A 44,142-nucleotide genomic window follows, 5' to 3' on the forward strand; every position below is an offset into this window, starting at 1 on the left:
ACGGCCCGCCTGTGTGCATAAGAAAACTGTCTACGAAACCGGATCAAGTCCAGGGCGCCTGCCTGCCGAGCCTGCCCGAGCTCATCGCCGACCTGTCGGCGCCGAAGTACACCTACCGCAACGCGCGCGGCCTCTTCCAGCTCGAGAGCAAGGACGCGATGCGAGCCCGGGGAATGCGCTCACCGGACATCGGCGACGCCATCGCCCTGACCTTCGCGGAGCCGGTGGCGATGCCGTCCACCGACCCGCTGCGCGAGGCGATCTTCGGGCACCGCCAGGACCGCGCCCACATCGACTTCGACCCCTTCGCGAGGTGACCCATGTGCACGGGAACTGGCATCGCCACCATCACGGACAACCGCCCGGAGAAGGAGCCGCCGCCCACGGTGGATCCCGTGGTCGAGGAGGCACGCAGGGCCTCGCTCGAGAAGTCGCGCCGGAAGTACGGGCTGCGGGCGACGCTGCTGGGCTCGGAGCCCTCGATCGGCGAGGAGCTGGGCGACCGGAGGACCCTCATCGGTAGCTGAAGATGGCGGAGCTCTCCCGAAAGAAGCGGTACCTCTCCCGCTACGAGGCGCTCAAGCGCAAGCGCGAGCCGAAGATGGCCGTCTGGCGCGCGCTGTCGGAGCAGCTCTCGCCCCACCGGTTCAAGGACGGGATGGACGACGACCCGGCCGCGCGCTCGCGCTGGGCCGCCATCATCAACAACACCCCGGTCCTCGCGCTGCGCACCCTGGCGGCCGGGATGATGACGGGTATCACCAGCCCGGCGCGGCGGTGGTTCCGGCTGACGGTGGCCGACCCCAAGCTCGGACGGCTCACCTCGGTGCGGGAGTTCCTCTACGAGGTAGAGCGGCGGATGGAAGAGGTCTTCGCCCGCTCGAACATCTACAACGTCCTCTTCGAGATCTACGAAGACCTCGGGAGCCTAGGCCCCGCGGTGCTGGTCATCGATGAGGACGAGGAGGACGTCATCCGGGCCTACTCGCTGCTCGCCGGCACCTACTGCCTGGCGGCCAACTCCCGGCGCCGGGTCGACACCCTCTACCGAGAGGTCGTGATGACCGTCGAGGCCATCGAGGAGAAGTTCGGCCTCGAGAACGCCTCGGAGAGCCTGCGCAAGCTGCGGACCGAGAACCGCCTCGACGAAGACGTGCTGCTGCTGCACGTCGTCGAGCCCGACCGGCAGTTCGACGGCCGGCTGCTCGGAGAGCACCGCTTCCCCTATCGCAGCGTCTGGCTCGAGCTCGAGAAAAACCGCGACGACCTGATCCTCCACGAGGGGGGGCAGTTCTCGCAGCCGTTCGTCGCGTCCCGGTGGGCCGGCGACGAGTACGGCTACAGCCCGGGAATGCTGACCCTGGGCGACGCGAAGGGCCTGCAACAGCTCGAGCTCGACAAGGCGAAGGCCTCGAGGAAGGTGACCGACCCGCCGATGAAGGCGCCGGACAACCTGCGCACCGGCCGGGTCTCCCTTGTCCCAGGAGACATCACCCGCTACCCGCGGGGTATGGGGGCGGACTCGATCACTCCCGCCCAGGTCCTGCCGCCTGCGGCGATCACCATCTTCGACAACTCGATCAACAACCACGAAGAGCGGGTCAACGCCGGCCTCTACGCCAACCTCTGGGTCTCCCTGCTCGCGCGCGAGGGGCAGCCCCTGACGGCCCGGGAGGTCGCCGAGCGCCACCAGGAGAAGCTCCTCCAGCTCGGCGGGGTCGTCGAGCGGCTCAACGACGAGCTGCTCGATCCGCTGGTCGACCGGGTCTTCGACATCATGCTGCGCTCCGGCGAGCTCCCCCCGGCCCCGCCGGAGCTCGAGGGGATGCCCTTGCAGGTCGAGTACCTCTCGATCGTCACCCAGGCGCAGCGGATGGTCGGCTACTCCGGGGTGCAGGAGTTCCTGAACGCCGCGCTCGGACTGGCCGGGGCGGACTCGACCGTGGCCGACCGCGTCGACCTCGACGCGGCGATCTCGATCATCGCCGAGATGCTCGGCGTCCCGCCGGCGATCGTGCGCAGCCTCGAGGCAGTCGAGCAGATCCGGCAGCAGAGGGCCCAGCAGCAGCAGCAGCAGAGAGCGCTGGAGGCCGGGGCCCAGGTCGCCCAGAGCGCTCGCGACCTCGGCCAGGTCGACATGACCGACGACAACGCCGCCTCCAGGCTCATCGAGCAGCTCAGCCCGGTGGCGGCCGCGCAGGTCGGGAAAGGGCAGCCGGGATGAGCGACCGGGTGCACCACGGTCAGACCTCGGATGAGGAGGTCCAGGCGAAGCTGGCCCGCCTCGACCAGAAGGTGGACGAGGCCTGGGACCACCGGCTCTCCCACGTCATGCGCTCGAGCCAGGGGCGAGCCTTCGTGTGGGGGTTGGTCCTCTCCGCCGGCCTCTACGAGGGCGACTTCGAGCCCGACGCGAACCGCACCTACTTTCTCGAGGGCCGGCGCTCGGTCGGCCTCGACCTGATGAGGGAGACCCAGCGGGTCTGCCCCGAGCACCATGTGTTGATGATTCAGGAGCGAATCACCGAGGCGGCGCTGGACGAGAAGCTGCGCGCCGCCATCACGAACCACGTGCCCAAGTCCAGGGAGGACTGACCATGGCCGAGACCACCGATCCGAAGACCACCCAGCCCGAGAACCCGCCCGCCGCCCCGGCCGAGCCGGCGCAGACCGGCGGCAGCGCTCCGGCGGCGACGCCCGAGAGCGAGGCCTCCACCTCCGAGGGCCAGGCCCCGGCCGAGCCCGAGGGCACCCTCCTCGGCAAGCAGGAGCCGGCCGAGTCCGGTGCAGAGGGCGCCGAGGGTGACACCAAGGCCGAGGGCGACGAGCCCGCGCCCATCGAGCTCGCCTTCCCCGAGGGGGTCGAGGTCGACCAGGCGTTGCTCGAGGAGTTCAAGCCCCTGGCCGCCGAGCTCGGCCTCGACAGCGAGGGCGCCCAGAGGGTCGCCGACCTCTACCGCAGCGCCATCGAGCGCCAGGGCCAGGCGGCCCAGGAGGCCGTGAAGGTCCAGGAGGCCACCTGGCGGCAGGCCGCCATGAAGGACGAGGAACTCACCTCCGCCTTCGGCGAGAAGGGCCTGGACTCGGCGATCGCCTCGGCGAGGCGGGCCCTGACCCACTTCGGCACCCCCGAGCTCGCCGCCGAGCTCGAGAAGTCCGGCCACGGCTCGAACCCCGAGATCCTCCGGGTGCTCGCCCGGGTGGGCGCGCAGCTCAAGGAGGACACCTTCGAGGGCCCGGGCTCGGGCGGCAGCGTCTCCACCGAGGAGGAGCAGCTCCGCAAGGACTACCCCTCGATGTACGCGCCGGGCGCGAAGCCCTCGGCCACCGGCAACACCGAGGAGGACCAGCTGCGCAAGGACTACCCCTCGATGTACCGCGGCGGCTGAAAGCCACCTCTCGAACCCCTTCAACCCTCTTTCGAACGCAGTTTCAACCCTCCCCTGAACCCAAGGAGTGAATCATGGCCACCATTGGCTCCGACAATCCCACCATCGCCGACTGGGTGAAGTTCATCGACCCGAAGGGCGCGCCCGCCCGCGTCGTCGAGAAGCTCGCCCAGGAGAACCCCCTCGTCGAGATCATGACCGCGAAGGAGGGCAACCTCCCCACCGGCCACCGGGTCTCGGCCCGCAACGCGCTCCCCTCGCTCGGGTGGCGTGAGATCAACGGCGGTGTGGCGCCGAGCAAGAGCCGCCGCGAGACGATCGACGAGTCCTGCGGCATCCTGCAGGGCTACTCGCAGGTCGACGAGGACCGGGGCTTCATGCAGGCCATGGCCAACGAGGTGGAGACGGGCTTCGCCTACTTCTCCACCTCGGTGACCCCGAGCAAGTTCCACGGGCTCATCCCGCGGCTCGACGCGCTCTCCGACGCCCAGGTGGTCGCCGGCGATCCCTCGCCCAGCGGCGCCGACCAGGCCTCGATCCTGCTGTGCGTCTTCGCCCCGGACACCGTCTACTCGGTCTTCCCGAACGGCAGCAGCGCCGGGATCACCCACGAGGACCGGGGGCTGCAGACCATCGACGACGGCTCGGGCGGCAAGTACGACGCCTGGGTCACGAAGTGGAAGTGGAAGATCGGCCTGGTCGTCGAGAACAAGAACTACATCGCGCGCGCCTGCAACATCGACGTCTCGCAGCTCAAGGCCGACGCCTCCTCGGGCACCGACCTGCTCGACCTGCTCACCGTGCTCCACGACACCGTCAAGAGCACCCGGGTGGGCCGGCCGGCCTACTTCATGCCCAAGAGCGTGAAGACCATGGTGCAGCGCCAGGCCCAGAAGAAGCAGAGCAACCTGCTCGACTGGATCGACCGGGGCGGCCAGCAGGTCGCCACCTGGCTCGGGATCCCCATGTACGTCTCCGACGGCATGACCACCTCCGAGGCCATCGTCTCCTGATCGTGGCTCCTCCTCGCGGTGGGGGCGTGCGGTCGCCCCCACCGCGAAGGCCCCCGCTCTCATCCCTCCTCCGCACTCTGTTTCTCTCCTCTCCTCTCGAACCGAAAGGAACCCACCATGATCGGTGACGCGAAGAACAAGCTCTCCAACAACCAGGCCCTCGCCGGGACCTCGGTCGTGCAGTCGACCGACGTCTACAACGCCGGCGCGGCCCTCGACCTCGGCGCCGGCGGCCGCCCGAAGGCCTTCACCCGCATCGAGGACACCCCGACCGGCACCTCGCCGACCCTCCAGGTCGAGTTCTGCGGCTACGACGACGAGGCCCGCACCACGGGCAAGGTCGTCTTCGGCCACCTGCCGGCTGCGGCCCGGGCGAAGGACGACTTCCTCGAGGTCCCCATCGCCAGCACGGGCAAGAAGAAGCGCTGGTACGGCTTCGAGTACCTGCAGGGCGGCACCACCCCCGTCCACAACGTCACCTCGGGCCTCGCCCTCGACCTGCAGCAGAACGACTAAGGGTCGCTGATGGGTGAGCCCGCGAGGGGCTCACCCATCGCCCGAGTCCCTTCCTCCATCCTTCACCCCATTCCAGGAGAACGTCATGGGAAAGACCGTCACCGAGACCAAGAAGGCCGCCGAGGCCGAGGTCACCGAGCCCAAGCGCAAGCCCGAGGTGCCCCGGTACCTCGTCAAGAAGCCCTTCTACCGGAAGGGGCGCTACGTCGCCGCCTCCAACGACGACCCCAAGCGCCTCGAGTACGACGGCGAGCCCTCGAGCAAGTGGGAGCCCCTCAACGAGGAGGCCCGCAAGGCCCTGGTCGAGCTGGCCATGAAGCGCCGGGAGCTCGAGACCAACAAGAAGAGCGGCGAGTCCATCGCGCTCGAGCGCGAGATCGACCGGCTGCTGGGCCTGGACCTCGGTGAGGTCCTCGCCGCCGCCCAGGCGCCCGAGGAGCCCGACGAGGCCCCGGAGGAGCCCTTCGTCCTCTCCGAGGCCCCGGTCGCCTCGCGTGCCTCCGACAACCTCATCCTCTGACCCAAGAGCGGGGGTCGCTCGCCCGGCGGGTGCCGTAAGGCCCGCCGGGCACCTCCCCTGCACGCCGCTCTAGATGGCCACCAACAAGCACCAGATCGCCAACCTTGCCCTCTCCCGCATCGGGTCCACGAAGTTCGTCACGGACTTCGACACCGACGCGACGGCCGAGGCCCGGGCCATCAAGCAGATCTACGACTTGATCCTCGACGACATCCTCGAGGCGGTTCGGCCGCAGTTCGCGCTGCGGCGGGCCACCCTGGTTGAGGACACGGCGTCCACCCACGCTGACGTGGAGTGGGCCTACAAGTACAGCCTCCCCTCGGCCCTCGTCTGCATCGTCGGCCTCGAGAACGCCGCCGGCCGCCTGGTCCGCTCGGACCAGCGCCTGGCCTACGCCCTCGAACACGACGGCACCAAGCAGGTGCTGATGACCGACGAGGCAGACGCGGTGCTCATCTATGTGTATCGCGAGACCACGACCACCCTCTACCCGCCGAGCTTCACCTCGGCCCTCGCATGGCAGCTCGCCGCCGAGCTCGCCCGCTCCATCAAGGTGAGCGCGCGCCTCGCGGCCGAGGCCGACCGGATGGCGCTCATCGCCATCATGGAGGCCCGCGCCCAGGCCGAGTCCCAGGGTGAGACCGGCGGAGAGCCGCTACCGGCGGAGCTCGCCGCGAGGAACTCCTGATGCCAGGCGCGCGGCAGGCCAGCTTCGCGGGCGGCGAGATCAGCCCCCGGCTCTTCGGTCGGACCGACGTGGCGCGCTACGCCCACAGCCTGCGGCGCTGCGAGAACATGCTCGTCACCCCCACCGGGGCGGCGCTGAACAGGCCGGGCTTCGAGTACCTCGGCGACTGCAAGAACAACTCGGCGGCCCGGCTGATCCCCTTCTTCTACTCGGACGGCTCGGCCTACGTGCTCGAGCTGGGCAGCGGGTACCTGCGCATCTGGAAGGACGGTGTCCAGGTCGAGAACCCCCCTGGCACTCCCGTCGAGGTGGCGACGCCGTGGCTCGCGGGTGATCTGCCCTACCTGATGTGGTGCCAGATCAACGACGTGATGTACCTCTGCGATGGGGCGGCGGCCTCGCCGAGCTCGCCCTACAAACTCACCCGCACGAGCGACACGGCCTGGACGCTGGTGGTGCTGAACCCACCGATGTCGGGGCCGGCGGCGCCGGCCGTTGCGCCGGTGCACTCGACCACCCCCGCCTCTCCGGTCAACCAGACCGTCTCCGACGTCAATCAGGAGCGGGACTATCGGTGGGTCTACACGAACATCGACCCCAACGGGAAAGAGAGCACGTCGAACGCCGCGCCGCTGATCTCCAGCGTGCGCATCGAGGGCGACGGCTACGTCATCCTCCTGTGTACTCGCGACTCCTCGCTGATCAACAAGGTGGCGCTCTACCGGGCCGAGGCGGGTGGACCCTACGGGTTCATCACCGAGGAGAGCGTCACGAGCACCGGCGTCGGCAGCACCAAGGCGGTGAAGGACTTCGGCTCGCCACCGGACTACACGAGGCAGCCCCCCACCGCGCGAGATCCCATCTACCAGGAGTACCACCGCGCGGTAGCGCTCTTTCAGCAGCGCCTGGTCTTCGGGGGCGCCCCGGAGAACACCGGCAGCGACTTCTACAACAGCCCCCAGACGCTGCATCTCTCGACCGTCGGCGACATCGAGACCTTCGACACCTTCTTTCCCGTCGAGCCGGACCACCCGATGGAGCTCACCATCGGCTCGACGCGCCGGGAGGTCATCCAGGCGCTCGTCCCCCTGGGCCGCCACCTGCTGATCCTCACCGACGCCGGAGCGTGGACCCTGGACGGCGCCGGCGGCGCGCTCGCCCCAGCCTCGTTCGATCTGCAGCCCCAGGACTACGCGGGGGCGGCCCCGGTGATGCCGGTGGTGGTCGGCAACAACGTCCTCTACGTGCAGGCCAGAGGGAGCGGGATCCGCGACATCAAGTACGACTACCAGGTCGGCGGCTACCGCGGTGCCGACGTGACCACCCTGGCGCACCATCTCTTCGATGGCCACTCGATCGTGCAGCTCACCTACCAGGAGAAGCCGCACCACGTGCTCTGGGCCCTGCGCGATGACGGCGCGCTGCTCGGCTTCACCTACCTGCCCGAACAGGAGGTCTGGGCCTGGCACCGCCACGCCGCCTCGGGCTGGCAGTACGATGTGAGCGGCACCTTGGAGACGCAGAGCAGCGGCGTCTTGGCCGACGGGGCGATCCGCGCGATCTGCGTCGTGCCGGAGGGAACCGAGGATGCCCTGTACGTGATCACCCGCCGCAAGAGCGGCGAGGGCCACTACCTCGAGCGGATGGCGAGCAGGCGGGTGCCGAACATCCGGCAGGGGATCTTCCTTGACAGCGCCCTGCGCTTCGATGGTCGGGCGACCCCCGACGACGGGACGATGACAATCCAGAACTACGAGGGCCTCACGGCTGGCGATCGCGGTGAGGTCCTGGCGGGCGTATCCAGCTTCGTCGCCGGCGACGTGGGCGACTGGATCGTCTTCGAGCCGGACAGCACCTCGAGGGTCTGCCGCCTCGAAATCACGGGCTACATCAGCGCGTTTTTAATAGAGGTCCGTCTGCTCGACGACTGCCAGGACGCGACCCCCGGCTACGACTGGGCGTGGGGACGAGCCTCTTTCTCGGGCCTCGATCACCTGGAAGGCGAGACGGTCAACGTCTTGGCCGACGGCGCCGTGGCCACCGAACTGCCAGTCAAAAGCGGCGCGGTGGGTCTCGCCACGCCTGCAGTCGATGTCGTGATCGGCCTCGCCTACGTCTCGCAGATCGAGCTGCTGGACCTACCGCCGGCGCAGTTCCGGGACCGGGCCGAGCCCAAGGCACTCTCCGGGGTGACCGTGGAGGTCGAGGACACCCGGGCCTTCTCGGCGGTCACGCGAGAGGGCGAGGTCGAGGGTGGTGGTTACTTCGAGCAGGCCGAGAGCGATGTCGGCAGCGTCGTGAAGCGTGAGGCCGCTGCCGAGACGGTGGGCTACATGTCGCTGCCCCGAGAGGTGACCGGGGCGATGCGGGTGGAGCTCGACCGGACCTGGAACGTCACCGCGCGGCCAGCGATCCTGCAAACCGAGCCGATTCCGCTGGCGGTGCTGGCGGTGACGAGGGAGTTCGCCGGTGGGTGATCTACGGTCGGTACAGCTCGAGGTTGCCGACGGGATAGTCGGTCGTGATCATCACGGTCTCGACCCCAAAAACGCCGTCGAGCAACTGTGGAGCAGTGAGGGGCCACTCGCAATGGCCCTGGATCACTCCCAGCGACCCATCCCATCCTGCAGCCGAAGCGAGGCACGACCCCTCGTAAGTGGTTTGATCGCCGCGGACCGTGTTGCGGCAGTCGAGCACCGCTGGGCCGACGAGCAAGTCGTTGTCTCCCTCGAGCGTGATCAACCCACTGCACCTTCGACCATCCGAGAAGCCGCCGACCACGCTCCACTCACCGGAGAGGTCGGGCTCCTTCGCGCCTCCAGGTGCGCCGCAAGCGGTGGACAGAACAAGCAACCCAAGAACCAAGAGAGTAGTTTTCATGCGCCGTAGACCTGCCACATCGGATCGTCTGACGCCAGAGGCTGGGCGGGTGCGCCTCGCGCAGGTCAGATCGCACGACATGGTGGAGCTCGCGGACCACATGCGGGAGGCCGACGTGCAGGAGGTCCGCGCCTCCGGCGGCTACCAGCAGCCCATCGACGCGGTCTTCTTGTCGGTGGAGATCTCGGCCCAGGCCAGAACCGCCTTCATCGACGACCGGGTGGCGGCGATCTGCGGCGTGGTGCTGGTCCGCGATGGAAGTTTGATCGAACGCTACTTCAACAGGCGTTGCAGCTACCCCGGCGTCGCCTGGGCGCTGACCTCGCAGGTAGTGGATCTGCACCCGCTGCTCTTCGCGGCGGCTTCCCGGCGGCTCCTCGAGGAGGCGGATTGGCTGGCGCCCTACGACCTGGTGTGCAACTTCGTCTCGGCCGAGAACACCCCCAGCCTGCGCTGGCTACGGTGGCTCGGCTTCGAGGTCCTCGAGCCCATCCCCTTCGGGCCGCGGGATCTTCCCTTCCACCCGGTGGTGAAGGAGCGAACCGATGTGTGAGCCGGTCTCCGCGAGCATCGCGTCTCTTGGCCTCATGGCCGCAGGGACTGCGGTCGGTGCAGTAAGCAAGCACCAGCAGGGTAAGATGCAGCAGACGATCCTCATGCGAAACGCCGAGCTCGTCGATATGGAGGCCGACGACATCCGCCACCTCGGCGGGCTCGAGGCCCAGCGGATCCGCCTCGTCGGCCGGGAGCTCGAGGGCCGGCAGGTCGCAACCTTCGCCGCCGGAAACGTGGACCTCTCGGGGGGGACGCCTGCGGCCGTGGTCGCCCAGACGGCGGCCTACACCGAGCTCGACGCCGCGATCGCCCGGGTGAACGCCTCGAGGGCGGCCTGGGCGAAGGAGCGCGAGGGCGAAAACCTGCGATTCCAGGGCCTGATGGCACGCAAGGCCGGCGATACTGCCGCGTTCGCCACGCTGCTCTCGGGGGGCGCCCAGGCCGCCGGCGCCGCCTACGGCTACTACGGGAAGCGTTGACCCATGCCTGTCGTCCCCCTCGCCCAGCCGACCGGTAGGATCGCCCCGCTGCGGGCGCCTCGTCAGTCGCCGAACGTCCCCGACGCCACGGCCGAGCTCGGAGCGGCCATCGGCCAGGTCGGCCGGGTGCTCGGGCAGATCGCCCAGCAGGAGCAACAGCGCGCGGATCGGGTGAAGGTGCAGGACGCAGAGAGCCAGTGGCTCGACCTGGTCAACCGGCGGCTACACCAGGACGAGGACGGCTACCTCTCGGCCCAGGGGATGGACGCCGGCGACCGCAAGGACTCGGTCCTCGAGGAGCTCGGCGAGGCCCGAAAGCAGCTCTCCACCGGCCTCGACCAGCGCCAGCGAGAGGCGTTTCTGGCCTCGACGGACAGCCCCTGGCGCTCGACCCAGAGCCAGATCTGGCGCCACGCCGACCGGGAGCGCGAGCGGGTCTACCTCACGAGCTTCGAGGCCCGCGTCGAGAAGGGCCTCGATCGCATCGCGGGGTCCTGGGACGACCCAAAGGTACGGGACGACGAGCTCGTCGGCCTCTCGGCCGCCGCCATCGAGGAGGGGGATCGGCGGGGACAGGACCCCCAGGCCTTCGCCAACGAGCAGCTGGTCAAAGCCGACCAGGTCATCCTCGAGGCGATGCTCGGCGCAGAGGATTATCAAGGGGCCGAGGTCTATCTCGAGCGCCCCCAGGTGCGCGAGCGGGCCGGCCGAGAGGCCGAGCGCTACCGCAGGGTGATCCGGGCGGGCAAGCGGGAAGCCCAGGTCTCGAGGGCCGCCGACGAGCTCGTCTCGAAGACCATCGACCCTGGCACCGGCCGGGTCGACATCGAGCGTGCCTTCGCTGCCGTGGACAAGCGCTTCAAGCCGGGGAAGCTGCAGGACGCGGTGCGCGACGCGGTCATGGGCCGCGCTCGGCTCGCCCACTCCGACTGGCAGGGGCGCTCCCAGAAGGCCTACGCGACGGCCTACCAGGCCTTCGAGCTCGGTGGGCGCCGGTGGGCGGCGATCCCGGTGCGAGCTCGCCGGCAGCTGCTCGAGGTCGACCCCGACGGCTACGAGCGCCTGCGGCGTCTGGGTCTCGCCGAGCAGCGAGCGCGGCAGAGAGGGGGCAGGGGGGTATCGGCTCGGGGTTTGAGCTCGGCCGACCAGCTCTTCAAGCTGCGCTACGACATGGCCAGCAACCCCGCGAAGTACCGAACCATGGACGGGGCCACCTTCGACGACCTGGCGCGCCGGCTGGATCTCTCGCCCAGGGACACAAAGACGGCGCAGGTGAAGTTCCTGTCGCTGACCGAGGCCGGGACGCGGGAGCAGGAGCGTCGGGTGAATCACGACCCGATCCTGCTGGCCGAGGCGCGCCGAGCCGGCGTGGTCAAGGGAGCCCGGCCCGGTCCGGAGGAGAGGCGGCTGCTCGATGTGGGCGAGGATCGCCTCGAGGAGTTCCAGCGGTCGTTCCGGGACGAGAAGGGCCGCTGGCCTTCGGCGGCCGAGGTGCGCACCGAGGTCGACCGGCTGCTCACCAAGGGCGAGATCGTGGACGGGGGCTGGCTCGGGATCTTCGACAAGGGCAGCACGTTGCTCGGGGCGATCACCGAGGGCCAGGAGGGGGCGTTCACCGAGCTGCCGGCCTCGAGGGACATAAACGACCCAGTTTCGGAGCTCTCACCCCGTTCGGTCGAGCTCGAGGGTGGCGGCGCCACCGGTGAGGAGGCTGAGAAGCTGCTCGAGGGCGTGCTTCCCGAGCAGCCGCTGCCGCTGGCCATCGAGCGGAGCATGGCGCGTGCGGTTCACGGGGACAACCCGGAGGTACCGGTGGTGGGGGGATTTGAGACCCCACCCGAGGAGAGGGCCGCGCTGCTCGACTACCTGCGGCCCCTCGAAGAGGAGGCCAAGGAGGAGCGCACGGGGATCCCGATTTGGTTCCGGAGGGGAGCCGAAGCGGAGCTGCGTCGCCGCGGGTGGCCGGTGGGTGATGAGGCGGTGGAGCGCGCCTGGGACCGCTGGGGAGGAGGTCGCTGATGCCTCACGTTCCCCGCCACCCCGACCTGGAACAGGGTCTCGACGAGCCGGTTCCCACCGCCCAGCCCGACTTCGGCGCCCTCTTCGACTTCGACGCGGAACCGCCACCGGCGGCGCCAACGGTCGCAGCCGAGCTGCCGGCGGTTGAGCCCCCGGGCGACGCTGGCGGCCCCGACTTCGGGGCACTCTTCGACGAGCTCCAGGCCGGGGACGCCACGGACCTCAAGGCGAAGAAGCGGCTGCTCGACTGGCGGATCGCCCACCCCTCGATGGACCCGGACAAGGCCGGCGAGGTGTTGCGCCTGACGGCGTCGCTCACCGCCTCGGGCGCGAAGATCGACCCGTCCTTCGTGGCGGACAACATCGACCGCATCAAGGCCAGGGCCTTCGAGCAGCCCCTCGACACCGAGCAGCTCGCCAGGGAGCACCCGGCCCTCGCCGCCTTCCTAGCCTCACCGGAAGGCGCCGCCGGCGCCGACGACGTCGGCAGCCTCCAGCGGCTCTCCGAGACGGCCAGGGATCTGGACCTCGTCTCGTCCGAGAGCCTGGTCGACGACCTGCACCGGACGGTGTCGGGGATCCTGCGGATCGACTCTGAATGGATACCGTCCGAGCAGGCCGAGGGGGTCGACTGGCTGCTGCGGGCGCCGCGTGACGTGCTGGGCGACAAGGCCCGAGAGCAGGAGATGATCTACGCGGGCTTCCGGGCGATGCGGGGCTGGGGATCACCTGCGGAAGAGGAGTACGCGAAGGCGCTCTTCCGTCGGCTGCAGCGCACCCACGGCGCCGACGGTTGGCTAGAGAAGGCCTGGGCCGGGATCTCCGACTGGGGCAGCGAGATCGCCGTGGACCTCGGGGTGCGGGCGGTTGGTGGTGTCGTTGGGGGCAAGGTCGGGGCTGGCATCGGAGCCCTCGGCGGCTCGGCTGCCGCTCCTGGCCCAGGGACGGTTGCCGGCGGTGGCGGGGGTGCGGTGGTCGGTGCCGCGGTGGGGCAGTTCACCAGCGACTTCGCCTGGTCCTACTACCAGACCGCCGGATCGCTCTACACGCAGGTCCTCGTCGAGGCCGAGGCCAAGGGCCTGGAGGTCGACCGCCAGAAGGTCGTGGACGCGGTTGACAAGGGGTCGATGGCGATCGCCGGGATGTTCTCGCTCTCCTTCGGCAAGGTCCTCGGCCGGGTGCCTGGGGTGCGCGAGGTCTACGGAAAGGTGATGAAGCGCGCGGTGAAGGACGCGCTCGAAGCAGGCACGGTGCGGCGGGCCGGTGGCCGCACCCTGACCCGCCTTGCCACCAACTACGCCCTGGTCGGCGGGATTATGGGCACCCAGGCCGCCGGTCAGCGAGCGACCTCCGAGTTTGCCCTCGAGGAGGGGTCGCCCGGCTACAAGGCAGACTACTCGACAGTCGACGATGCTTTCGTTGCAGGCGCCGTCGACGCGATGATCGGGTTCGGGTTCCTGGGCCTCGCCGGTCCCACCGTGGACCTGCGGACCGACCTGCGCCGCCTGGGAGACGTGCAGGCGCGAGCGGAGCGGATCGAGGCGGCCGTCGCGGCGGTGAAGGACTCGAAGCTGGCCGATCGGGCGCCCGAGGCGGTGCAGGAGCTCTACCGCAGCTTCCAGGGTGAGAAGCCCGAGCTCGACGAGGTCTACTTCTCGACCGAGGACTTCGACGCCCACTGGAAGGGCCAGGGCCTCGAGCCCCGCGTGGCGGCCGCTGAGCTGCTCGGCGACGGCGGCAAGGCCTACGACGAAGCGAGGGCCACCGGGAGCGACCTGGGCGTGCCGGTGGAGATCTATCTCACGCGGATCGCCCGTGGAGAGAAGGCCTCGCCGCTGGCGGAGCTCGCCCGCCTCGAGGACGGCGGCCGCTCGATCGTCGAGGAGCGGCAGTGGCGCTCCGAGATGCCCGAGCGGATCCGGGCGCTGGCCGCCATCGACGTCGACAAGATGGAGGAGGGTCGCCGGGCCCTCTACGAGAAGTGGAAGGCGCAAGCCGTGGGGGCCGGCGTCCGGGAGGACGTCGCCGATGCAAACGCACGGCTCGTGAGCGCGGTTTTCGACCAGTTCGCAGCCCGTTTGAACGAGGATGCAACGCGGCGTGGAGATACCGCGGAGCGCACGGCGGAGCAGATCTTCGACGAGCTCGCTGACGTGGCGATCCTCGGCCCAGGGCAGGAGCGTCCGGCCTCGGCCGAGGCGGTCGCGGCGCAGGCGGGGATCCTCGAGCAGCCCGCCCTCGCGGAGACGGCGGTGGTTGAGGACCAGGCCGGCGTGACCGTGGGACTTCGACCCGGCGCCTTCAAGGATGACCCCACGGCTGCTCCCTTCCTTCCTCGCCCCGGCGTCGAGCCGGACCTCACAGCGATCCAACGCACCGCGGTACAGGTGTTCGAGTCGCAGCCCTTCCTTGATCTGGTGCGAGACATCACCGGTGCCGAGACCACGACGGCGCACCCGATCCACGGGTCGTGGCAGTTCGTTCCGGAGAGGTCGATCGCGCTGCGAGGGCTCACCGAGGAGCAGGCCAAGCTGCTTTCTCCGTGGCTCGGCGTCGCGTTCGCGCAAGAGGCTATGGTGTTGGACCGGCCCACCCGCGGTCAGCGCGCAGGTCGGGCCGGGTTTCTCGTGGGGTGGGAAGACCGCCATCTCACAGAGGCCGACATCGCCAGGATTGGAAAGGCCTTCAAGGCCGCAAACCTCGACTTTTCGACCACGGTCGACGGGGCGGCTTTCAAGCTGGTACACTTCGGAGAACCAGACGGCCTGGCCGACTTCTCTGACCGGATAGCAGCTGTCGCGGCGGCAGAGGGCATGCGGTTCTGGTCCTATCGGTCGAAAAGCGAGCTACAAGGTGCAGAGACTTACTCCCTACGATCTCGACACGGCGATGAAGATGCTCAAGGAGCGGCACGGGATAGAGGAGGTCCCGCCGGACCATCCGATTTATTCGGAAGGCTCGTCGCTCACGTTCTTGTCCCCTACGCCCGAGCGGCAGGAGACGCCGGCTACGACTTCGACGCCGGACGATTCGCCCGACGCTTCGGGCTCGACGACGCCCAGCGAGCGCTGATCGAAGAGCGGCTCCGCGCAGCGGAGCCCTCGCGCCTCGAGCAGAGTGCGGCGCCGGACATCGACACGGTGTTCCCCGACCTGGGGGCCGGTGTCCTGCGGTTCGAGCAGCCAGCCTTCCACGGCACCGCCGCGACCGAGGTCGCTCGAATCGACCTGGGCAAGGTCGGGTCTGGCACCGGCCTCGCCGCCGAGGGTTGGGGGTTCTACGCCACCGAGCTCGAGGCCATCGCCGAGCTCTACCGCGAGGCGGCTGAGGAGCGCGCCGGCGTCGATGGCGACGGCCAGGTGCTGCGTCTCGACATCCCCGAGGACACCGATCTGCTCGACTCTCGCGCTGCCGTGTCCGCCCAGCGCCCCGAGCACATCACGGCGCTGCGAAAGGCCGGCCTCGTCGAGACCCGAGACGGCGATCTGTGGGTCACCGCCGGCATTCTCGAGCAGCCCGCGTCGGAGACGACGGCCAAGGAGCTCTACAGAGCGATCGCCGACCAGTGGCTTATGGGCGTGGGCGCCTTGCGTGGCATTGAGGCCTCGCGGCCTGACGAGGCGGCCTCTCGATTCCTCTCCTCCATCGGCATCCTCGGGATCCACTACCCGGCCGAGCTCGCTCCCGGCGGCGTGCCCGGCCGAAACTTCGTCGTCTGGGACGAGGCGGGGATCTCGATCCTCGACCGGCTGCACCAGGAAGAGACCACCGTCGGCGACTCGCGCGGCTACATCGAGTTCGCGGCCAAGGAGGGGGCCGCGCCCCGGAAGTTCAACATCCGGATCCTGGAGACGGCCGACGAGAGCACCCTGGCGCACGAGACCGCTCACTTCCTCATCGAGGTGATGGGCGACATCGTCTCCCTCGACGAGTCTCCCGACGCGATCCGCTCGGACTACGCGACCCTCCTGCAGTGGATGGGCTACGAGTCGTCCGAGGCGCGCCGGCCGGCGCTGCAGGAGCGCCGTCAGCTCTCCGGCCGTCGTGACCTGTCTGCCGACGAGGTCTCGCGCCTGGGGGAACTCGATGCCCGCGAGGAGCGGCTGTCGCGTGGGTTCGAGGGATACCTCGCCGAGGGTCGTGCGCCGTCGCCCGAGCTCGCCGGCGTCTTCGCCCGGTTCCGGGGATGGATGCTGCGGATCTACCGCGGCCTCGTCGGCATCGAACGGCAGTATCGGGAGCAGTTCGGGCAGGACCTCGGCCTCAACGACACGGTGCGCGGGGTCTTCGATCGCCTGCTCGCCTCGAGCGTCGAGGTGGAGGCAGCGCGCCGGGCGGCCGACCAGGGGATCTTCGCGCCGGCCTTCGAGCGGATGACACCGGAGCAGCAGGGGCTCTACACGCGGCTTGACCAGGACGCGCGAGACGAGGCGCAGGCCGAGCTCTTGCGGCGCATCACCGAGAGCCAGCGTCGCGAGAACAAGGCCTGGCTGCGCGCCGAGAAGCGGCGGATCCGGGAGGAGATCGAGGCAAAGCTCGATGACGAGCCCGCCTACCGCGCCATCAAGGCGCTTCAGGCCGGCGAGGTTCCCGGCCGGGAGGGGAGCGTCAAGCTCGACCGAAAGGCCGTGGAGGCCGCGATCGGAGTCGAGGGTCGGCGAGCCCTTCCCCGCGGCGTCACCGCGCCCCGGGGCGGTGTGCACCCCGACGCCGTCGCCGCCCTGTTGGGCTTCGACGACGGTGACGCGCTGATCGCTGCTATGAGGGAGGCCGAGCCCAGGCGGGAGCGGGTCGACCGTGAGACCACGGCCGAGCTCGAAGCCACCTACGGCAAGGAGCTGCTCGAGGACCCCGAGGCCCTGGCCGAGGCCGCGCTGGCGTCGGTCCACAGCGACAAGGCGGCGCTCAAGGTGCTGCTCGAGATGCGGTCGCTGGTGGGCGACCTAAAAGGTGAGGCCCGCCGATCCTCGGCCGCCGACCTGGGCGTCCTCCAAGACAACGTGCGGCGCATGCTTTCCGACAAGCAGCTGCGGCAGATCTCGCCGGGACGCTATCTGCGCAGCGAGCGGGCGGCGGCCGCCCGGGCGCTCGAGGCCGCACTCGAGGGCGACCTCCACCGGGCCTACGCGGAGAAGGAGGCCCAGCTTCTCAACATGCTGCTCTACCGCGGCGCCAAGGAGATCCGGGAGATGTCCGGAGTCGCCGAGCGTCGGCTCAAGCGCATGCGCAAGCAGTCGCGCCGCGCTCGCCTCGGGCGAGCCGCCCCCCTCTACCGGGACGCCGTCGACGGGCTGCTGGCGGCCGTGGGGCTCGGCCCGGCGCCGGCGACACCCGTGTCGATGGAGGCGCTGCTTTCCCAGCTCGAGCGAGACGCTGTCGGCGTCGAGCGGGTGGAAGACCCGGTGACGGGTGAAAGCCGCCTCGAAGCGCAGTTCGACGCCGATCTCATCGCCGGGGTGCTGCGGGCTCCGAAGCGATGGTCGCATCTCACCCCGAGGGAGGCGCAGGCGATCTCCGAGGCCGTCGCCGTCGTCGATGCCGTCGCCAAGGTCACCACCGAGGTGGAGGTCGACGGCCGCCGGATCGCGCGAGCGCAGTGGCTCGGAGAAGCGGCCGCCACAGCCGCGAGGAACCTCCCCAAGGCAAAGCCTCTCGAACTCTCGCGGGCCCGGGAGGAGGCGAGTGTGCTGCAGCGGGCTCGCCGCTTCCTCGAGAACGCCGACGGTCTGCTCCTCGAGATGGAGACCATGATCACCATGCTGGATGGTGGGGATCTCGACGGGCCCTTCCGAAAGGCGATCCTGGAGCCCTACCGGAAGGCCCGCTTCAAGGAGGGCGAGCTCGCAGCCCAGTACCTCGAGCAGTTGGTGGCGCAGTGGGAGCAGATGCCGGCGGAACTGGCACGTCGCGCGGGTGAGTCGGTCGACCTCACGACCGCGCTGCCGGTGCCCAAGGCTCTGTCGGCCCGCGCCAACCGCCACATCCGGCCGAGGTCCGACCTCTGGGTCATCGCCCTGAACCTCGGCAATGCAGGCAACCGGCAGCGGCTTCTCGATGGCTACGGCTGGACCGAGGCCCAGGTGATGGCGGTGCTCGACGAGCACCTCACCCGCGAGGAGTGGGAGTGGGTGCAGGCCGTCTGGGACTCCCTCGAGTCGCTCTACCCCGAGGTCGCGCGGGTGCACGAAGAGGACACCGGCTTGCCCCTGGGCAAGGTCGAGGCGACCGAGGTGGAGACCCGGCACGGCACCTTCCGGGGCGGCTACTTCCCCGCGGTCTACGACTCCCGGCTCTCCGGCCTCGGCACCAAGCAAGAGGAGAGCCCCGCCACGGTGGCTGGCGTGCTCGGCGGGTCGTTCACGAGGCCGGCCACGGCCAAGAGTCACACCAAGGGCCGGGCCGCGCAGGTAAAGGACTACCTCCTGCTGGACTGGAGCGTGCTGCCCTCGCATGTCGGCCAGGTCGTGCACGACATTGCGTTCCGGGCTTACCTCAAGCAGACGGCCAGTCTTTTCCTCGACGGCCGCTTCCAGGCCATCCTCGCCGAGCGCCTGGGAGACCAGCGCGCCAAGCAGTGGATCCCCTGGCTGCAGGCTGTCGCCGCCGGCACTGCGAGCGCGGTGCCATCCAACCAGAAGGAGGTCTACCGGACCATCCGCGGCATGCGGAATCGCTCGGCCATCGCCATCATCGGCTGGTCTCTGCCGGTAGCGCTTGGCGATTTTACCAACCCGCTGATGGCGGCCGCCGGCGGCCTGGTCTCGCTGCGGCACCTGACGCCGGCGCTGGCTCGGGCGGCCAACCCCTTCGGCTTCTTGAAGATGCGGCAGTTCGTGCTCGAGCACAGCGAAGAGGTGGCCCATCGAGCCCGACAGGACGAAACCTCTTTGGTGCACCAGCTCGAGGTGATCGGCGGCAAGGAGGTACAACTAGGTCCGGCCAAGCAATTCATCCGTGGGATCCAGGAGAGCGCCTTCGCTTTGATGCGCTGGACCGATGCCCTGACGACCACACCGACCTGGTGGGCGGCCTACCAGCAGGCAATGCAAGAGCGTCGGGTCGCTGTGATCGAGGGCAAGCTCGACGAGGCTACCGCGCACCGGGAGGCGGCCGAGGCCGCCGACTTCGTCATCGGGCGGTTGTTCCCGTCGCACGAACCAGGTGAGCGCAGCGCAATCCTCAACGATCGGGGCTTCCTCGGCTCGCTGCTGATGTTCCACAGCTACATGAACAAGATGTACAACCTGCAGCGCCTCACCGCGCACGACGCAGTCACCGCGTGGCAGGACCCGGGCACGACGAGCTATGGGAAGCTCGGTGCGACGGCGAAGGCCACCGGCCTGTTGCTGGCGCAGTGGGTTGTTTTCGGTGCCGCCGGCGAGCTCCTCTCCGGCCGAGGTCCAGAGCAAGGAGAAGAGGACTGGGAGTGGGCGCTGCGCAAGGTGTTGTCTGCCCCCTTCTCGACGATGCCGTTCGTCGGCCAGGGCGTCGAACAGGCGATCGGTGCGGCGCTGACCGGCTCTCGGCCGAGGCCCTCGATCCGGGCGGCACCTGGCCTGGCGGTCATCGATACGGTCATCCGCAACTGGGATCGGATGAAGAGGGAAGACGATCCGGAGAAGGCGCTCTTCGACCTGTTCGAGATCGTGGGCGTTGTGATGGGGCTCCCCACCAACCAGGTGCGGCGCACCGGCCGGTTCCTCGCGAGCGGTGAGGCTGACCCGAGTAGACCTGGAGAGTTCGCGAGCGGTGTCATCTATGGGCAGCGCCCGCGACAACCCGAGAACATCTTCACATTGGAGGACTGATGAAACCGTTGAGAAACCTTCTTTCCATGGCCATCCTTCTGTCGGTGCTGGTGCCCGCTGCGGCTGTCGCATCGACCAGCTATTCCGGCGGCAAGCTGCACGGCACCGCGGTGCAGATCTCCTGCACGACGGGGTCGGAGACCGGCACCCCTCCGACGACCGACCCCGAGACCACCTCGCAGGGGCTGGCGCTCTACGGCATGAGTGGGTTCACCGTATACGCCGAGGCCGCGAGTGCCTTCACCGCAGGGGGCTTCTTGGCTGCCTACCTCTGGCTCGCGCCTTCCAGCAAGTGGGTCCGCGCGCCCGACCTCGACCTCTATGTCGATTCGGCTCTGGCGGAACAGGGGTGGGCTGGGTTCCAGGTGGTCTCCTCCACAGGAGGCATCGTGTACTTGCCCTCGGGCGTCGGGGTGGCGGTGGACATCCACATCATCGCCACCAAGGCGAGGTGAAAATGCGCCGGCTGCTCGCCCTCCTCGCCCTCCTCGCCCTCCTCCACAGGAGGCATCGTCTACCTGCCCTCGGGCGTCGGGGTCGCGGTGGACATCCACATCCTCGCCACCAAGAAGTGATCATGCGCTACCTTGTTTTCCTCGCCCTCCTCCCCGGCATGGCCCTCGCGCAGGGGGTGATCTACCAGCCGCAGGTGGACCGCTCCTCAAGGCTGGTCACGATGGCCGACCGCGGCGTCCCGCAGTACCGGATGACGACCTCGCCCCCGGGCGCGCTGCCGCCCTGCACCGAGGCCAACGGCTGTGTGATGCAGTGCGCTGTGACCGCCGCTGGCCATGGCTGCAGGGAGGGCGACGGCACCACGATCACCGTCGAGAACCCCCTGAACAACGTGACGGCGGACTGCTTCGGCCAGCCCGACTCCTGCCTGCGTATGGAGCACAATGCGAACGACGACCCCTACCTGTCGGCCGGGACTGCTGACGCGCTGGGGCTCCCGGCGGTGGTGACCGGACCCCACACCGTCGTCTCGGTCGCCTTCACCGATGACACCAACGGTGCCACCAACATTCGGGGGTTCAGCTACGGGGTGGCCAACACGACAGGCGTCGAGAACTTCCTTTCCGCAACATCTGGTGCGTGCGCCTACAACAACAGTCCGACGCGAGACCTGGCCGGAATCTCGGTGCCGCTCCAGGACGGCTGGAACGTGATGACGTGCCGGACATCCTCCAGCACCAGCCGACTCGCGCGAGTCAACGGGAGGCACGGCGCCGAGAATACCTCTGCCTGGACGGTCGACGATCCCACCGGTAACAGCTTTCAATTCGGGTCGTTGGGTACATCCCTATCCGTCCACGGCTACCTCCACTCCCTCACCCTCTACTCTCGCGCCCTCTCGGACGCAGAGGTGGCGGCGATTGAACGCGGGTACTACGGCACCTCGGCCGCCACCGTCCGCGACTCCATCGCGGCCTGCGCGAAGGGGAGCGGGGCGAGCCGGACCTACGATCTCCTCGGCTACGATTGGCCGTGCACTGACCTGGTGAGGGGTATCGATGGGTACGGCACCATCCAGAACTACGCGACGGAGTCCTTCGACGTGCCGTCGCTCACCGTGGTGGGCACGCCCACCGTAGCCGCCCTTGCTGCCGGGCCCTTCGATCGCGCCCTGGTCGGCGCTGGCGCCTACACCGTCGGCGACGACGACGCTGGCGTGGCCGAGCTTTTCTATCTTTTCCCACCCAGCTCCGGGACGATCCCCAACGACGCTACGGTAACCGTCTCATTCCAGGCGCTCGCTGGCACCGCTACCCCCAAGACGCAGATCGGGTGCATAGGAGGCACCGGCACCAGCACGGTGGAGCACACTCTCACCGGAGACTGGGCCACCTACACCGACACCACGACCTGCGCCGCGAACACCGACACCTACGTCCGGTACTACCCGGCGGGCACCGTGGCTTCGGCAACCGGCACCAACTCGATCACGGCGATCCAGGTCGAGGTGGGGGGCGTGGTGCATCCCGTCTGCCCCAGCCTCGGCGCGGCGACGACCTGCGCCGCCAACGTCGAGGCCTTTCCTCCACCACATCAGATCCCACGGAAGATCGAGTTCGACCTCACTCACTACGACGTGGGCAGCTCCGAGACTCGCTACATCCTCGACTGCTTTGCCACGCAGGGGTTTGCCTTCCACCAGGGCGGGAGCGACTCTGTCACCTTCACCACCTCGCAGGCCGACGGGGACAACAGGATCAGCACGACCGGCCCCCGCTCTCCGACCGCAGGCGTGGCAGACCACTTCGCTGTCATGTGGGACCCCAGGTTCCAGCAGACGCTGTTCGCGAATCGCATCCTGGAAGACTCCGACGCTGCCTCGAAGGTGCCGTCATCCTACAACGACCCCTGCTACCTGATGACCAGCAACGGCGGCGCGCTGCTCAACTGGGCTTCGGTCAACAACCTGGTGATCTGGTGAACCCCCGCAAGAGGAACCTGGTGATCGCCGCGCTGATCGCAGCCGTCGCCTCGAGCGGCGGGTACTCCCTCTATCTCGGGGCAGTCGAGCGACGCTGCACCGTGGTCGAGATGTCCTTCGCCTGCGGTGTGCTGGAGACCTACGCCCCTGCGCTGGCCGCGGGCTGCGAGGGGCGCCGCCAGCTCGAGCTGGTCATGACCGCGACGGCCGCAGAGGTGCTGGCCGACGTCGACCTGATCATCCCAGCGATGGAGGCGGCCACCGGCATCACCGAGGCCCAGGCTCGTGAGTTGCTCGGCGGGTCGAGGATCGTGCACATCAGCGATCGGGTCGGGTCCGATGCGCAGTGCCCCGACCGGCGAGTCACGATCCGCAAGCCCACGGGGACGGGGTGCCTCGCAGGCCTGGTCAGCCGCGACGGTGCGCCTGCTCGCTGGGTGCGCCAGTGCTGCGGGCCTCTGTGCGTGTGCGTGGGGGTTTGCTGTGCGACCGTTCCGCAGTTCGTGAATTTGGCCTCGGAGATGGACGTGATCTTCTGCTCGACCTGCGCGGCGGAGGCGCGCTGCCAGTCCCCTTGACGGACTTCCCGAACGGGCGTTGAACGCCCCTGTGAGGGCTCTTCCAGCCGCCTCCGCCAGGCGCCTCCGCGCAAAAGCTGCGCGGAGCCCTACTTAGTCTCAGAACAGGACAAAATTAGTCTCAGAACTGGACGTTCCCTACACCGACGCGCTTCACCCTCCGGTGGGCGCACGACCCCGAAGGCGGCGGCGTGGGTTCTGGTGGCTTCTCCTCATCGCCGTGCTCGCCTCGGGGTCGTGCGCTCTCCTCCGGGCCCGACCGCTCCTCGTGGCCACGATCCGCTATCACCGGCCGCCGGAGGCCTACCACCTGCCGGTGGAGGGGCTCTCCCCGGCCGACCTGGTGAGCACCTGGCACGCCCCCCGGAGCGGCGGGCGGGTCCACGAGGGCGCCGACCTCTTCGCCCCGCGCGGCACGAAGGTCCTCTCGGCGGTGAGAGGCGAGGTCTTCCGGATCCGCGACGGCGGCCTCGGCGGCAAGAGCGTGACCGTCATCGGGGAGGGGCCGGCCTTCTACTACTACGCCCACCTCGACGGGTGGGCGCCAGGCCTACGGGAGGGCCAGCCGGTCACCGCCGGCCAGACCCTGGGCTTCGTCGGGAACACCGGCAACGCGAGGAGTACGCCCTCGCACCTGCACTTCGGGGTGTACCCGATCCTGCGGGCGCGGCCCGGCCGCCCGGTGGATCCGATCCCCCTCCTGAGGGCGCTGGGGCTCCCTCGCGCTCCGCCGGAGGAGGCGCCCAGCCAGCTGCCACCCAGTGCTTGAAAGAGGGTGAGCTCTAGAGCCCAAGTGCCCGGTAGACCTCTGGAATCTCCGGGTCAGGCTCGAGCATCACTTCAACTTCTCGCTCGGGGTCCAGGGGCGGAGCCTCGCTCACGGCGCCCGGCACGATGGCCAGCACCGGCTCCCGCAGCTCGCCCTCCAGGACCTCCAGCGGCTCCAGGAGGAGGGCGTGGTGGCACTCGTCGACGAAGAAGCGCTCCAGCATCCGGGCCCGCAGCCGGACCCCGGAGGGGGAGAGCCGGTCGGGGGCGACGGGGGCCGCGCGCTCCGGGCAGCCGGGCAGGTCCAGGGTCCCGGCCTCCGGTCCCTGCTCGTGCTCGGAGAGCCCGCAGGCCGGGGCGAAGGCCAGGGCGGCCAGGAGGCCGATGGAGACCGCGCGCATCCTCATCAGTCTAGATCCCGGTCCCCGTCCGGGCCAGATTCCGGTCGGGGCCGCGGGACGTCGATGTCGAAGCGCTGGATCTTGTTGTAGAGGGTGCGCAGGGCCACCCCGAGATCGGCGGCGGCGGCCTTCTTGTCCCCCTGGTGGCGGGCGAGGGCCCGCTGCACGGCCGCCCGCTCCATCTGCTCGAGGGTGAGGACCAGCGAGGGCTCCCGGGTGGCCCGGGTGGAGGCCGGCGGGAGGGAGGCCTCCTCGATCAGCTCCCGGGCCAGGAGCTCCGGGCCCAGCTCGAGGCCGTCGGCCAGCACCACCAGGCGGGCCACCACGTTCTCCAGCTCCCGCACGTTCCCGGGCCAGGGGTAGGCCTCCAGGGTCTCGATCAGCTCCGGGGTGGGGCGCATCGCCCGGCCCCGCTCGGTGGCGTCGAGGAAGTGGCGGGTCAGCAGGGCGATGTCGTCGGGGCGCATCCGCAGGGGGGGCACGTCGATGACGAGGGCGGCCACCCGGAAGAAGAGGTCGCTGCGGAAGGCGCCCTGATCCACCGCCCGCTTCAGGTCCCGGTTGGTCGCCGAGATCACCCGGACGTCGGCCCGGCGCAGCTCGGTGCCGCCCACCCGGTAGTACTCGCCGCTCTGGAGGAAGCGCAGCACCTTCGACTGGAGGGCCGGGCTCATCTCGCCGATCTCGTCCAGGAAGAGGGTGCCCTGGTCGGCCGACTCCACCAGGCCCCGGGCGCCCCGGGTGGCGCCGGTGTAGGCCCCCCGCTCGTGCCCGAAGAGGGTCGACTCCAGGAGGTTCTCGGGGATCGCCGCGCAGTTGAGGGTCACGTAGGCCTTGCCCGAGCGGGGCGAGACCCGGTGGATGAGCTGGGCGAAGAGCTCCTTGCCCGTGCCGGACTCCCCCTGGATCAGGCAGGTCGCCTCCGAGGCGCCCACCCGCTCGGCCATCTCCAGCGCCTCGCGCAGGGAGCGCTCCTGGCCGATGATCTGCAGCCCCTCCCGCTCCTCGGAGAGGCGGGCCTTCAGGGAGCGGTTCTCGACCTCGAGGAGGGTCTTCTGGGCGGCGATGGCCTGGTTGGCCTGCTCCAGCTCGGTGGTGGCCTCCGCCAGCTGCGCCTTGAGGGTCTCGTTGAAGCTGCGCACCTCCGCGTAGAGGTGGACGTTCTCCAGGGCCGCGGCGCAGAGGCCCGCCACCGCGGAGAGGGCCGTGGCGGTCTCCTCGTCGAAGGCGTCGGGCTGATCGGCCTCGATGTTGATCAGCGCCACGACGGCGTCCCGGGAGCGCACCGGGACCACCAGCTCGGAGAGGCCCGGGTAGGCCGGGTGCCCGACGTACTGCTGCTCCCGGCGGGTGTCCCGGATCAGCACCGGCTCGCCGGTCTCCAGGCAGCGGCCGAGGATCCCCCGGTTGGCGCCCACCTGCAGCCCGGGGGTGACCTCCACCGGCCCGGCCACCGCCGTCAGGGTGAGGATGCTCTGCCCGGGGTCCACCCTCCAGATGGAGGTGAAGGCCCGGCCGATGCGCTCGTGGACCCGCTCGACCACCCGCGAGAGGAGGAGGTCGGGGTCCAGGGTCGAGACCACCGCCTTGGTGACCTCCGAGACCAGGCGCAGCTGCCGGGTGCGCAGCTCCTCCCGCTGCCGGAAGTGGGCGCGCTCCACCGCCACCGAGACGTGACCGGCCACCCCCCGCAGGAAGCGCAGGTCGTCCTCGGTGAACCAGCCGGCCTCCTCGCTGCCGACCACCAGCAGCCCCGGCCGGCCCCCGCCGAGCCAGAGGGGGGCCGCGGCCACCGAGCGGCAGTCGGGGCAGAGCGGCGAGCCCGGGCTCTCCAGCAGCCGCGCCTCTCCTGCCGCCAGGACCGAGCCCAGGCCGCTCGAGTCGGTGGCGACCCGCTCGATCCGGTCCGTGCCCACCCGGCGGGCCTCCAGGACCCCGTGGCGGCGATCGAGGAGGGCCAGCACGAAGAGGTGGTGGCGCAGCACGCCGCGGCTGATCTCGGAGGCGGCCTCCAGGATGCCCCGGACCTCGCTCTCCGCGTGCACGGCGGTGGCCACGGCGTGGAGCCGCTCGAGGGCGGTGGTGCCGAGGCCGGCGGCGCTCTGCTCTCCGAAGGACGAGGGCGACATGGAGGGGGCGAGGTACCGGCGTCTTGCACTTCTTGCAAGATGGCGCGTGCAGATCCTGCAGGATTCCTGTATCTCCCGCCCATGTTCACCGGACTCGTGCAGGACGTGGGGACCATCGTCAGGGCGGACTCCCGGGGCGGCAACGTGCGCCTCGTCATCGAGCCGGACGAGCTCGATCCGGCGACCTTCGAGCGGGGGGAGTCCATCGCCAGCAACGGCGTCTGCCTGACGGTCGTGGCCCTCGGCAAGAAGCACTACGAGGTCGACGTGGGCCTGGAGACCCTCCAGGTGACCACCGCCGCGACCTGGAAGGTCGGCGACCGGGTGAACCTCGAGCGCAGCCTGGCCCTGGGTGACCGCCTGGGCGGCCACCTGGTCCAGGGCCACGTGGACGGGCAGGGCAAGGTGCTGGAGGCGAAGAAGGAGGCCGGGGTCCTCCACCTCGACATCGCGATGCCCGAGGCCCTCGCCCCCCTGATCTGCGAGAAGGGCTCCATCGCGGTGGATGGGGTCTCCCTCACGGTGAACGTGGCCACGAAGGAGCACTTCCGGGTGACCCTGATCCCCGAGACCGTCGAGCGGACGACCCTCGGTGCCCGCAAGAAGGGAGACGCGGTGAACCTGGAGGCGGATATCATCGCCCGGCAGATCGCGCGGATGCTGGCCTTCGGGGTGGGGGTCGGCGAGCAGAAGGGTGGGCTGGACCTGGCCTTCCTCGCCGAGCATGGATACGGAGGCGGGTGAGCCCGGGAGAGGCCGTGGACGTGTACGTGCACGTGTACGTGGACGGCCTCGGTGGCTAGCAGAGTCGGGTGCCTTGGGTTAGGTTGCGCGCGATGTCGATCCAGCGAGTCGAAGCCGCCCTGGAGGCGATCCGGGCCGGAAAGATGGTGATCCTCGTCGACGACGAGGATCGCGAGAACGAGGGCGACCTCGTCCTGGCGGCCGAGAAGGTCACCCCCGAGGCCATCAACTTCATGGCGCTCGAAGGAAGGGGCCTGATCTGCCTCACCCTCACCGAGGAGCGCTGCCGGCACCTCGACCTCCAGATGATGGTCGGCGAGAACACCTCGCCCCTGGGGACGGCCTTCACCGTCTCGATCGAGGCGGCCTCCGGCGTGACCACCGGGATCTCGGCCGCCGACCGGGCCCACACCATCAAGGTGGCCATCGACGAGAAGAGCGGCCCCCGGGACCTCTCCCGGCCGGGCCACGTCTTCCCCCTGCGCGCCCGCCGGGGTGGGGTGCTGGTGCGCACCGGCCAGACCGAGGGCAGCGTCGACCTGGCCCGGCTCGCCGGCCTGAACGCCTCCGGCGTCATCTGCGAGATCATGAAGGAGGACGGCACGATGGCGCGCCGCCCCGACCTCGAGGTCTTCGCCGAGAAGCACGGCCTGCTCATCCTCTCGGTGGCGGATCTGATCGACTACCGCATGGAGCGCGAGCGCCTCGTGAAGCGGGTGGTCGAGGCCGAGGCCGAGGTGGCCGGGCTGGGGAGCTTCAAGGTCATCGCCTACGAGTCCGAGATCGATCAGGAGGCCCACCTGGCCTTCGTGCGCGGAGAGTGGACCGAGGAGGACGCGGTCCTGACCCGGGTCCAGAGCCAGGACCTGCTCACCGACCTGCTGGCCGCGGCCCGCCAGGACGGCGGCCGCCCCCTCTTCGAGCGGGCCCTGGCGCAGATCGCCGCCGAGGGGCAGGGGGTGGTGGTCTGCCTGCGCAACCAGGCCAGCTCCGCGCCCGACCTCCGCGGCCGGATCGAGGCCCTCTCGCGGCCGCCCAGCGAGGTCGGGGACGAGCCCCGGACGGTGCGCCCCGACCTGCGCGAGTACGGAATCGGCGCCCAGATCCTGCGGGACCTCGGGGTGCGCAAGATGCGCCTGATGACGAGCACGCCCACCAAGATCGTGGGGCTCGAGGGCTTCGGTTTGACCATGGTGGAGCACGTCCGCCTGGCGAAGGAGAACGGCTCCGCCGGACCCGAGGGCTCGGTGGTGGTCCTGGATCAGAAGAGGAGCTAGCAGCGAGATGCCCACACGGATCGAAGGTGGTTTCGAGGGGAAGGGACTGAAGGTCGCGGTGATCGCGGGCCGCTTCAACGGCTTCGTGGTCGATCACCTCATCAGCGGCGCGGTGGACACGCTCACCCGCCACGGGGTGGGCGCGGACGACATCTCCATCGTGCGCTGCCCGGGCGCCTGGGAGCTGCCGGTGGTGGCCGCGAGGGTGGTCGAGGCCGGCAAGGTCGACGCGGTGGTGGCCGTGGGCGCGGTGATCCGCGGCGGCACCCCCCACTTCGACTACGTCGCCGCCGAGGTCTCCAAGGGCCTCGCCGCCGTCGCGATGGGCGCGAAGATCCCGGTCACCTTCGGCGTGCTGACCACCGACTCCATCGAGCAGGCGATCGAGCGCAGCGGCACCAAGGCCGGAAACAAGGGCTCCGACGCCGCGATGGCGGCCCTGGAGATGGCCAACCTCCTGAAGGCGCTCTAGGAGGCCACGGTGGGCAAGCGCCGCAAGGCACGAGAGTGCGCCCTCCAGGCCCTCTACGAGATCGACACCGCGGGGCAGGATCCGGGCGACGCGATCCAGCACCTGGCCGAGAGCTTCGGCACCGATGATCCGAAGATCCTCGGCTACGCCGAGAGCCTCATCCGGGGGGTCTGGGGCAACCTGGAGGAGCTCGACGCGGTGATCCAGGAGCACTCCCCCAACTGGACCCTGGAGCGGATGGCCCGGGTGGATCGGAACATCCTGCGCCTGGCGGCCTTCGAGCTGCGCTTCCGGGAGGACGTCCCCCTGAAGGTCGTGCTCAACGAGGCCATCGAGGTGGCCAAGCGCTTCGGCGCCGAGGGCTCGGCGGCGTTCATCAACGGCGTCCTCGATCGCCTGGCCCAGACCCTGCGCGGGGAGGCCCCGCAAGAGGCGGCCGGGGAGGACGAGGAGGACTCGTGAGCCGCCCCAAGCGGATCCCGGCCTCCCTCGAGGCGCTCGACGGGCTCGAGGCCGACACCGTCCTGCTCTTCCTTCCCTCGGACGAGCGCCCCCCTCAGGGGGTCACCGGGCTGGTCGACTGGCGGCTGGCCGGCGCGATCTCCCGGCTCTCGGCCCGCGGCTGGCTGATGGGGCAGGAGGGCGAGCTCTGCCTCTCCCCCGGCCGGGCGCGCCTCGAGGGGGCCCGCCTGCTGGTCTGCGGCGTGGGGGAGGAGAAGAAGGTCAGCGAGGCCTCCCTCCAGAAGGCGGTCACCCGGGCCTGCGAGGCGCTCGGCGAGATCGGCTGCAAGACCCTGGCCTGCGGCCTGCCGGCCTTCGGCAAGGACCCGGCGGGGCTCGGCGCCTCGGTGGAGCGCACCCTGAAGGCCAACTGGTCCGGCCCGCTCACCCTCCTCGAGCCGAAGAAGCGCGCAGGGTAGGGGGATGGCCGGGGGACGCCAGAGCGCGGTCCTCGCGGCCGTGATCGGCAACGGGATCCTCATCGGCGTGAAGGGGGCGGCGTTCCTCCTCTCCGGCTCCGGCGCGATGCTCTCCGAGGCGATCCACTCCGTCGCCGACACCACCAACCAGCTGCTCCTCTACCTCGGGGTCCGGCGCTCGGCCCGGGGCGCCGACGAGCAGTTCCCCTACGGCTACGGCGCCGAGCGCTACCTCTTCGCCCTGATCTCGGCCGTCGGGATCTTCATCCTCGGCGCCGGCGTCACCGTCTACCACGGGGTGCACTCCCTCCTGGTGCCCCCCGAGCTCACCGTCTCCTGGATCGACTACGCGGTGCTCGCCGCCGCCGGCCTCATCGAGGGCTTCGTCCTCCTCCGGGCGGCGCGGGAGGTCGCGGCGGGCAAGGGCAGCCAGTCCTTCCTCGAGTACCTGAAGAGCGCCACCGACCCCACGGTGCTCGCCGTCCTCTTCGAGGACTCGGTCGCCGTGGCGGGGGTGGTGGTCGCCGGATCGGGGATCGCCCTCTCGGCCGCGACCGGCAGCCCGATCTACGACTCGGTCGGCTCGATCGTGATCGGCCTCCTCCTCGCGGCCGTGGCCGTCTGGCTGGGCCTGAAGAACCGGGACCTGATCCTGGGCCGCTCGATCCCGCCCCACCTGCGGGAGCAGGCCGTGGCCCTGATCATGTCCCAGCCCTCGGTGGTGCGGGTCCAGGACGTGAAGACCCTGGTCATCGGCGCGGATCGCTTCAAGTTCAAGGCCGAGGTCGACTTCGACGGGGGCTACATCGGCCGGAAGCTCCTGCCCTGGGTGCGCGAGAACCTCCCGGAGGCCGGGGACGAGGCCGCGGCGGAGGCCTTCGCCGCCGAGTTCGGGGACCAGGTCGTCCAGGCGCTGGCCGACGAGATCGACCGGATCGAGGGCGAGCTGGCGCCGACCTTCCCGCGGCTCCACCACGTCGATCTGGAAGCCGACTGAGGGCGTCGGCGGGGGAAAGGCCCTCTGGTTCCGAGGTCCGGGGCGGTGCTATCCTCTCCTTCGGGTCTGATCCTCCTTTTTTCGGGGGGTTAGCAGTACCGGTTCCTGCGATGAGTGCCCCGAAGATCAAGATCCTCGTGGTCGAGGACTCCGCTGCGATGCGATCGCTGGTCGCGTCCACCGTCGAGTCGATCCCGGGGGTCGAGGTCGTCGAGAGCGACAGCGGCTTCGAGGCGCTGCGCCTGCTGCCCCGCGAGCCCGTGGATCTGATCATCACCGACATCAACATGCCCGGGGGGATCAACGGGCTGGAGCTGATCAACTTCGTGAAGAAGAACCCCCGCTACAAGCACGTTCCCCTCATCGTGATCTCCACCGAGGGCACCGACCGCGACCGGGAGAAGGGCATGAAGCTGGGGGCCGACGCCTACCTCATCAAGCCCTTCGAGCCCGACGATCTCGTGGCCGAGGTCGAGCGGCTCCTCGTGGCCGGCGCCCCCTGACGATGACGAAGCCTAGACCACCGGGGAAGCGGGCGCTGGTGGAGTTCCTCTCCGAGGCGCAGGAGATCATCGAGACCCTCTCGCGGGACCTGCTCGATCTGGAGAAGGGGACCGCCGGCGGGAAGGTCGATCCGGACGTGCTCAACGGCGCCTTCCGCGCCGCCCACACCCTCAAGGGGATGAGCGGGATGTTCGGGGTGCAGCGAATGAGCCGCCTGGCCCACCGGATGGAGGACGGCCTCGACGCCCTGCGGATGGGTCGGGTCCCCCTCGAGGCCGCGCTGCTCGACCTTCTCTTCGAGGGCATCGAGATCCTGGGTGAGATCTGCTCCGAGGTCTCGGACACCGGCTCGGCGGAGGGGCCCGGGGGCGGGGACGATCGGATCGACGACCTCGTGCGCCGCCTGGAGATGCGGCTGGAGCGCTCGGGGAAGGCCGCCTCGGACGATCCCCTCGACACCATCCAGCTCGCCACCTCGATCCGGCAGGTGCTCACCGAGTACGAGGAGCACCGGCTGCGGGAGAACGTACGCCAGGGGGCGAGCCTCTTCCGGGTGATCGCCTCCTTCGACCTGATGACCTTCGACGGGGACCTCTCGGAGCTCTCCGCCCGGCTCAAGGGGATCGGCGAGGTGGTCTCCACCCTGCCCTCGGGGGAGGCCTCCTCCGACACCCGGATCGACTTCGAGCTCATCCTCGGGACCGAGGCCTCGCTGGAGGTGGTCGTCGCGGCCGCCGGCGAGCTGGCGATGGAGGTCCAGCCGATCCTGCGGGTCGGGCAGGTGGCGCCGTCGGCGCCCTCGCCCCTCCGGGGCGCCTCGCTCCTCGACGAGCCCGCGCGGCCCGCGCCGGCGGCCCGGCCGCTGACCCAGGTCGGCGCCACGGCCGTCCGCCCCCTCGAGGACGATCCCGACGCCGAGGCGGCCGCCGCGGCCCTGGAGGCCGGCCGCGCTCCCGAGGCGGTGGGCTCGCTGCGCTCGGTCTCCCGCACCGTGCGGGTGGACATCGGCCGCCTCGACGCCCTGATGAACCTGCTGGGCGAGCTCGTGCTCACCAAGGTGAACATCCAGCGGATCAGCGACCGGCTGAAGCAGAGCAACGTGGCGACCAAGCTCTCGGGAGAGCTGCAGAAGGAGTCGCGCCTGCTCGAGCGCAAGCTCGAGGAGCTCCAGGCGGGCGTCCTCGACGTGCGGATGGTCCCGCTGGCGCAGCTCTTCGACAAGCTCTCGCGGATGGTGCGCAAGACCTCGCGCGAGTCGGGCAAGGAGGTCGACTTCACTGTGGCGGGCGGAGAGACGGAGCTCGACAAGCTGATCATCGAGGACCTCTCCGATCCCTTGATGCACCTCATCCGCAACGCGATCGATCACGGGATCGAGTCTCCCGAGGAGCGAGAGGCCAGGGGGAAGCCCCGGTCCGGGCAGGTGAAGCTGCGGGCCTATCAGGAGGGCAACCACGTCGTGATCGAGGTGCAGGACGACGGTGCGGGCATGAACGAGGCCGCCATCGTCGACACCGCGATCAAGCGGGGGCTGATCACCGCCAGCGAGATCGGCGACCTGAGCTCGCGGGACATCTTCGGCTTGGTCTTCCTGCCGGGCTTCTCCACCGCGTCGGCGGTGACCGACCTCTCCGGCCGGGGCGTGGGGCTCGACGTGGTGAAGCACAACGTCGCGGCGCTCTCCGGCATCATCGACGTCCGCTCGCAGCCGGGGGAGGGGACCACCTTCGCCCTGACCCTCCCGATCACCCTGGCCATCCTCCAGGCGCTGGTCGTGCAGGCGAAGGACCAGGTCTTCGCCCTGCCGCTCTCCGGCGTGCTGGAGATCCTGCGGGTCAACCCGGAGGAGGTCCGGCGGCTGCAGGGTCAGGCGGTGATCGACCTGCGCGGGGCGACCCTGCCCCTGGTGCGGCTGGCGAGGCTCTTCGAGCTGGACGAGGAGGAGCTGCCCTCCGGCCGCTTCTACGTGACCATCGTGGGGCTGGCGCAGAACCGGATCGCGGTCGCCCTCGACGGGCTCCTCGGCCAGCAGGACGTGGTCATCAAGGGGCTGGGCGACCGGCTGGCGAAGACGCCGGGGATCGCCGGGGCCACCGACCTCGGTGACCAGCGCACCACCCTGGTGATCGACGTGGCGGGGCTCATCGAGGAGGTCCTCGAGGGCCGTGAGTCCAAGGCGAAGGCGAGCTGATGGCGGGCCGGGACGAGAAGGGGAGCGGGGGCAAGCGGCCCGCGAAGAAGGCGGCGAAGAAGGTGGCGAAGAAGCCCGCGAAGAAGGTGGCCCGGAAGGCCGCGAAGAAGACGACGAGGAGGGCGCCTCCCGAGGACGCCGGGGCGCCCCCCGCCGTCGCGCCGCGCGCGGCCGAGGTGCCCCCGGAGCCCGTCCCCTCTCCGGCGGAGGACCTGGCCCTGCTGGAGGAGGCCTTCGCCGCGCGGAGCATCGAGGAGAGCCTCCCCGCGCCGGCCTCCTCCCGCAGCCTCCGGCCCTCGCGAGGCGCGCCCGAGCCGGAGCTCGAGGCGGAGGAGGAAGAAGAGGAAGAGGAAGAGGAGGAGGTCGATCCCCTCGACCGCTTCTTCTTCCGCCCGGATCAGGGCCCCCAGAAGGGCCTCGAGCTGGCGCTGGCCGCGCTCGCCGCGGCCCCCGACGCCGGCTGGCGGGAGGCGCTGGAGGCCGACAAGATCGAGGCCTTCCTCACCTTCCGGATGAACGACGAGTGGTACGCCGTGCCGATCGCCGCGCTCCAGGAGATCGTGCGGCCGCTCCCGGTCACCCCCGTCCCCCGCACCCCCGAGCACGTGTTGGGCGTGGTCACCCTGCGCGGGGTGGTGCTGCCGGTCCTCGATCTCCACCTGCGGCTGGGGCTCGAGCACCCCACCACCGATCGCAGGTCCCGGCTGCTGGTCCTCGACTCCCAGGAGGGGCCGGCGGCCTTCCTGGTCGAGGAGGTCGGCGGCGTCTGGCGGCCACAAGACCCGCGGCGCGAGCCGCCTCCGAGCTCCCTGGGGGCGCGGGGTGAGCTGATCGAGACCCTCCTGCGGGCGGACGAGCGGGTCCTGCCCCTCCTCGACCTGCGGGTCTCCCTGGCGGTCGAGCTCGAGGAGCGCGGCCACCGCGGCGAGGCGAGGGGCGGATGAGCGCGCCGGGCCAGAGCAGCGAGAGCGTCAGCGTGAGGCTCTGCTCCTTCCAGGTGGGTGAAGAGACCTACGTCGTGGACATCATGCGGATCCAGGAGATCGTGAACCCCCTCCCGGTCACGGCCCTCCGCAGCGGCTCCGAGGTCATCGAGGGGGTCATCGATCTGCGCGGTCAGGTCGTGCCGCTGGTCGACCTGCGCCGGCAGCTGGGGCTCTCGCCCTCGGTGGCCTCCCACGCCCGCAAGCAGATGATCGTGAACGTGGGAGGCAAGCTGGTGGCCTTCCTGGTCGACGCCATGGGGCGGGTGATCGAGGTCTCCCGGGACGAGATCCAGCGGACCGAGTCCGTGGAGGGGAGCGCGGCCGCCGAGCTCTTCCCGGGCGCGCTCCGTCACAAGGGCACCCTCTACCTCCTCCTCGATCTCCAGGCCGTGATGGAGCGGGGCGGCGTCAGCGAAGGAGACCTGCCATGACCCTCGACGAGCTGCGCGAGGCCCTGGCCGACGAGGAGGAGGAGGTCCGCTACCGGGCCCTGCGGCTCTCGCAGTCCGGGCTCGAGGCGGACACCCCCGGCCTCTCCGCGCTCCTGGTCGAGGCGCTGGCCGACCCCGCCTGGCGGGTGCGCAAGCTCGCCGGGCAGCGGCTGGTGGAGCTCGAGGACGAGGACGCCTTCGACGCGATGGTGCGGGTGATGGCGGACGAGGACGACGCCGCGGCCCGCAACGCCGCGGCCGACGCCCTGGTGCTCGCCGCCGGCGCGGCGGTGCCCGCGCTGCTGCGTGCCTTCGGTGGGGACGACGCGGACCAGGCCAAGTTCGTCATCGACGTCCTCGGTGACATCGGGGATCCCCGGGCCGTCCCGCGCCTGGTCGAGGCCCTCGCGCTCGAGGATCCGAACCTGCGCGCCGCGAGCGCCGAGGCCCTCGGGAAGATCGGAGGCCGGGACTCCGCCGACGCCCTCATCGGCCTCCTCGACGGCGACGACCTCCTCCTCACCGTCTCGGCGCTCGAGTCGCTGGTGCGGATGAGGATGGCGGTGCCCTTCTCGGTCCTCACCCCCCTCGCCGAGCGGCGCCTCCTGCGGCGCCCGGTCCTGCGCCTCCTCACCCGCTGCGAGGGTGAGCAGGTCCTCGAGACCATCGTCGAGGCCTTCTCCGACTCCTCGCGGGGCACCCGCGAGGTCGCGGTGACCGCCTTCGGCGAGTGGCGCCGCCGTCACGACCTCGACCGGGTGATCGCCGCGGAGCTCCTCGCCCGCAGCGACGAGACGGCGCTGGTCTCGGCGGTCGACGATGCCCTGGGCAGCTCGGATCTCGCGGTCCAGAACGGCGCCCTGGAGGTCCTGGCCTCCCGCGCCCTCCCGCAGATGCTCGACGAGGTCCTGGAGACCGCCGCCGACGAGCGGCTCGAGGAGCTGGCGCTCGAGGCGCTGCTCCGGATGGGTCCGGCGGTCTCCGCCGAGCTGCTGGCCTGCGCTCCGGACCTGCCGCCGGCCGCGCGCCGGGTGGCCTACGGCGCCCTCTCCCGGATCGGGGACGAGCGGGCCGTCGCGCCCCTGGTGGCGGCGCTGGACGAGGGGGACGACTCGATGCGGGCCGAGGCGGCCCGGGCGCTCGGCGAGCTGGGGGACGCGAGGGCGGTCGGACCGCTCAGCCGCCTCCTCGGCCGCGCCAACCGCGAGCTCGCCCGGGCAGTGGTGGAGGCCCTGGCCCAGCTGGCCCGGAGCGAGCGGGAGCCGGTCCTGGAGGCCTGCCGGGAGCGCCTCGGCTCCGAGGAGCCCCTGCGCATCGCCGACGTCTGCCGCCTGCTGGGCGAGGTCGGCACCCTGGCCGAGCTGCCGCTGCTGGAGGTGACGCTGCCCCACCCGGACGCGCGGGTGCGGCAGGCCGCCATCAGCGCGGTGGGGCACCTCGCCGGCGCCGACGCCCTCGACGCCCTGCGCCGGGCCCTGGCCGACGAGTCCGCCGAGGTCCGCTCGGCGGCGACCCGCGCGCTGGTGGAGGAGGTCGGCCACGAGGCCGTCGAGGCCCTCCGGGTCGCGGCGGGAGACGACGACGCCCAGGTGGCCAGCCTGGCCATCCAGGGCCTCGGTCAGCTGCGGGATCTCGAGAGCGCCGAGCTCCTCCTCGAGCGGGTCGCCGACGGCCGGTCGGCCCACGCTCCCGCGGTGGCCCTCGCCGCCCTCGAGGCCCTCGACCGCCTCGACGCCCCCCTCCTCGGCGCGGCGCTCCTGCGCGGGGCGGCGCACCCGGAGGCCGAGGTGGTCAAGGAGGCCATCGCCATCGCCTCGCGCAGCGGGACGCCCGGCGCCACCGAGATGCTGCTGGAGGCGGCCCGGCACGAGGCCTGGGACGTGCGGCGGGCCGCTGCCCTCGGGCTGGCCGAACTCGGGGACGCCGACGCCCTCGGTCCGGTGCAGGAGCTGCTGGCCGCGGAGAGGGACGAGATGGTCGCCGCGGCGCTCGAGAGCGCGCTGCGGTCCCTGGAGGCGCGCAAGGCGTGAACCAGGAGCGTCCGCAGCTCGACGACGAGACCTTCCGTCTGCTCAGTGATCTCGTCCACGACTACTGTGGCATCTCCTTCCACGAGGACATGCGCTTCCTCCTGGAGCGGAGGCTCCACACCCGCCTGGAGATCCTCGGGCTGCACAGCTTCCGCGACTACTACCGCTACCTGCGCTTCGACTCGAACCGGCAGCGGGAGCTGGAGGAGGCCGCCGAGCTGCTGACCACCAACGAGACCTACTTCTTCCGGGAGCAGCCCCAGCTGCGGGCCTTCACCGGGGACATCCTCCCCGGGATGGCCGAGTCGCGCGGCCGGCGCAAGCGGCTGCGCATCTGGTCGGCGGGCTGCAGCACCGGGGAGGAGGCCTACACCATCGCCATGCTCCTCCTGGAGAGCGGGCTCTTCGAGGGGTGGCGCCTCGACGTCTTCGGCACCGACATCTCCCGGGCGGTGCTGGCCACGGCCCGCCGGGGCGTCTACCGCCAGCACGCCCTCCGGGAGACCGACGAGCGCTTCATCCACCGCTACTTCGAGACGGCGGAGGACGGCGCGCGGCGCGTCAGCGACGAGGTGCGGAGGATCGTCTCCTTCGGTCACCTCAACCTCGCCGACCCGCAGATGATGGGCCTGGTGGGGGAGATGGACGTCATCTTCTGCCGGAACGTCCTGATCTACTTCGGCGCCGAGGTGAAGCGGGCCCTCATCGGCCGCTTCTACGAGCACCTGGCGCCAGGCGGCTACCTGCTCCTGGGGCACTCCGAGTCCCTGCTCAACCTCTCCACCGACTTCGAGCTCGTGCACCTCGATCACGACCTCGTCTACCGCCGACCCGAGGAGAAGCGATGAGCCAGGAAGGCCTGCGGAGACTGAAGGTGCTGGTCATCGACGACTCGGCTCGCAGCCGCGAGGCGGTCGTCGAGGCGCTGCGCGCCCTGCCGGCCATCGAGGTCGTGGGGATCGCGGTGGACGGCGAGGAGGGCCTCGCGCGCTGCCTGCAGCTGCAGCCCGACCTCATCACCGTCGATCTCGAGATGCCCAAGATGGACGGCTTCACCTTCCTGCGGATGGTGATGGCCCGGGCGCCCACCCCCGTGCTGGTGGTGAGCTCCTACGCCCGCAAGGAGAACGTCTTCCGGGCGCTGGAGCTGGGCGCCGTCGACTTCATCCCCAAGCCCGGCGGCGCCGACGCCGGGAGCGCGGTGGCGTTGCAGGCGCTGCTGGCCGAGAAGATCGAGATCGCCCGCTCGCTGCGCCGGGCGAACCTGCGCGCCGTCGCGCCCGCGACGCCCGAGCGGACCCCTCGCCCGGCCGCAGCCCGGCAGCGGCCCGAGGAGCGGAAGCAGACCGAGTGCCCCCGGGTGATCGCCATCGGCGCGTCCACCGGAGGCCCCCCGGCGCTGCAGCACATCCTGAGCTCGCTGCCGGCGGACTTCCCGGCGGCCGTGGTGGTGGCCCAGCACATGCCGGAGCGCTTCACCGAGGCCTTCGCCGCGCGGCTGGATCGCACCTGCGAGGTCGAGGTCCGGGAGGCCGCCGACGGGGACCTCCTCCTGCCCGGCCGGGTCCTCCTCGCGCCAGGGGGGAAGCAGATGTCGGTCTCCCTGGTCGAGGGGCAGGCCCGGGCGAAGGTCGGCCCCGCCGCCGATGGATCCACCTACGTGCCCTCGGTGGACGAACTCTTCCTCTCGGTGGCGGCGCTCTGCGCCGACCGGGCCATGGGGCTGATCCTCACCGGCATGGGCCGGGACGGACGGGAGGGGATCATCATGTTGAAGAAGGCCGGGGGTACGACCGTGGCCGAGTCGGAGGAGACCGCCATCGTCCACGGGATGCCCAAGGAAGCCGCCGACACCGGCTGCGTCGATCGCGTGTTGCCCCTGGAAGAGATCACCGCGGCGATCCTCGCATTTGCCCGGACCGGGCGATTGCCCGCAAGTGGGAGCCGGTGATAGCTACGTTGGCCGGGATGAGGAACTGGAGATCAGGTATTGCGCCGTCGGCGGGGGGCGTGACCGGTGAGTGAGAGACGGATTCTCGTCGTCGAGGACTCGCCGACCATGCGTCAGCTGATCGTCTTCGCGCTCTCGCGGGTCCCCAACATCCGCTGCGTCGAGGCCGAGGACGGCGTCGAGGGCCTGAAGCGGATCCACAGCGAGACCTTCGACCTGGTCGTCACCGACATCAACATGCCCCTGATGGACGGCCTCAAGCTCCTCTCCCGGATCCGCAGCGACGATCGTCACGCCGAGGTCCCGGTCATCGTGGTCACCACCGAGGCCGGCGCCGAGGATCGGGCGAGGGCGATGTCGCTCGGGGCGAATGCGTACATCATCAAGCCGATCCGGGCGCAGCAGGTCGTGGAGACAGTGCGGACGCTGCTGGGGTAGGGGGCGGGTGTACCCCCGAGGTCGGGGGCTCGGGGTCTGGCCCCTGGAGAAGCCGTGTACGTGTACGTGGACGTGTACGTGGACGGGGGTGTCGGGGTGTCGCGGTAGGAATGAGGTCGTCGTTCCACCCTCTCTCCTCGCGGGGGCGTTTCGTGATCGGTGATCGGACCGCCCTCGCCGCCGGCCCCTCCTTCGGGTGAGGGCCGTCGTCGAGGGCGGCCCGATCACCTCAATCCACGGAGAATCGCCATGCCGCGCAGAACATCCTTCCTTCCTCACGAGCGCCTCGATGCCTACCGCGTTGCCATCGAGCTCATCGCGGGGCTGCGCTCGGTTCACGAGACCGGGCTGCCTCCTCACATCCGCGATCAGCTCCAGCGAGCCAGCCTCTCCATTGCGCTCAACATCGCCGAAGGTACGGGGCGAGTCGGCAAGGACCGGCTCAAGTTCTATCGAATCGCTCGGGGTAGCGCCTGTGAGACGGGTGCTCTCCTGGACGCCATCGAGGTCAGTGGAGTCGAACTCGACGATTCCTTCGAGCACCTCCACAACCTCTGCGCCCGGCTCTACGCCATGCTCACCCGCCTCGCCGAACTCCAGATCAAGGCGGCCTGATCGGCGCCAGGATCAAGGGCCGTGCACGTTCACGTACACGTACACGTACACGTACACGGCCTCTCCCGGGGGCCACCGAGGCCCCCGGGGATCCTGGTCCCTCTCCTAGGGCCAGAGCCGATCGAGCGTCCGCGCGAAGGGAATCGTCTCCCTCACGTGCCGGATCCCACAGATCCACGCGACCGTCCGCTCGAGCCCCAACCCGAAGCCGGCGTGGGGAACGGAGCCCCACCGCCGCAGATCGGTGTACCAGCTGAAGGCCTCCGCCGGCAGGCCGTGGGCCTCGATGGCGCTCTCGAGGATCCCGAGATCGTCCTCGCGCTGCCCGCCGCCGATGATCTCGCCGTAGCCCTCGGGGGCGAGCACGTCCATGGAGAGGGAGTGCTTGGGAGAGGAGGGATCCTTCTTCATGTAGAAGGCCTTGATGGCCGCCGGGAAGCCGTGAACGATGATCGGGCGATCGTAGAGCTTGGTCAGCTCGGTCTCGTGGGGCGCCCCGAAGTCCGAGCCCCACTCGATCTCGAGGGAGGCCTTGAGCTCCGGATCGGTCGCGGCGTCGCGCAGGGCGAGGATCTTCTCGATGGCCTCGTCGTAGTGCACCCGCGGGAAGGGCTTCTGGATCTTCTCCAGGGCGGAGACGTCCCGCTCCAGCACGTTGATCAGCTCGTCCCGGTGCTTCTCCAGGGTGCGGCCGACGATCTCGACGAGGAAGTCCTCGGCCAGCTCCATGTCCTGGTCGAGATCCATGTAGGCGACCTCGGGCTCGACCATCCAGAACTCCTGGAGGTGGCGCCGGGTCTTGGACTTCTCGGCCCGGAAGGTGGGGCCGAAGCAGTAGGTCTTGCCGAAGGCCAGCGCGCCGACCTCCTGGTAGAGCTGGCCGCTCTGGGTGAGGTAGGCGGTCCCGTCGAAGTAGGGCAGCTCGAAGAGGGTGGTGGTCCCCTCGCAGGCCGCCGGGGTGAGGATCGGCGAGTCGAAGAGGATGAACCCCCGCGAGTCGAAGTAGTCACGGATGGCCGAGGCGAGGGTCGCCCGGATCCGCAGCGCCGCGTGCTGCTTCCTCGAGCGCACCCAGAGGTGCCGGTGGTCCATCAGGAAGGCGTCGCCGTGGGCCTTGGGGGAGATGGGGTAGTCGGGGGTGTTCTGGAGCACCTCGACGGCCGAGACCTGCAGCTCGAAGCCCAGGGGCGAGCGCTTGTCCTCGACGACCTTGCCGGTGACCCGGATCGAGGCCTCCTGGTTCAGGCCGTCGCAGAGCTCGAAGAGCTCGTCTCCCACGTCGGCCTTGGAGACGACGGCCTGGATGATGCCGCTGCCGTCCCGGACCTGGAGGAAGTGGAGCTTCTTGGAGCCCCGCTTGTTGTAGAGCCAGCCCTGGAGGGTGACGGTCTGATCCAGGTGCGCGCCGATGCCTTCGATGGTGCTCAAGGTAGCCATGGGGCGCGCAGTCTATTTGGCCGCACGCGGGCCAGCAAGCGGGTGGCGCCGCCCGCCCCGGATGGTTAGAGTCCCGCGCCATGGCCCACGACGAGCGCAAGTACGATCCCGCATCCATCGAGTCCACCTGGCAGCAGCGCTGGCAGGAGGCCAGCCTCTTCCGCGCCCACGACGCCGGCGAGAAGGACCCATTCTACGTCCTCGAGATGTTCCCCTATCCCTCGGGGCACATGCACATGGGCCACGTGCGGGTCTACGCCATCGGCGACGTGCTGGTCCGCTACATGCGGATGAAGGGCAAGGAGGTCCTCCACCCCATGGGCTGGGATGCCTTCGGCCTGCCCGCCGAGAACGCGGCGATCAAGGAGGGGATCCACCCGAACCTCCGCACCCGGGACAACATCGCCTCCTTCAAGGCCGAGATGGTGGCCCTGGGCTACGCCTTCGACTGGGAGCGCGAGTTCGCCACCTGCGATCCCGAGTACTACCGCTGGAACCAGTGGCTCTTCCTCCAGATGTGGAAGAAGGGCCTGGTCTACCGGCGCACCGCCCGCCTCAACTGGTGCCCCGACTGCGTCACCGTCCTGGCCAACGAGCAGGTCGAGGACGGCACCTGCTGGCGCTGCGACTCCGAGGTCGAGGAGCGGGAGATGCCCCAGTGGGCCTTCAAGATCACCGACTACGCCCAGGAGCTGCTGGACGATCTGGAGAAGCTGGGGGAGTGGCCCGAGCGGATCACCACCATGCAGCGCAACTGGATCGGCCGCTCCACCGGCGTCGAGGTCGACTTCCCGGTGGAGGGCTCCGACGAGGCCATCCGGATCTTCACCACCCGCGGCGACACCATCTACGGCGCCACCTACGTGGTGCTGGCGCCGGAGCACCCCCTCACCGACGCGCTCACCCCGCCCGAGAAGCGGGACGAGGTCGAGGCCTTCAAGAAGGCCTGCCGCGAGCAGGGGAAGATCGAGCGGACCAACCCCGACTCCGAGAAGCTGGGCGTGGCCCTCGGCCGCACGGCGAAGAACCCCTTCACCGGTGAGTCGATCCCGATCTGGATCGGCAACTTCGTCCTGGCCGAGTACGGCACCGGCGCGATCATGAGCGTGCCGGCCCATGACAGCCGCGACTTCAAGTTCGCGAAGAAGTACGACATCCCGATCAAGGTCGTCATCCAGCCCACCGAGGGGGAGCAGCTGACCCTCGAGGCGATGGAGGACGCGTTCACCGGCGACGGCACCCTGGTCGACTCGGGGGAGCACAGCGGCCTCTCCTCGGCCGCGGCGCGGGAGGCCATCGCCGCCTTCGCCCAGGAGACGGGCATCGGCGAGGCCACGGTGAACTGGAACCTGCGCGACTGGGGCATCTCCCGGCAGCGCTACTGGGGGACGCCCATCCCCTTCGTCCACTGCGCGAAGGACGGCCTGGTGCCGGTGCCAGAGGATCAGCTGCCGGTGCGCCTGCCCGAGGACGTGGAGTTCAAGGGGACGGGCGGCTCGCCCCTGGAGACCTCCGAGACCTTCAAGCAGACGACCTGCCCGGAGTGCGGCGGCGCGGCCGAGCGCGAGATCGACACCATGGACACCTTCGTGGACTCGTCCTGGTACTACGCGCGCTACTGCGACGCGAAGAACGACGCGGCCCCCTTCGACGCCGAGAAGGCGAACCGCTGGCTGCCGGTCGACGTCTACGTGGGCGGCCCGGAGCACGCGGTGATGCACCTCCTCTACTTCCGCTTCTGGCACAAGGTGATGCGGGACCTGGGGATGGTGAAGAGCGACGAGCCGGTGACGCGGCTGGTGACCCAGGGCATCGTCATGAAGGGCGGGGCGAAGATGTCGAAGTCCCTGGGCAACGTGGTCTCGCCCACCGACATGATCGAGCGCTACGGCGCCGACACCGTGCGGATGTTCATCCTCTTCGCGGCCCCGCCGGAGAAGGACATCGACTGGAACGACGACGCGGTGGAGGGGCAGTTCCGCTTCCTCTCCCGCCTCTGGCGCGCCGTCGCCGGCCGCCTCGACGAGGTCGAGGGCGCCGCCGTGGCCGCCTCGATGGAGGGGCTCGAGGGCGCGGACCTGGAGACCTTCCGCAAGGTGCACAAGACCATCGAGGCCGTGAGCCGCGATCTCGGCGAGCGGCTGATGTTCAACACGGCCATTGCCCGGATCATGGAGCTGGTGAACCACCTCTCCGGCTACCAGCCCTCCGCCGGGGCGGGGCAGGGCGTGCTGCGCCTGGCCTTCGAGTCGCTCGCCACCCTCATCTACCCCTTCGCTCCCCACATCGGCGAGGCGCTCTGGCACGAGCTGGGACACGAGGGCTTCCTCCTCGAGCGGCCCTGGCCCGAGCACGATCCGAAGGCGGTGGTGGACGACACCGTGACCCTGGCGGTGCAGGTCAACGGCAAGATGCGGGGCACCATCGAGGTGGCCCGCGACGCCGACACCGAGACCGTGAAGGCCGCGGCCCTCGCCGAGCCCGCCGTGCAGCGGCACACCGAGGGCAAGGAGCTGAAGAAGGCCATCGTCGTGCCCGGCCGGCTGGTGAACTTCGTCGTCGCGGGATGAGACGGCGGCGTCCGCTGGAGCTCCTGCTCGGCCTGCTCCTCGCGGGCGGGGGCTCCCTCGCCTGCGGCTACCGCCTCGCGGCCCGGCCGCCCCTCCCCGGAGGGGTCGAGCGGGTGCGGGTGGAGATCCTCTCCAACGACACCTCCGAGCTGGAGCTCGGCGCCATCGTGGCGGAGGCCCTCTCCCGCCACGTGGCCCGGGAGGATCGGCTGGCCAGCGGCGCCGCCCCGGACGCCCGCCTGATCGGCCGGGTGCTGAGGCCGAGGACGGGCGGGGTGGCCTTCCCGCCGGCCCTCCAGGGGGCGGGGCTCTACACCCAGAGCCTGGGGCTGGAGCTGCGCCTGCTCGACCCCGGGGGGAAGGTCCTGGGTCAGGCCCGGGTCAGCGCCAGCGAGCCCT

The 44,142-nt window shown here is 70.2% G+C and carries 39 protein-coding genes; 35 read left to right on the forward strand and 4 right to left on the reverse strand.

The annotated features are described in order from the left end of the window. The 10 genes from P1V51_22330 to P1V51_22375 all read left to right on the forward strand — a co-directional run. Positions 1–317: hypothetical protein (locus P1V51_22330; protein ID MDF1565789.1), on the forward strand; the 317-nt coding region annotated here is incomplete at its 5' end. 3 nt (positions 318–320) lie between these two features. Next, positions 321–527 carry a hypothetical protein gene (locus P1V51_22335; protein MDF1565790.1) on the forward strand — a complete coding sequence of 69 codons (207 nt, stop codon included), beginning with the start codon at positions 321–323 and terminating at the stop codon, positions 525–527. Between the two features lie 2 nt (positions 528–529). Further along, positions 530–2,224 carry a portal protein gene (locus P1V51_22340; GenBank protein ID MDF1565791.1) on the forward strand — a complete coding sequence of 565 codons (1,695 nt, stop codon included), beginning with the start codon at positions 530–532 and terminating at the stop codon, positions 2,222–2,224. Further along, on the forward strand, positions 2,221–2,595 hold the full coding sequence (locus P1V51_22345; GenBank protein ID MDF1565792.1) for a hypothetical protein: 375 nt from the start codon (positions 2,221–2,223) through the stop codon (positions 2,593–2,595). Before P1V51_22340 ends, P1V51_22345 begins: the two co-directional genes overlap by 4 nt. Positions 2,596–2,597: 2 nt before the next feature. After that, positions 2,598–3,389 carry a hypothetical protein gene (locus P1V51_22350; GenBank protein ID MDF1565793.1) on the forward strand — a complete coding sequence of 264 codons (792 nt, stop codon included), beginning with the start codon at positions 2,598–2,600 and terminating at the stop codon, positions 3,387–3,389. Positions 3,390–3,463: 74 nt separating this feature from the next. Next, positions 3,464–4,402: a hypothetical protein gene (locus P1V51_22355; protein ID MDF1565794.1), complete on the forward strand. Its 939-nt coding sequence runs from the start codon at positions 3,464–3,466 to the stop codon at positions 4,400–4,402. A 117-nt stretch (positions 4,403–4,519) separates the two neighbouring features. Further along, positions 4,520–4,918 (forward strand): hypothetical protein, encoded by a 399-nt coding sequence (locus P1V51_22360; protein MDF1565795.1) that lies wholly within the window; start codon positions 4,520–4,522, stop codon positions 4,916–4,918. Between the two features lie 85 nt (positions 4,919–5,003). Then, the gene (locus P1V51_22365; GenBank protein ID MDF1565796.1) at positions 5,004–5,438 is read left to right on the forward strand and encodes a hypothetical protein; all 435 of its coding nucleotides are present in this window, start codon (positions 5,004–5,006) and stop codon (positions 5,436–5,438) included. A 73-nt stretch (positions 5,439–5,511) separates the two neighbouring features. Continuing rightward, on the forward strand, positions 5,512–6,126 hold the full coding sequence (locus P1V51_22370; protein ID MDF1565797.1) for a hypothetical protein: 615 nt from the start codon (positions 5,512–5,514) through the stop codon (positions 6,124–6,126). Further along, entirely contained in the window at positions 6,126–8,603 is a 2,478-nt protein-coding gene (locus tag P1V51_22375) for a hypothetical protein (GenBank protein ID MDF1565798.1), read from the forward strand. The genes P1V51_22370 and P1V51_22375 overlap by 1 nt, the downstream gene beginning before the upstream one ends. Position 8,604: 1 nt before the next feature. Here the strand turns inward: P1V51_22375 and P1V51_22380 are convergent, their stop codons facing one another. After that, positions 8,605–8,868: a hypothetical protein gene (locus tag P1V51_22380; GenBank protein MDF1565799.1), complete on the reverse strand. Its 264-nt coding sequence runs from the start codon at positions 8,866–8,868 to the stop codon at positions 8,605–8,607. Between the two features lie 217 nt (positions 8,869–9,085). On the opposite strand from P1V51_22380, the gene P1V51_22385 reads away from it, so the two are divergent. The 8 genes from P1V51_22385 to P1V51_22420 all read left to right on the forward strand — a co-directional run bounded on the left by P1V51_22385 (position 9,086) and on the right by P1V51_22420 (position 23,651). Continuing rightward, a complete protein-coding gene (locus P1V51_22385; protein ID MDF1565800.1) occupies positions 9,086–9,559 on the forward strand; it encodes a hypothetical protein in 474 nt (157 codons plus the stop codon). Between the two features lie 85 nt (positions 9,560–9,644). Continuing rightward, entirely contained in the window at positions 9,645–10,040 is a 396-nt protein-coding gene (locus P1V51_22390; protein ID MDF1565801.1) for a hypothetical protein, read from the forward strand. A gap of 3 nt (positions 10,041–10,043) precedes the next feature. Next, complete coding sequence (locus P1V51_22395; GenBank protein ID MDF1565802.1) at positions 10,044–12,059, forward strand: hypothetical protein; 2,016 nt, start codon at positions 10,044–10,046, stop codon at positions 12,057–12,059. Beyond that, positions 12,059–19,867 carry a hypothetical protein gene (locus P1V51_22400; GenBank protein ID MDF1565803.1) on the forward strand — a complete coding sequence of 2,603 codons (7,809 nt, stop codon included), beginning with the start codon at positions 12,059–12,061 and terminating at the stop codon, positions 19,865–19,867. The genes P1V51_22395 and P1V51_22400 overlap by 1 nt, the downstream gene beginning before the upstream one ends. 26 nt (positions 19,868–19,893) lie before the next feature. Then, positions 19,894–20,322, forward strand: a complete 429-nt coding sequence (locus P1V51_22405; GenBank protein MDF1565804.1) for a hypothetical protein — start codon at positions 19,894–19,896, stop codon at positions 20,320–20,322. Positions 20,323–20,444: 122 nt separating this feature from the next. Continuing rightward, the gene (locus P1V51_22410) at positions 20,445–22,304 is read left to right on the forward strand and encodes a hypothetical protein (protein ID MDF1565805.1); all 1,860 of its coding nucleotides are present in this window, start codon (positions 20,445–20,447) and stop codon (positions 22,302–22,304) included. Positions 22,305–22,324: 20 nt separating this feature from the next. After that, a complete protein-coding gene (locus tag P1V51_22415) occupies positions 22,325–22,882 on the forward strand; it encodes a hypothetical protein (GenBank protein MDF1565806.1) in 558 nt (185 codons plus the stop codon). A gap of 268 nt (positions 22,883–23,150) precedes the next feature. Continuing rightward, complete coding sequence (locus tag P1V51_22420) at positions 23,151–23,651, forward strand: M23 family metallopeptidase (GenBank protein ID MDF1565807.1); 501 nt, start codon at positions 23,151–23,153, stop codon at positions 23,649–23,651. A 13-nt stretch (positions 23,652–23,664) separates the two neighbouring features. Here the strand turns inward: P1V51_22420 and P1V51_22425 are convergent, their stop codons facing one another. Continuing rightward, entirely contained in the window at positions 23,665–24,051 is a 387-nt protein-coding gene (locus P1V51_22425) for a hypothetical protein (GenBank protein MDF1565808.1), read from the reverse strand. Positions 24,052–24,056: 5 nt separating this feature from the next. Further along, positions 24,057–26,180 carry a sigma 54-interacting transcriptional regulator gene (locus P1V51_22430; protein ID MDF1565809.1) on the reverse strand — a complete coding sequence of 708 codons (2,124 nt, stop codon included), beginning with the start codon at positions 26,178–26,180 and terminating at the stop codon, positions 24,057–24,059. An 81-nt stretch (positions 26,181–26,261) separates the two neighbouring features. Between P1V51_22430 and P1V51_22435 the strand changes: the two genes are divergently transcribed. The 15 genes from P1V51_22435 (at position 26,262) to P1V51_22505 (ending at position 39,736) form a co-directional block, all read left to right on the forward strand. Further along, complete coding sequence (locus P1V51_22435) at positions 26,262–26,924, forward strand: riboflavin synthase (GenBank protein ID MDF1565810.1); 663 nt, start codon at positions 26,262–26,264, stop codon at positions 26,922–26,924. A 92-nt stretch (positions 26,925–27,016) separates the two neighbouring features. After that, positions 27,017–28,201 carry a 3,4-dihydroxy-2-butanone-4-phosphate synthase gene (gene ribB / locus P1V51_22440; GenBank protein MDF1565811.1) on the forward strand — a complete coding sequence of 395 codons (1,185 nt, stop codon included), beginning with the start codon at positions 27,017–27,019 and terminating at the stop codon, positions 28,199–28,201. Positions 28,202–28,208: 7 nt separating this feature from the next. Further along, a complete protein-coding gene (gene ribE, locus P1V51_22445) occupies positions 28,209–28,673 on the forward strand; it encodes a 6,7-dimethyl-8-ribityllumazine synthase (GenBank protein MDF1565812.1) in 465 nt (154 codons plus the stop codon). A gap of 9 nt (positions 28,674–28,682) precedes the next feature. Continuing rightward, positions 28,683–29,135, forward strand: coding sequence for a transcription antitermination factor NusB (gene nusB / locus P1V51_22450; GenBank protein ID MDF1565813.1), 453 nt, complete (start codon positions 28,683–28,685; stop codon positions 29,133–29,135). Further along, positions 29,132–29,593 carry a M17 family peptidase N-terminal domain-containing protein gene (locus tag P1V51_22455; GenBank protein ID MDF1565814.1) on the forward strand — a complete coding sequence of 154 codons (462 nt, stop codon included), beginning with the start codon at positions 29,132–29,134 and terminating at the stop codon, positions 29,591–29,593. Before nusB ends, P1V51_22455 begins: the two co-directional genes overlap by 4 nt. A gap of 4 nt (positions 29,594–29,597) precedes the next feature. Continuing rightward, a complete protein-coding gene (locus P1V51_22460) occupies positions 29,598–30,590 on the forward strand; it encodes a cation diffusion facilitator family transporter (protein ID MDF1565815.1) in 993 nt (330 codons plus the stop codon). 110 nt (positions 30,591–30,700) lie between these two features. Next, entirely contained in the window at positions 30,701–31,093 is a 393-nt protein-coding gene (locus P1V51_22465; protein MDF1565816.1) for a response regulator, read from the forward strand. Positions 31,094–31,095: 2 nt separating this feature from the next. Then, entirely contained in the window at positions 31,096–33,285 is a 2,190-nt protein-coding gene (locus tag P1V51_22470; GenBank protein MDF1565817.1) for a chemotaxis protein CheA, read from the forward strand. Further along, positions 33,285–34,229, forward strand: coding sequence for a chemotaxis protein CheW (locus P1V51_22475; protein ID MDF1565818.1), 945 nt, complete (start codon positions 33,285–33,287; stop codon positions 34,227–34,229). Before P1V51_22470 ends, P1V51_22475 begins: the two co-directional genes overlap by 1 nt. Further along, positions 34,226–34,702, forward strand: a complete 477-nt coding sequence (locus P1V51_22480; GenBank protein MDF1565819.1) for a chemotaxis protein CheW — start codon at positions 34,226–34,228, stop codon at positions 34,700–34,702. Before P1V51_22475 ends, P1V51_22480 begins: the two co-directional genes overlap by 4 nt. Next, positions 34,699–36,732: a HEAT repeat domain-containing protein gene (locus tag P1V51_22485; protein ID MDF1565820.1), complete on the forward strand. Its 2,034-nt coding sequence runs from the start codon at positions 34,699–34,701 to the stop codon at positions 36,730–36,732. Before P1V51_22480 ends, P1V51_22485 begins: the two co-directional genes overlap by 4 nt. Continuing rightward, a complete protein-coding gene (locus tag P1V51_22490) occupies positions 36,729–37,580 on the forward strand; it encodes a methyltransferase (GenBank protein ID MDF1565821.1) in 852 nt (283 codons plus the stop codon). The genes P1V51_22485 and P1V51_22490 overlap by 4 nt, the downstream gene beginning before the upstream one ends. Next, positions 37,577–38,683 (forward strand): chemotaxis response regulator protein-glutamate methylesterase, encoded by a 1,107-nt coding sequence (locus tag P1V51_22495; GenBank protein MDF1565822.1) that lies wholly within the window; start codon positions 37,577–37,579, stop codon positions 38,681–38,683. The genes P1V51_22490 and P1V51_22495 overlap by 4 nt, the downstream gene beginning before the upstream one ends. Positions 38,684–38,749: 66 nt before the next feature. Beyond that, positions 38,750–39,121, forward strand: a complete 372-nt coding sequence (locus tag P1V51_22500) for a response regulator (protein MDF1565823.1) — start codon at positions 38,750–38,752, stop codon at positions 39,119–39,121. A gap of 249 nt (positions 39,122–39,370) precedes the next feature. Further along, positions 39,371–39,736, forward strand: coding sequence for a four helix bundle protein (locus P1V51_22505; protein MDF1565824.1), 366 nt, complete (start codon positions 39,371–39,373; stop codon positions 39,734–39,736). A 105-nt stretch (positions 39,737–39,841) separates the two neighbouring features. Here P1V51_22505 and asnS read toward each other — a convergent pair whose 3' ends face one another. Continuing rightward, positions 39,842–41,173: an asparagine--tRNA ligase gene (gene asnS / locus P1V51_22510; GenBank protein MDF1565825.1), complete on the reverse strand. Its 1,332-nt coding sequence runs from the start codon at positions 41,171–41,173 to the stop codon at positions 39,842–39,844. Between the two features lie 80 nt (positions 41,174–41,253). Between asnS and leuS the strand changes: the two genes are divergently transcribed. Further along, the gene (gene leuS / locus P1V51_22515; GenBank protein ID MDF1565826.1) at positions 41,254–43,743 is read left to right on the forward strand and encodes a leucine--tRNA ligase; all 2,490 of its coding nucleotides are present in this window, start codon (positions 41,254–41,256) and stop codon (positions 43,741–43,743) included. After that, a partial coding sequence (locus tag P1V51_22520) for a hypothetical protein (GenBank protein MDF1565827.1) occupies positions 43,740–44,142 on the forward strand: 403 nt, incomplete at its 3' end. The genes leuS and P1V51_22520, both read left to right, overlap by 4 nt.

It is taken from the genome of Deltaproteobacteria bacterium (assembly GCA_029210625.1).
In the GTDB taxonomy this organism is placed as follows: Bacteria; Myxococcota; Myxococcia; order SLRQ01; family SLRQ01; genus JARGFU01.

Bases quoted from the DNA above. Each gene is read 5' to 3' on its own strand.
- P1V51_22370 (MDF1565797.1), top strand. From the start codon at position 5,512: ATGGCCACCAACAAGCACCAGATCGCCAACCTTGCCCTCTCCCGCATC.
- P1V51_22505 (MDF1565824.1), top strand. From the start codon at position 39,371: ATGCCGCGCAGAACATCCTTCCTTCCTCACGAGCGCCTCGATGCCTAC.
- P1V51_22335 (MDF1565790.1), top strand. From the start codon at position 321: ATGTGCACGGGAACTGGCATCGCCACCATCACGGACAACCGCCCGGAG.
- asnS (MDF1565825.1), bottom strand. From the start codon at position 41,173: ATGGCTACCTTGAGCACCATCGAAGGCATCGGCGCGCACCTGGATCAG.
- P1V51_22480 (MDF1565819.1), top strand. From the start codon at position 34,226: ATGAGCGCGCCGGGCCAGAGCAGCGAGAGCGTCAGCGTGAGGCTCTGC.
- ribE (MDF1565812.1), top strand. From the start codon at position 28,209: ATGCCCACACGGATCGAAGGTGGTTTCGAGGGGAAGGGACTGAAGGTC.
- P1V51_22360 (MDF1565795.1), top strand. From the start codon at position 4,520: ATGATCGGTGACGCGAAGAACAAGCTCTCCAACAACCAGGCCCTCGCC.
- P1V51_22465 (MDF1565816.1), top strand. From the start codon at position 30,701: ATGAGTGCCCCGAAGATCAAGATCCTCGTGGTCGAGGACTCCGCTGCG.
- P1V51_22385 (MDF1565800.1), top strand. From the start codon at position 9,086: ATGGTGGAGCTCGCGGACCACATGCGGGAGGCCGACGTGCAGGAGGTC.
- P1V51_22340 (MDF1565791.1), top strand. From the start codon at position 530: ATGGCGGAGCTCTCCCGAAAGAAGCGGTACCTCTCCCGCTACGAGGCG.
- P1V51_22410 (MDF1565805.1), top strand. From the start codon at position 20,445: ATGCGCTACCTTGTTTTCCTCGCCCTCCTCCCCGGCATGGCCCTCGCG.
- leuS (MDF1565826.1), top strand. From the start codon at position 41,254: ATGGCCCACGACGAGCGCAAGTACGATCCCGCATCCATCGAGTCCACC.
- P1V51_22345 (MDF1565792.1), top strand. From the start codon at position 2,221: ATGAGCGACCGGGTGCACCACGGTCAGACCTCGGATGAGGAGGTCCAG.
- P1V51_22395 (MDF1565802.1), top strand. From the start codon at position 10,044: ATGCCTGTCGTCCCCCTCGCCCAGCCGACCGGTAGGATCGCCCCGCTG.
- P1V51_22430 (MDF1565809.1), bottom strand. From the start codon at position 26,180: ATGTCGCCCTCGTCCTTCGGAGAGCAGAGCGCCGCCGGCCTCGGCACC.
- P1V51_22435 (MDF1565810.1), top strand. From the start codon at position 26,262: ATGTTCACCGGACTCGTGCAGGACGTGGGGACCATCGTCAGGGCGGAC.
- P1V51_22375 (MDF1565798.1), top strand. From the start codon at position 6,126: ATGCCAGGCGCGCGGCAGGCCAGCTTCGCGGGCGGCGAGATCAGCCCC.
- P1V51_22405 (MDF1565804.1), top strand. From the start codon at position 19,894: ATGGCCATCCTTCTGTCGGTGCTGGTGCCCGCTGCGGCTGTCGCATCG.
- P1V51_22470 (MDF1565817.1), top strand. From the start codon at position 31,096: ATGACGAAGCCTAGACCACCGGGGAAGCGGGCGCTGGTGGAGTTCCTC.
- P1V51_22495 (MDF1565822.1), top strand. From the start codon at position 37,577: ATGAGCCAGGAAGGCCTGCGGAGACTGAAGGTGCTGGTCATCGACGAC.
- P1V51_22350 (MDF1565793.1), top strand. From the start codon at position 2,598: ATGGCCGAGACCACCGATCCGAAGACCACCCAGCCCGAGAACCCGCCC.
- P1V51_22460 (MDF1565815.1), top strand. From the start codon at position 29,598: ATGGCCGGGGGACGCCAGAGCGCGGTCCTCGCGGCCGTGATCGGCAAC.
- P1V51_22355 (MDF1565794.1), top strand. From the start codon at position 3,464: ATGGCCACCATTGGCTCCGACAATCCCACCATCGCCGACTGGGTGAAG.
- P1V51_22365 (MDF1565796.1), top strand. From the start codon at position 5,004: ATGGGAAAGACCGTCACCGAGACCAAGAAGGCCGCCGAGGCCGAGGTC.
- P1V51_22400 (MDF1565803.1), top strand. From the start codon at position 12,059: ATGCCTCACGTTCCCCGCCACCCCGACCTGGAACAGGGTCTCGACGAG.
- P1V51_22475 (MDF1565818.1), top strand. From the start codon at position 33,285: ATGGCGGGCCGGGACGAGAAGGGGAGCGGGGGCAAGCGGCCCGCGAAG.
- P1V51_22425 (MDF1565808.1), bottom strand. From the start codon at position 24,051: ATGCGCGCGGTCTCCATCGGCCTCCTGGCCGCCCTGGCCTTCGCCCCG.
- ribB (MDF1565811.1), top strand. From the start codon at position 27,017: ATGTCGATCCAGCGAGTCGAAGCCGCCCTGGAGGCGATCCGGGCCGGA.
- P1V51_22390 (MDF1565801.1), top strand. From the start codon at position 9,645: ATGCAGCAGACGATCCTCATGCGAAACGCCGAGCTCGTCGATATGGAG.
- P1V51_22485 (MDF1565820.1), top strand. From the start codon at position 34,699: ATGACCCTCGACGAGCTGCGCGAGGCCCTGGCCGACGAGGAGGAGGAG.